The organism is Streptomyces sp. NPDC054932 (assembly GCF_053610205.1).
Map to the genome: position 1 here is coordinate 1 of NZ_JBSGXU010000026.1, position 56,776 is coordinate 56,776.

A 56,776-nucleotide genomic window follows, 5' to 3' on the forward strand; every position below is an offset into this window, starting at 1 on the left:
CCCGCACGCTGCGGGACCGGGCCCGGCGTCGTCCACAGGCTGGGGAGAGCGCCGGAAACCGCAATGCGGGCGGGCCGCCGTGGAGCGCCCGCGGGCCCGCCGCCACGGCCCGGCGTAGGCTCGGATCCGGCGGGCGACCCCCCGCGCGTCCTGCGAGGACACGGCCCGGGGAAGCCCCGGCAAAGACGGCCACAACGCTTAAGGAACCACCTGATGGAGCTTGGTCTCGTCGGTCTCGGCAAGATGGGCGGCAACATGCGCGAGCGCATCCGCCGCGCAGGCCACACCGTCATCGGATACGACCGCAACCCGGACCTCGCGGATGTCCACAGCCTGCGGGAGCTTGTGGACAGCCTGCAGGCCCCCCGCGTCGTGTGGGTGATGGTCCCCGCCGGCGCGGCGACCCAGTCCACCGTCGACGAGCTCGCCGAGCTGCTCTCGATCGGCGACATCGTCGTCGACGGCGGCAACTCCCGCTGGACCGACGACGAGAAGCACGCCGAGGAGCTGGCGGCCAAGGGCATCGGCTTCGTCGACTGCGGTGTCTCCGGCGGCGTGTGGGGCCTGGAGAACGGCTACGCGCTCATGTACGGCGGTGCCAAGGACCACGTCGCACGGGTCCAGCCGATCTTCGACGCTCTCAAGCCCGAGGGCGACTTCGGCGCCGTGCACGCCGGCAAGGTCGGCGCGGGCCACTTCGCGAAGATGGTCCACAACGGCATCGAGTACGCCATGATGCAGGCCTACGCCGAGGGCTGGGAGCTCCTGGAGAAGGTGGACTCGGTCACCGATGTCCGCGAGGTCTTCCGCTCCTGGCAGGAGGGCACGGTCATCCGCTCCTGGCTGCTGGACCTGGCCGTGAACGCCCTCGACGAGGACGAGCACCTGGAGCGCCTGAAGGGCTTCGCGCAGGACTCCGGCGAGGGACGCTGGACGGTGGAGGCGGCGATCGACAACGCCGTACCGCTGCCCGCGATCACCGCGTCGCTGTTCGCGCGCTTCGCCTCGCGGCAGGACGACTCCCCGCAGATGAAGATGATCGCCGCCCTGCGCAACCAGTTCGGCGGCCACGCGGTCGAGAAGGCCTAGCCGGCGGCCCACAGCGGGCAGCAGCACAGCATCACAGCGAGCAGTGGGAAAGCCGGGGGAGGTCGGCGCCGTATGCACGTTTCGCATCTCTCATTGGCCGACTTCCGCTCGTACGCCCGGGCCGAGGTTCCCCTCGACCCGGGCGTCACCGCGTTCGTGGGCCCCAACGGCCAGGGCAAGACCAACCTCGTCGAGGCGATCGGCTACCTCGCGACACTCGGCAGCCACCGGGTCTCCTCGGACGCCCCGCTGGTACGGATGGGCGCGGACCGGGCCGTCATCCGGGCGGCCGTCACCCAGGGCGAGCGCCAGCAGCTGGTCGAGCTGGAGCTCAATCCCGGGCGGGCGAACCGGGCCCGGATCAACCGCTCCTCGCAGGTCAGGCCGCGGGACGTGCTGGGGATCATACGGACGGTGCTGTTCGCGCCGGAGGACCTGGCCCTGGTCAAGGGCGACCCGGGCGAGCGGCGCCGGTTCCTGGACGAGCTGGTCACGGCCCGCTCGCCGCGGATGGCCGCGGTCCGCTCCGACTACGAGCGGGTGCTCAAGCAGCGCAACACCCTGCTGAAGTCGGCGGCGATGGCCCGCCGGCACGGCGGCCGCTCCCTGGACCTGTCCACCCTCGACGTGTGGGACCAGCACCTCGCGCGCGCGGGCGCGGAGCTGCTGGCCCAGCGGCTGGATCTGATCGCGACCCTGCTGCCGCTGGCGGACAAGGCCTACGAGCAGCTCGCGCCCGGCGGCGGCCCGCTCGGGCTGGCCTACAAGTCGTCGGCGGGCGAACCGGTGGACAGCGGCGCGGCGCGTACCCGCGAGGCCCTCTACGAGGTGCTGCTGGCCGCGCTGGCCGAGGTGCGCAAGCAGGAGATCGAGCGCGGCGTGACCCTGGTGGGCCCGCACCGCGACGACCTGCTGCTGCGGCTGGGGGAGCTGCCCGCGAAGGGGTACGCGAGCCACGGGGAGTCGTGGTCGTACGCGCTGGCACTGCGGCTGGCCTCGTACGAGCTGCTGCGCTCGGAGGGCAGCGAGCCGGTCCTGATCCTGGACGACGTGTTCGCGGAGCTGGACACCCGGCGCCGGGAGCGGCTGGCGGAGCTGGTGGCTCCGGGCGAGCAGGTACTGGTGACGGCGGCGGTGGACGACGACGTCCCGGGGGTGCTGGTGGGGACGCGGTTCGCGGTGTCCGGCGGCGAGGTGACCCGGCTGTGAACGAGCAGGGGAAGGACCCGCAGGAGGGCCGCAGGCCCCCGGAGGCTTCCGGGGTGGACCTCGCGCGCCAGGCCCTGGCGGCGGCGCGGGAGCAGGCCCGGGCCCGGGGCAACGCGGCCGGCGGCAAGAGGCGCCAGCAGCCGGGCCTGCGCTCGGGTGCCCGCGCGGACGGCCGGGACCCGATGCCCCTGATGGCGGCGCTGGACCGGCTGCGCACCGAACGCGGCTGGGAGATGCCGATGGCGGTGGCGGGCGTCATGGAGCGCTGGCCGGAGATCGTCGGCCCGGAGATCGCGGCCCACTGTGAACCGGAACGGTACGAGGACCGTGAGCTGGTCGTGCGGTGCGATTCCTCGGCGTGGGCGGCGCAGCTGAAGCTGCTGGCCCCGCAGCTGGTCGCGCGGCTGAACGCGGACCTGGGCCAGGGGACGGTGCGGATGATCAAGGTGCAGGGGCCGGGCGGGCGGCCGAAGGGGTACGGGCCGTGGCGCGCGCCGGGCAGCAAGGGTCCCGGGGACACCTACGGCTGACGGGTCCCCTGCGGGCCGCTCCTGCGGGTACGAACAGCCCGCTCCGCGGGACCCCGGGGCGCCGCCCCGGACCCCGCGCCCCAACGCCGGCGGGGCTGGAAGAGCGGCCGGGCCGGAGGGGTCGGCGGGGGTGTTCGTGGTGGCGTCCCTCACGGTAGTCGGAGGTTGACAGCCCGAAGGGCTGGATGCCCGTGTGAGCCTCTTTGAGCCCCATCCTGAATGTGGGGAGTCGGAGAGAGGAGGTTCAGGGCGGCACATGCGGACTCAGGTACCGGCAAACCCCCATTCATGTCAGTGGTACCGGTAGACTGAAAGAGAATCCCGCTCGTTCGCGGGATCACGCAGACAACGCAGATCGACGCGGCCGCTCCCGCCGGTGCACTCGCTGGTCCGGGGTACGGGCTGCGCTGTGCCAGAGAGGGCGCTTCGTGGCCGATTCCGGCGACTCCAACGAGAAGAATTACGACGCCAGTGCGATCCAGGTCCTCGAGGGCCTGGACGCGGTCCGCAAGCGGCCGGGTATGTACATCGGCTCGACGGGTGAGCGCGGTCTGCACCACCTCGTCTACGAGGTCGTCGACAACTCGGTCGACGAGGCGCTGGCCGGGCACGCGGACACCATCGACGTGACGATCCTCGCCGACGGTGGGGTGCGCGTGGTCGACAACGGTCGCGGTATCCCGGTCGGCATCGTCCCGTCCGAGGGCAAGCCGGCTGTTGAGGTCGTCCTGACGGTCCTGCACGCGGGTGGCAAGTTCGGTGGTGGCGGCTACGCCGTCTCCGGCGGTCTGCACGGTGTCGGTGTGTCCGTCGTGAACGCCCTGTCGACCAAGGTCGCGGTCGAGGTCAAGACGGACGGCCACCGCTGGACGCAGGACTACAAGCTGGGCGTGCCGACGGCCCCGCTGGCCAAGAACGAGGAGACCGCCGAGACCGGCACCACGGTCACCTTCTGGGCCGACGGCGACATCTTCGAGACGACCGAGTACTCGTTCGAGACGCTGTCGCGGCGCTTCCAGGAGATGGCCTTCCTCAACAAGGGCCTCACCCTGTCGCTGACCGACGAGCGCGAGTCGGCGAAGGCGACGGCGGGCGCCGACGACCCGGACGCGGACATGGCCGAGCCCCAGGCGCGCACGGTGAAGTACTACTACGAGGGCGGCATCGTCGACTTCGTGAAGTACCTCAACTCGCGCAAGGGTGAGCTCATCCACCCGACCGTCATCGACGTCGAGGCCGAGGACAAGGAGCGCATGCTCTCGGTCGAGATCGCGATGCAGTGGAACTCGCAGTACACGGAGGGCGTCTACTCCTTCGCGAACACGATCCACACGCACGAGGGCGGTACGCACGAGGAGGGCTTCCGTGCGGCCCTGACGGGTCTGGTGAACCGTTACGCGCGCGACAAGAAGCTGCTGCGCGAGAAGGACGACAACCTCGCCGGCGAGGACATCCGCGAGGGTCTGACGGCGATCATCTCGGTCAAGCTGGGCGAGCCCCAGTTCGAGGGCCAGACGAAGACCAAGCTGGGCAACACGGAGGCCAAGACCTTCGTGCAGAAGGTCGTCCACGAGCACCTCAACGACTGGTTCGACCGCAACCCGGTCGAGGCCGCGGACATCATCCGCAAGTCGATCCAGGCGGCCACGGCGCGCGTCGCGGCCCGCAAGGCCCGTGACCTCACCCGTCGCAAGGGTCTGCTGGAGAGCGCCTCGCTGCCGGGCAAGCTGTCCGACTGCCAGTCGAACGACCCGACCAAGTGCGAGATCTTCATCGTCGAGGGTGACTCGGCCGGTGGCTCCGCGAAGTCCGGCCGCAACCCGATGTACCAGGCCATCCTGCCGATCCGCGGCAAGATCCTGAACGTCGAGAAGGCCCGGATCGACAAGATCCTGCAGAACACCGAGGTCCAGGCGCTGATCAGTGCCTTCGGCACCGGTGTGCACGAGGACTTCGACATCGAGAAGCTCCGCTATCACAAGATCATCCTGATGGCGGACGCCGACGTCGACGGCCAGCACATCAACACCCTGCTGCTGACCTTCCTCTTCCGCTTCATGCGGCCGCTGGTCGAGGCCGGTCACGTGTACCTGTCGCGCCCGCCGCTCTACAAGATCAAGTGGGGCCGGGACGACTTCGAGTACGCGTACTCGGACCGCGAGCGCGACGCGCTGGTGGAGCTCGGCAAGCAGAACGGCAAGCGGATCAAGGAGGACTCGATCCAGCGCTTCAAGGGTCTGGGCGAGATGAACGCCGAGGAACTGCGCGTCACCACCATGGACGTGGACCACCGTGTCCTCGGCCAGGTCACGCTGGACGACGCGGCGCAGGCCGACGACCTGTTCTCGGTGCTGATGGGTGAGGACGTCGAGGCGCGGCGCTCCTTCATCCAGCGCAACGCCAAGGACGTCCGCTTCCTCGACATCTGAGTCGGCTCCGCTGACCGCCGCCTGAAAGGACTTCTGACCAGCAATGGCCGACGAAACCACCCCCACTGCCGAGAACACCGAGGAAGAGCAGCCCGTGCTGCGCATCGAGCCCGTCGGGCTCGAGACGGAGATGCAGCGCTCCTACCTCGACTACGCGATGTCCGTCATCGTCTCGCGCGCCCTGCCGGACGTGCGGGACGGCCTCAAGCCGGTGCACCGCCGCGTGCTGTACGCGATGTACGACGGCGGCTACCGGCCCGAGAAGGGCTTCTACAAGTGCGCCCGTGTCGTCGGTGACGTCATGGGTACGTACCACCCGCACGGTGACAGCTCGATCTACGACGCCCTGGTCCGCCTGGCCCAGCCGTGGTCGATGCGCATGCCGCTGGTGGACAGCAACGGCAACTTCGGCTCCCCGGGCAACGACCCGGCCGCCGCGATGCGCTACACCGAGTGCAAGCTCATGCCGCAGGCCATGGAGATGCTCCGGGACATCGACGAGGAGACCGTCGACTTCCAGGACAACTACGACGGCCGCAACCAGGAGCCGACGGTCCTCCCGGCGCGCTTCCCGAACCTGCTGGTCAACGGCAGCGCCGGCATCGCGGTCGGCATGGCGACCAACATCCCGCCGCACAACCTCCGTGAGGTCGCGGCCGGTGCCCAGTGGGCGCTGGAGCACCCGGAGGCCACGCACGAGGAGCTCCAGGACGCGCTCATCGAGCGGATCAAGGGCCCCGACTTCCCGTCGGGCGCCCTGGTCGTGGGCCGCAAGGGCATCGAGGAGGCGTACCGGACCGGTCGCGGCTCCATCACGATGCGTGCGGTGGTGGAGGTCGAGGAGATCCAGAACCGCCAGTGCCTGGTGGTCACCGAGCTCCCCTACCAGACCAACCCCGACAACCTCGCGCAGAAGATCGCGGACCTGGTGAAGGACGGCAAGGTCGGCGGCATCGCCGACGTCCGTGACGAGACCTCGTCGCGGACCGGCCAGCGCCTGGTGATCGTCCTGAAGCGGGACGCCGTCGCGAAGGTCGTGCTGAACAACCTCTACAAGCACACCGATCTGCAGACGAACTTCGGTGCGAACATGCTGGCGCTCGTGGACGGCGTGCCGCGCACGCTGTCGATCGACGCCTTCATCCGGCACTGGGTGACGCACCAGATCGAGGTCATCGTCCGGCGCACGAAGTTCCGCCTGCGCAAGGCGGAGGAGCGCGCCCACATCCTGCGCGGTCTGCTCAAGGCGCTGGACGCGATCGACGAGGTCATCGCGCTGATCCGGCGCAGCAACACGGTCGAGATCGCGCGCGAGGGCCTGATGGGCCTCCTGGAGATCGACGAGATCCAGGCGAACGCGATCCTGGAGATGCAGCTCCGCCGCCTCGCGGCCCTGGAGCGCCAGAAGATCGTCGCCGAGCACGACGAGCTCCAGGCCAAGATCAACGAGTACAACGCCATCCTGGCCTCGGAGGAGCGCCAGCGCTCCATCGTCAGCGAGGAACTGGCGGCGATCGTCGAGAAGTTCGGCGACGACCGGCGTTCCAAGCTGGTGCCCTTCGACGGTGACATGTCCATCGAGGACCTGATCGCCGAAGAGGACATCGTCGTCACGATCACCCACGGCGGCTACGTCAAGCGCACCAAGACCGAGGACTACCGCTCGCAGAAGCGCGGCGGCAAGGGCGTGCGCGGCACCAAGCTGAAGCAGGACGACCTGGTCGACCACTTCTTCGTCTCCACCACGCACCACTGGCTGCTGTTCTTCACGAACAAGGGCCGCGTCTACCGGTCCAAGGCGTACGAGCTGCCGGACGCCGGCCGCGACGCCCGCGGGCAGCACGTGGCGAACCTGCTGGCCTTCCAGCCGGACGAGAAGATCGCCCAGATCCTCGCGATCCGCGACTACGAGGCGGCGCCGTACCTGATCCTGGCCACCAAGGGCGGCCTGGTGAAGAAGACGGCGCTCAAGGACTACGACTCGCCCCGCTCGGGCGGCGTCATCGCGATCAACCTCCGGGAGACCGAGGACGGCAGCGACGACGAGCTGATCGGCGCGGAGCTGGTGTCCGCCGAGGACGACCTGCTGCTGATCAGCAAGAAGGCGCAGTCGATCCGCTTCACGGCGACCGACGACGCGCTGCGCCCGATGGGCCGCGCCACCTCGGGCGTGAAGGGCATGAGTTTCCGCGAAGGTGACGAACTGCTGTCCATGAGCGTTGTGAGGCCGGGTACGTTCGTCTTCACCGCGACCGACGGCGGCTACGCCAAGCGGACGCCGGTCGACGAGTACCGCGTCCAGGGCCGTGGCGGTCTGGGTATCAAGGCCGCCAAGATCGTGGAGGACCGCGGATCGCTCGTCGGGGCGCTCGTGGTGGACGAGACGGACGAGATTCTCGCCATCACGCTCGGCGGTGGTGTGATTCGTACGCGCGTCAACGAAGTCAGGGAGACCGGCCGTGACACCATGGGCGTCCAGCTGATCAACCTGGGGAAGCGCGATGCCGTGGTCGGCATCGCCCGCAACGCCGAGGCCGGTCAGGAAGCTGACGAGGTCGAGGCCGACGAGAACGAGACCGAGGTGGCCGACGGACAGGCCGCCGAGGCCGCCGAGGGCACGCAGCCTTCGGCCGGGGAGCACGAGGAGTAAGTCGTGAGTGGAGCCACGGGCGCCGGACCGGCCAAGACTGGAGCGAACGGTGCCCGTGGCCCCGCCGCGGACTCCCAGGGGGGAACCGTGACGGACACCCGAGGACCGCAGCCGGCCGTCGACGCCGACGCCGGCCAGGACAAGCCCGCAGAGCCGTACCACCCGCCGCAGGCCTACACGGCGCCCTCGGGCGCCGGGACGCCCCGCAGCGGCACGGGGGCGGGCGCGCAGCGCAAGCCGCGCCCTGGGGTCCGTACGGCCCCCCGCACGCGCAAGGCGCGGCTGCGGGTGGCCAAGGCCGATCCCTGGTCGGTCATGAAGGTCAGCTTCCTGCTGTCGATCGCGCTCGGCATCTGCACGATCGTGGCGGCGGCGGTGCTGTGGATGGTCATGGACGCGATGGGCGTCTTCTCGACCGTCGGCGGCACGATCAGCGAGGCGACCGGTTCGAACGAGGGCAACGGCTTCGACCTCCAGTCGTTCCTGTCGCTGCCGCGCGTTCTGATCTTCACCTCGGTCATCGCGGTGATCGACGTGGTGCTGGCGACGGCACTGGCGACGCTGGGCGCGTTCATCTACAACCTGTCGGCGGGCTTCGTCGGCGGTGTGGAGCTGACGCTCGCCGAGGACGAGTAGGTCCTCCGGCGGGGCGCCCGCGACGGGTCGGATGACCTGCGCAGACGCCTCTGGGCAACGGATTTTGGCCTGACCGGGTCTGTGCGCTAATCTTCAGGAGTCAGCGCGCAGCGCGGATGGGGCTATAGCTCAGTTGGTTAGAGCGCATCCCTGATAAGGATGAGGCCACAGGTTCAAATCCTGTTAGCCCCACAGTGTCGAAGACCCCCAGGCCAAGGCCTGGGGGTCTTTGTCGTTGGGCCAGTTGGTCGGCCGCCAGGTCACCGATCGGTATCGGTCGGTGTGTATTGTTGGGCGACAGAAGTCCCCTACGTCAACGAAAGACGAGGTCGCGCGGTGAAGAAGCTGCTCCTGGTCGCACTGGCCGCCATCGGCGGGCTCCTCGTGTACCGCCAGATCCAGGCGGACCGCGCCGAGCAGGACCTGTGGACGGAGGCAACTGACTCCGTGCCCTCTGGTTCCGGTGTGTGAGACCCAAGGCTGATCCCATGAAGCCCCGGCTGCCGCTGCGGCCGGGGCTTTGTGCTGTTCTGTGACGAAAAATTCCGTTATGCAAAGATTTGGCTTGCGCTAGCAAAGTCGGGGTGGGCGTGATGGTTCGGGTTCGGACGACGGTGGGGGCGGCGGCCCTGGGCCTGGTGGTGGCGGCGTCGGGGACCACGTACGCGGACGGGGCGGCGCCCGCCCCCCTCCCGACGTACCGGGCTGCGGACGGCGCCAGGGCGATCGAGGGCAAGCCCTCCACGGCGGACGCCCCGCTGATCGAGGCCGGGAACGTCTACGCGGACACCATCGGGCCGGGGGAGCGCACGTACCGGCTCGTCCTCGACAGGGACGAGTCCAACGTCTACGTGTCCGCCGTGGTCCGGCCCCCGGCGGGTGCGAAGGTGTCCGGCGGCGACGGCATCGAGGTGGAGATCATGACCACCGCCGGGCGCTCCTGCCCGGAAAGCACCGGCCGGGCGAACTTCGGCTACGACGCCTACCCGATCGCCGCGGCCGGCGTCCGGTGGGGCGCCGAGGACCAGGACTGCGCGCCCGCGGGCGTGTACTACGCCAAGGTCACGCGTACGTCCGCCAAGGGCTACGACCAGAGCCCGTGGCCGCTGGAGATCAAGGTCCAGCGGGAACCGGGCCGCGGGGCGGGCGCCCCCACCACCGCGCCCAGCACCTGGCCCTCGGGGGCCCCGGCGCTGCCCGGCAGCGGGGCGGTGACCCGCGCCGGAGGCACCGGCTTCAACGACGCCCGCGCCCTGGGCGCCGGTGTGTGGCGCGACGAGATGCGGCCGGGCCAGACCCGCTTCTACCGGGTTCCGCTCGACTGGGGGCAGCAGCTGGGCCTCGGCGCCGAACTGGCCGGCGCGAGGATGACGAAGACCTACGGCTCGGCCTCGGGCGGGCTCACCGTCTCCCTCTACAGCCCCTACCGGGGCCTGATCTCCGACAAGGACGTCTCGTACGACGGCAAGCAGGCCGGGATCACCCTGGGGAAGACCCCTCCCGTCGCCTACGAGAACCGGTTCGCCGGTGACCGGTCCGTGCAGCCGGTGTCCCTCGCGGGCTGGTACTACGTTGTGGTGACCATGGGCTCGAAGGTCGCCGACTTCACCGAGGACGCGATGCCCGTGCCGCTGACCCTGCGCCTGGACGTCACCGGTACGCCGGCCAAGGCGCCCGGGTACAAGGGCAGTCCGGCCGCCGGGGGCTTCGGGGTGGGCGACGAGGACCGGGCCGCAGCCAAGGAGGGGCTCACCGCCCCGGAGGCCGCCGAGGCCGCCGAGCGGCACTCGGCGATGCGGGTCGTGGCGGGCGCCGGCTTCGGCACCGGGACGGCCCTGCTGCTCGTCCTGGGCGGCTGGATGCTCCTCGGGCGGCGCGGGCGCGGCACTACATCCGCGTGAGGGCCCAGACGCCGACGGCGAAGCAGAGCAGCGCCGCGGCGAGGAGCGAGGCCACGGCCTTCGCCGGGGGCGGGGCGATCCTGCCGCCCGCCCGGACCGGCGGCCCGGCCGGGTCCGGGACGGCCGGCGCCGTGGGCGGCGGCAGGTGGAAGCTGCCCGTCTCCGAGGGCCCGTAGCCGGCCACCCGGTCCGGGCCGGCAGGTGCGGCGGGGCCCGGGGAGTAGGGGGCCGTCGGGGCCGTCTGCGCGGGCGGGCCGGTCGGCGCGGTCCGCGCCGTACCGCGCGGGTCGGTGCGGGTGGGCTGCGCGGCCACGGTCACGGAGGCGGAAGCCCCCGGCGCGGCCGCCGCGGCGGCCCCCGGGGCAGGGGCGGGTGCCTGCGCGGTCGTCGGGGCAGTGTCCGGCCCCGGCGGGCCCTGGGGGCCGAATCCTGCTGGCAGCGGGCCCAGTTGGTCGAACACCTCCACCGGATCCTCGTCCGGGGCGGACGGCGGCAGCAGCTCCACCGCCTCGGCAAGGGCCTTGCGCGCCCCTGTGGCCGTCCGGAAGCGGCTCTGGGGGTCCGGCTGCAGGAGACCGGCGATGACGTCCCAGAGCGGCGCGGGGACGCCCTCGGGGGCGTCCGGGGTGCCATGGGCGAGGAAGTGTTCCACCAGGGCCTGGGAATCGGGCTTGCGGCCCTGGAGGAGGTACAGGGCGACCAGGCCGACGGCGAAGAGGTCGGCGGGGAAGTCGGGCTCGGCGCCCAGCAGTTGCTCGGGCGCGAAATATCCCGGTGTGCCGACGACGTAGTTGGTCTCCGTCAGCCGGGGCTCGCCCTTGCGCATGGAGATGCCGAAGTCGGACAGCCGCAGGTGCGGCCGCCCGGTTCCGGTGGCCTCCATCAGGATGTTGGCCGGTTTGATGTCGCGGTGCACCACGCCCTCCGCATGCACCGCCGCGAGCCCCGACAGGAGCTGGTCGAGCAGCGTGCACACGAAACGGGGCGGCAGGGGCCCGTAGTCCCCGATCACATGGCCGAGCGAGCCGCCGCCGACCAGGTCCATCGTGAACAGGACCTTGTCGTCGTCGGCCGCCCAGCTGGCGGGAGCCAGTACGTGCGGATGGTCGATCCGCAGTGCCTGCTCCCGTACGAAGCGCAGCAGCGTGTGGGCGTCGCTCTGCAGGAGGACCTTCGCGGCCACGTAGCGGCGGCGCCGGTGGTCCCAGGCCCGCCATACGGCGCCCGCGCCACCGCGCCCGATCGGATCGATCAGCTCGTACCGACCGGCGAAGACCTCACCCATCGCTGCGCCCGTCCCCCGTCCCCCGTTGCCCGTTTTCCGTCGTCGTGCGTGTCAGTTCTGGTGGGCCTCGTAGTGGGCGACCGCGTCGGCGGTGCGGCCCGCGCCGTACACCCGGAGGAACTCTGCCAGTTCCGGATGGCTGGGGGCGAGGGTGTTCGCCGCGTCGATGATGTCGCCGGCCGCGGAGACCGAGCGCAGCAGCGACTGGATCTCGCGGACGACCCGCTTGACCGTGGGTGCGCCGGAGCTGGTGGTGGTCTGGCCGCTGTTGCTGAGGACGGAGCCTCCCTGGGTCTTCTTGATCTCGTCCATCCGGTCGGTGGCCTCTCCCGCGCTGACGCTTCCGTCGGCCACCTGGCCGGCGAGATCCTGGAGGGCCTGGACGCGCTGGACCACGGCCGGGTTCCCGATCTTGGCACGCTGGCCGCTCATCAGCTGGGACAGCATGGGCGCCGACAGTCCGAGGACGGCAGCGAGGCGGGCCTGGTTCAAGCCGAGGTCATCTATGAGCCGGCGGAAGAGCGCTCCCAGGGGCTCCCCGTACCAGCTGCGCTGAAGCTCTCTGGCTCTGGCCGTGGCCTCTTGCTGTACTGCGTCCACTCTTACTACTCCCCTTCGCTGGTGCGAACCTCGCGAGCATCTTACGGAGAGTGGTCGCACGGCGGGAGTCCCTATCATTTTGCGAGATGAGGGGGTACACCCGGTACTCTGTTCTGCGGAACGACCACACCTCCCGCGCGGGAGAGGTGCGTCCACTTCCATGGGGCCTTAGCTCAGTTGGTAGAGCGCTGCCTTTGCAAGGCAGATGTCAGGAGTTCGAATCTCCTAGGCTCCACTTTAGAAATGCCCTCTGACCTGCGGAAACGCAGTCTCGGAGGGCATTTTTTCATGCCCGGCGACGGGTCTGCCGCCGGCCCCGGCGGGCCTGGTGGCGGGCCCGCCGGCGGCCCGTCCGCGTCGGTCCGGCGAGCGGGAACGGCCGCCCTGTTGCGCGGTTCTGTCCGTTCGTACGGGCGGAGAACGGCCGAAAATGGTCGGTGACGGACATCTGCGTGCATCGGGCAACGTACGAGCCGAAGGCCCTGCCGGCCCCGGGAAGTCCGGGGAGGACCGGGGGTCGGAGCTCCGGCTTTCCGTCCGACGTTCGTCCGATGTCCCGTCAGGCGGCGCTCCTGGCCGGGCCGCCACGCGTCGGCCCGGACCGGGCCGTCGGTCAGACGACGGCCGGCCGGCAGCTGAGGCAGCCCCGGAACCCGGCGGCGGAGGCCTCGCCGGCCGAGGCGAAGGGCACCTCGTGGCGGGCGGTGATGCGGCGCGCGTGCGCGCACGTCGGGTAGCAGAAGATCCGCGTGGTCCCGCTGCCCAGGAACCGGGCGCCCGCCCGGACGAACCGGTCCACCCGCTCGGCGTCCACGCCCTCCCAGTCCCGCAGGCTCCGTTCGAACCCGGCCGGCAGCCCGCAGTCCGCGGGCACCCCGTCGTCCGTGCACAGCCGGTGCGCCGGCACCAGCACGGGGACGGGATTGGCCCGGACCGCCGCCGCGACCCGCTCGGGGGCGAGGTCCGGGATCCCGGCCTCGCGCGCCAGCCAGGCCGCCGGACGCAACTGCCCGAACGGGATGGCCCGGGTCGCCCGCAGGACGGCGCGCTGTTCGTCGTCGAGCGGGCCGAAGTCGTAGCGCAGGGTCCGGTCCCGGCCGCGCAGGGCCCGCACCAGACCCGGCGGCGGCTTGACCCCGGAGACGGCCGACCGCCGGGTCCGGTTCCGGTAGGCGTCCTCGAACGCGCGGTCGTCGGCGTACCAGGCCGTGGCGGCGGAGCCGGTCACCGCGCCCCGCCCGTGGACGACGTAGAGGGAGCCGACCGGGGAGTCGATCCGTACGTAGCAGTCGTAGCGATGTGCCGGAACGCCGGCGCGGTCCAGCACCCGTGCCGCGAACCCCGCGGGTGCCGCCTCGCGCAACGCGTTCCACTCGTCCGGCAGTCTCATCCCGTCGCCTCCTTCCTCTTCCTCCGGGCCGGTTCGTGTGCCGCCCCGGCCGTTTCCCCGGCCGGTGACCCCGCCGCGCCGGCCGCCGTCCGGTCGGCGTCCAGGCCGGACTCCGCGCGCAGGGCGGCGAGCCCCCGCGACACCTGGGCCTTCACCGTGCCGACCGGACGGTCCAGGACCCCGGCCACCTCCTGATAGCTCAGCTCGCCGATGTGCCGCAGCACCACGGGCAGTCGGTGATGGTCCGGGAGCCGGGACAGTGCGGCCACCAGCCGGGCCCGGCGCACCCCGTCGAGCGCGCGCTGCTCCGGCCCCGGGCGGCCGTCCGGGATCTCGATCTCCGCCACTTCGACGCCGTCGGCGACGCCGGGCCGACGGCTCAGGGTACGGACGTGGTTGCGCCACACGTTCGCGGCGATGGTCAGCAGCCAGGCGCGCGGCTGGAGCTGTCCGCGGCGCTCCGGCGGGTACTCCCGCAGGGCGGAGTAGGCGCGCAGGAACGTTTCCTGACCCAGGTCGTCGGCGTCCCGTGCGGAGCCGGAGAGACGCAGCAGGACGGAGCGCACGGTGCCGGCCTGGGTGCGGACGAGTTCGGTGAACCCGTCGTCCAGGTCGGTCGCGAGCAGTTCCGTCAGCGGGGGAGTCGTCTCGTCCATCGTCCTTGTGAACACCGAGCCGGGTCAGGACGTTGCACCGCACCTTCCCACGCTCCGTCCGGCCCGGCGACGTGAACATGCCTGGACGGCTCCCGCGGTGATCATCCCGAGCGCGGCGGCGTCGATCGCTGCTCCTCGATGGAGAGCCGGCGCTCGGCGGCCCGGACGGCCTCGTAGTCCCGCCGGATCTGCTTCTCGTCGGGGTGGGCGAGGATCACGAATCCGAAGTTGAGGCTGTCGACCAGGTCCCGGGTGGCGGGGACCCGGTCCCCGTCGGCCAGGTTCTGGACCGAGAAGTGGTGACTGGGCAGGTTCCGGATCTCCTCCAGGACGGCCGTGCCGCGGACGGTTCCGGAGCGGGGCGCGATGTGGAAGACGCACATCTGGTGGACCAGCAGTTCGTAGCCCTGCGGGAGTTCGCCTCCGGTCAGCCAGCGCACGGTCCGGTCGATCTGGCTGTCGCCGGTGGCGTGGCGGTTGAAGCGCGGCTGGCCGCCGCCGTGCGGCCGGGCACCGAGCTCGATCAGCAGCGGCCCCCCGGCCGTGCCCATCACCTCGACGTGTGCCGAGCCGAAGCGCAGCCCCACCGCGTCCAGGACGCCGAAGACGTACTCCGTCAGGCCGGGAAGGGCCGGATCGTCCGGGGGGAGCCACCGCATGGTGTCGTAGACGGCCATGTGCGGACCGTTGTCGATCTTTCGGTAGGCGCACACGTCGACCACGGCGTGCTTCCCGTCGTGGCTGAAGGTGTCGATCACGTATTCGGTGCCCGTGACGAACTTCTGGACGAGGAGCCGGTCGTCGACCTCGCCGAACTGGTTGACCCGGCCGAGCCGGCGCGTGAACACCGCCCGCCAGTCCCGGCCGCCGGGCAGCTTGATCACACCGTCGGTGCTGGCGCTCTTGGGCGGTTTGACGACCAGGTCCGCCCCGGCCAGGTCCTCGCTCTCGAGCCAGGCCGCCACCTCGTCGGCATCGGCGGTGCAGATCTGCGGGATGACCGGCAGGCCCGCCGCCGCGACGGCGGCCGCCATGCTGCCCTTGTCCCGTCGCGCCGCGGCGAGCCCGGGCACGTTGGCCCGCTCGGGCGTCACGCGCGGGGCGAGCCGCTCGGCCAGTTCCACCCCGGACTCGCAGCCCGCCACGACGCAGCGCGGGTCCAGTGCCCGCAGCCGATCCACGACGGCCTCCAGGTCCCCCTCGTACACGATGATCTCGGGGAAGTCCCGGGGCCGGTAGGAGGAGGCGTAGGCCTCCGGCGGCCGGGGGCCGGTGACCACCGCCACCACCGGGACGCCGTGCTCGGCGAGGGTCTGCGCGAACAGGGCCCCCGAGGAGTACGGGTCGACGATCACGCAGGGGCCCTGCGGCAGGGCGCCGTCGACCGTCTTCACGAAATTCTCGATGCCGTCTGCGTGGGCCATGGGCAGCTTCGCTCACTTCCGGATCACGGCGTGCCGGAGAACCGCGGCACGGGGGACGGGGACGGGGGACGGGGACGGGGCTCAGGAGGTTTCGGCGGGCGTCGGCGCGGTCGCCGGTTCGGGGTCCGCCGTCCGCCGCTTCGCGTCGGCGGGGGGCTCGGCCATGCCGATCGGGGTGACGGCGACGGCCACGGCGGTCAGTGCTCCGCACAGCCACCACACGGAGGCCGCCGACGCCTGCCAGGCGGCGATGCCGATCACCGGGCCGACGGCGTAGCCGATCTGCATCGGGAAGGCGGAGGCGGCGATGTAGCGGCCCCGCAGGTGCGCGGGGGCGACCTTGCCGGGCCAGGCGGAGGCGGTCGGGGTGCCGATCATCTCGCCGACCGTCCACACCACCGTCGCGATCACGAACATCGCCATGCCGGGACCGGCCACGTACAGGTTCATGCCGACGCCCACCAGGCCGACGCCCAGCGCGACGGCGAACCGGCCCGGTAGGTGCTGGACGTACTTCGTGAACAGCAGCTCCAGGCAGATGACCACGGCCGCGTTCAGCGACAGCAGGGCGGAGTAGAACGCCGGTCCGTGGCCGTCGGCCCTGAGCTGGAGCGGCAGCGCGGAGGTGTGCTGGATGTAGACGACGGCGTTGAGGAAGAGGGCCAGGAGGAACAGCAGGTAGCGCCGGTCGCGGAGCACGGCCACGTACGACCGGCCGTCGGACCCGGTCCCGGACCCGGGCTTCCGGCCGCCGGGACCGGCGGTCGCGCCGGCCCGGACCAGGACCAGGGCGAAGAGGGCGAAGCCGATCGACGTCACCGCGTCGATGTAGAACATCAGGTCGTACGAGTAGCCGATGAGCAGGGCGCCGAGCAGCGGGCCGGCGGTGGTGCCGAGGTTGAACGCCATGCGGTGGACGGCGAACACCATCACGTGGTGCTCCTCGGGCGTGGCCTCCACCAGCAGCGCCGAGGAGGCGGGCCGGTATGCCTGTGCCGCCACGCCGATCACCGCGGCCACCGTGATCACCACGGGCAGGCTGTGGAGGAACACCAGGCCGAGGGTGAGCAGGCCGGCGAGCGCCATGGAGCCGACGATGGTCCACGCGTGGCCGACCCGGTCCGAGACCGAACCGCCCGCCAGGACGCCGACGACCGAGCCCACCCCGTACGCACCGAGCGCGAAGGCGGCCGCGGACGTGCTGAAGCCCTTGTCGGTGAGGTAGAGCACCAGGTAGATCTGGAGGAAGTTGCCCAGCCGGTTGATCAGCATGCCGACCAGGACCAGCCGGATCGGGCCCGGGATCCCGCGGAGGGTCTGTACGACGGACGGCCGGGCGGCCCTGGGGCCCTGGGGGGCGTCCTGTCCGGTGTTCGTCACGGAGCGGGTACCCCCGCCGGACGCGAGGCGAGTTCGACGAACTCGGGTGCGCTCAGCAGGGCGGTGCGGGCCTGCTCGACCGAGTCGGCGAGGGCGATCACGCGGGCGTAGCGGGAGATGTAGCCGCGCGGCGGCAGGCGCAGCACCGCGCCGGGGCCCGCCATCGCGGCGGCGCTGTGGACACCGGCCGGGAAGCGGTCCTCGTGGACGGTCACCGCGTCGATCTCGATGTCCGCGTCCGGATACAGGAAGGCTATGGCCGCGGCCTTGCGGTGGCGGACCCCGGTGTCCGGCCGGCGGCCCGCTGCGGTGTCCGCCGCCGCCATCGCGACGTCGACGCCGGTGGCCAGCTGCCCGAGGTACGGGATCATGTCGCCGCCGAGCCGGGCGTTGACCTCCATCAGGCGCAGCCCGCCGGGGGTGATGCGGAATTCGGTGTGGCTGACACCGGTGTGGAAGTCCAGCGCGGAGTGCGCGGACCGCAGCGCCTCCAGCAGCCCGGGGTCGGTCAGCAGCGGGTCGGCCCCGTCGACCTCGTGCCCCGTCTCCTCGAAGAAGGGTTCCAGGCCGACCTGCTTGCGGGCGACGACGAGCGGAACGCACTCCCCCTCGAAGAAGACCGCGTCGACGCTGATCTCGGGCCCGTCGGCGAACTCCTCGACGAGCACCGGTACGTCGAAGACGGGCACACCGGGGTAGGAGGCGCCGGACGCCGCCCGGTAGGCGCTCTCCAGGTCGCCCGGGCCGTCGGCCCTGCGCACGCCCATCCCGCCGGCCAGCCCGCGCGGCTTCACGACGACGGGGAAACCGATCTTCTCCGCCGCCGCCCGGACCTCGGCCGGGGAACGCACGCCGATCGAGGCCGGCTGCGGCACCCGGGCCGCTTCCAGCGCGGCCCGCGTGGCGGCCTTGTCCCGGCAGGCGATGACGGTCCCGGGGGAGTTGCCCGGCAGCCCGAGCGCCCGGGCCGCATGGGCCGCGGGGGTGACGAGCCCCTCGTCGTAACAGAACACGCCGGCCACCTCGTGCGCGGCGGCCACCTGCCGGGCGGCCTCCGTCAGGGCGTCGGGGTCGGTGTTGTCGACGACCGTGCCGCCCACGACGTACGGCTCCTCCCAGCTCACCGGTGCGGGCTGGAGCAGCCATAACGCGTAGCGCGTGCTCACCGTCCGCAGTATGAACTCCCTGCTGAGCCGACCGCTGCTCCCGATCAACAGCAGAAGCGGCTTCTCGCCGTCCCACGCCATGTCCACGCTCCTCGTTCGCCGTCGTGCCTTCGGCCGGTGCGTCCCGCCACCTGTGGAACACCGGCGCGGACCGGGCCGTTGCACCCGGCGGGGGGCCGCCCCGCCGGGGGACGGCCGGCGGGACGTTGCTCAGCGTGCGTCGTGGAAGATGGGCACAGTCGCCGCTTCCAGGGCGAGCAGATGGCGTTTGGCCTCGAGTCCTCCCGCGTAGCCGCTGAGGCTGCCCGTGGAACCGATGATCCGGTGGCAGGGCAGCACCACGCACAGCGGATTGGCTCCCAGCGCCGTGCCGACGGCGCGGGCGGCGCCGGGCCGGTCGAGTGCCCGGGCGAGCTGGGCGTAGCTCGCGGTCCGCCCGTACGGGACGAACTCGGCCAGCATCAGGTTGGTGCGGCGGCTGAACGGGGTGGCGAGCCGCAGGTCCGTCGCAACGGTGAAGTTCCGGCGCGTGCCGTCCAGATAGGCGTCGATCTGCTCGCGGGCCTCGTCCAGCACCTTGTGTTCGGCCGTACCCGCGTCCTGCGGTCCCACCGCGTGCAGCCCGGCCCGGGCCAGGCGCTCTTCGGCGTCCTGCGGCGTGCCGTAGCAGCACAGCACGAGCGCGTCGTCCGTCGCCGCCAGCACCAGCGGCCCCAGGGGCGTGGCGTGGACCGTCAGGGTGGCGGCTGCACCGGCGGCAGGGCCGAGGGTCGTCATGGCGGGACTCCTTCGTTCGTCATGATCCTGGTTCGTCACGACCGCGGCCCCCGCCAGGAGGCCGTACGGCGACGGTGGAAACACCGTCGCCGCCGAAGGGGTTGCGCGCCCCCGCGCGCGGCCCGCACCGCAGGGGCGGGGCGTGCGCCCCCGCCCCTCTCCGCCGGGGTCAGCGGTCGCGCAGCTCCAGCGTGCAGCACTTGACGCTGCCGCCGGCCTTGAGCAGCTCGGAGAGCTCGACCCCGATCGGCTCGAAGCCGCGCGCCCGCAGCTTGGCGTGGAGACCGGTGGCCGCGGCGGGCAGGAGCACGTGGCGGCCGTCGGAGAAGGCGTTGAGGCCGAAGACCGCCGCGTCCTCGGCGGTGGCCAGGATCGCCGTCGGGAACATGGCGCGCAGTACGGCCTGGCTGCCCTGGGAGAAGGCGGCCGGGTAGTACATGACCTCGTCCTCCGACAGTACGGAGAGCGCGGTGTCCAGGTGGTAGTACTCCGGGTTCACCAGCGTCAGCGAGGTCACCGGGAGGCCGAAGAACTCCTGGGCCTCCGCGTGGGAGCGCGGGTCCGTGCGGAAGCCCGTACCGGCCAGCAGACGGCGGCCGACGGTGAGGATGTCACCCTCGCCCTCGTTGACGAACTCGGGCCACAGCGTGTCCGTGTAGCCGCGGCCCTCCAGCCACCGCAGGTACGCGGGCCCCTCCGCGGTGCGCTCCGCGTGCCGGAACCGGGCCCCGAAGACCTTGCCGTCGACGACGGTGGCGCCGTTGGCCGCGAACACCATGTCGGGCAGGCCCTCGATCGGATCTATCTCCTCGACCACGTGGCCGAGTTCGAGGTACAGGTCGCGCAGGCCCTCCCACTGGCTGACGGCGAGCGCGTTGTCCGTGGCGTGCTGCGGGTTCATCCACGGGTTGATCGAGTACGTGACGTCGTAGTGCCGGGGCCGGCACATCAGCAGACGGCGGCGCGTGGCGACCCGCGTGGGGCTCTCGGAACGGTAGAGGGCGCCGGCAGGGGTGATGGGCTCGGTGAGCGGCACGAGGGCTCCTTCTCATGGGGTGTCGATGGAAGCCCGACCGGCCGAGGGATGTGTCGGCCGGCCGGATGCGTGTGACGCAACTGATCACGTGGGCCAATGGAAATGGCGCTCCGGATTGACCGGAAGTAATGGCGGACACCGGCCAATCAACCCGCTGACCCGGGCCCCGGCCGAGTTGATTGTCCGTGTCCGGCGCAGCTTCCGGGCAATCGGGCGCTGCCGTGGAATGTGGTCATCACCCGGGAGGCAACGAAAGGACGCGAACCGTCCTGCCTGACCGTACGAACCTGTCCACCTGTTCCATCTGGAGGTACTTCCATGGCGCATCGCAATGTCGAACTGCTCGCAGTCGGTGCAGGCCCGGCGAACCTGGCGCTGGCGGTCGCCGTCGAGGAGCTCGCACCCGAGCTTGCCGGTGACACGCTGCTGATCGAGCGCGAGCAGGACATCGTGTGGCAGCGGGGCATGCTGCTGCCCGACGCGCTCAGCCAGGTCTCCTTCCTCAAGGACCTGGTCACCATGCGGAATCCGTGCAGCAGATTCTCCTTCGTCAATTTCCTTCACTCGCAGTCGCGCCTCGACGCGTTCGTCAACCTGGCGAGTTTCGTCCCTTACCGCAGTGAGATATCCGAGTACCTGCAGTGGGTCGCCAATGAGCTCGAGACGGTGCAGGTCGAATACGGCCGCGAATGCGCCGGCGTCGAGGCGGTGACGGGCGACGACGGGGAGCTCTCCGGCTGGCTGGTCACCCTTGCCGACGGCGACACCATCGGCTGCCGCTACCTCGTGATCGGCGCGGGCCGCGACGCCCACGTCCCCGCCGTGTTCGACGGCCTGCCGGCCGAGCGCGTCATCCACAGCACGCAGTACACGCAGCGCATCGCCGACGTGCAGGCCGACCTGCCGCACCGCGTCGCGGTGATCGGCGGCGCCCAGAGCGCGGCCGAGCTGTTCGGCGCCGCGCTGCGGGACCTGCCCGAGTGCAAGCCGACGATGATCATGCGGTCCATCGGTCTGAACGGCTACGAGAGCAGCAAGTTCACCAACGAGCTCTACTACACGTCCTTCATCGACGAGTTCTACGGCTCGTCGCCGGAGGCCCGCCAGCAGCTGCTCGGCGAGATGTACCGCTCCAACTACGGCGGCCTCTCCCCCGCCACCCTGGACGGCCTGTACCGGCAGTTCTACCAGGACCGCCGCTCCGGCCAGGAGCGCCTGGCCCTGCACCCCATGACGGACGTGACCGGCGCGCGCATGGACGGCGACGAGGTCGTCCTCACCCTGGTGGACCGCAAGTCGGGAGCCGAGCGGGAGATGCGCACGGACCTGGTGCTCCTGGGCACGGGCTTCGTCCGCGAGATGCCGTGGGCGGTCAAGGCCCTCGCGCAGTCGATCGGTCTCGACGAGATCAACGTGAGCCGTCACTACCGGCTCGACCTGGGCCGCCCGGCGACCGCCGCCTGCTACCTGCAGGGCGTCAACGAGGCCACCCACGGCATCGCCGACTCGCTGCTCAGCGTGCTCGCGGGCCGCTCCGCGGAGATCACCGAGGACATCCTCGCGCACCGCAGGACCCGATCCGTGGAAGTCCCCGCCGTGCGAGAGCTGGCGCTCGCCGGCGCCGTCTGAGCACCGCGCACCCCTCACGAGCCGTACCCGTCCGACGAGGAGAGACCGACCCCCATGCTCAGCAAGCAACTCGACCGCGAAGGACTCACGCACGAGAACGGCCTGGACGCGCAGCGGCTGCTGCCCTGGCCCGAGCTCAACGCCCCGTTCGAGGGCTCCTGGTGCGTGATCCGCCCCGGCACCGCATCGACGGCCCACGCCCACCACGAGTACGAGATCTTCATCGCCGTCTCCGGGTCCGCCGTCCTGGAATCGGGCGGTGTCCGCAAGCCCTTCGTGACCGGGGACATCGTCCACTTCACCCCGGGCTCCGACCACCGGGTGATCAACGAGTCCGACGCGGACTTCGAGATGTACAGCGTCTGGTGGGACCTCGACATGACACAGCGGTTCGCAGCTCGCCACGAAGGAGTCCAGGCATGACACGCCGTACGGTCATCATCGCGCCGCCGCCGACCCCGAACGGGGACCTGCACACCGGTCACCTGGCGGGCCCCTACCTGGCGGGCGACGTGTACGCACGCTACCTGCGGGCGTCGGACCGGCCGGTGATCTTCACCAGCGGTACCGACGACAGCCAGACCTACGTGGTGGCCAGCGCCGCCCGCGCCGGTCTGACCCCGGAGGAACTCGCCCAGCGCTCCGCGACGCAGATCCGCGCCACCCTGGAGGCGGCCGGCATATCCGTCGACGGCTTCGCCCCCTTCGACAAGGGCTACCGGCAGACCGTCATCGACTTCGTCACCGACCTCCACAGCGACGGAGCCTTCCGCCTCAAGACGGTGCTGCTGCCGTACGTCGAGGCCACCGGCGAGTACCTGATGGAGGGTCTGGTCGCCGGCGACTGCCCGGTCTGCCTCGTGGAGAGCCGCGGCGGACTCTGCGAGTCCTGCGGACACCCCAACAACTTCGACGAACTGCTGCGTCCGCGCTCCACCGTCGACCCGGACGCCGTGGTCACGCACCGCGAGGCGCAGATCCTCGTGCTGCCGATGGAGGAGTACCGGGACCGGCTCGCCGACTACTACGCCCGGCACCGGGACGTGCTGCGCCCGCACACCGCGCAGCTCGTCCGGGAGGCGCTGGAGCGGCCGCTGCCGGACTTCCCCATCACCTATCCCACCGCGTGGGGCATCCCGGCCCCGTTCACCGAGACGCCGGGCCAGGTCCTCAACGCCTGGGCCGAGGGCATGGCCGCCTCGATGTACTGCACCTGGTACGCCGCCGAGCAGATCGGTGAGCACACCGACCGGTTCGACGAGCACTGGCTGTCCGAGCACGGCATCGACCTCGTGTACTTCCTCGGATTCGACAACGTCTACTTCTGGGGAATGACGCACCTGGCCCTGCTGATGGCGCACGGCGACCGGTACGTCGAGCCGCACGCCATCGTGTCGAACGAGTTCTACGAACTGGAGAACCAGAAGTTCTCCACAAGTAAAGGCCACGTGGTGTGGGCCGCCGATCTGGTGGCCGAGGTACCGCGCGACCTGGTCCGCTTCTACCTGGCGCTGACGGCGCCGGAGCACTCCCGTACGAACTTCAGCCACGAGGCGCTGGACGTACTGTCGCGCACCCGGCTGGTCGAGCCGTGGAACCGGCTCGCGGGCCGGCTGGGCGAGCTGCTCGCCGGGGTCGCGCCGGACGCGCTGCTGCCGGTCTCCGAGACCGGTGCCCGGCAGGCGGGGATCGTCGTCGAGCGGTTCCGTTCCCACTACGAGCTGGACAGCTTCAGCCTCCACCGGGCGGCGGACCTGATCGTCGTGCACCTCGACCGGCTGCTGGGGCAGGCGGACCGCGTGTCGGTGGACGTCCCCACCGACCTCGGTGACCTGGTCCTCGCCGTCCGGACGCTGACCGCGTGCGCCGCTCCGCTGCTCGTCGACCTCGCGGCCCGCGCCGAGCGCGCCGGGGCCGATCTGACCCTTCCGGCCGGTGCCTTCGCGGCCACCCCCGTCGCTCCCCTGCGACTCCCCCTCCTGTCCACCGCGGTCGGGGCCTTCGCGCCCGTGGCCGAGCCGGCCGACATCCGAGCCTGACCTCCGAGGAGCACTGTGTCCACGATCGCCCCGCCCCGACCCAATCGGGCAGAACGACTGCTCATCCCCGCGACCTTCATCACCAACCTGGGCAACGGCATCCAGCTCACCGCCGCCTCGTACCTGGTCTTCACCGAGGCCAACACCATGCTGGCGGTCAGCTGGCTGATGATCGCCGTCACCATCCCGCAGGTGGCGCTCTCCCTGTTCTTCGGCAAGCTCGCCGACCGCTTCGACCGCCGGACCCTGGCGATGGTCTCCGACCTGGCCAGCGCCGCCGCCGCGATCGGTCTGCCGGTCTGGCTGGCCCTCGGCGGCAACCCCTCGACCGTCAGCTACGTCGCCAGCTTCATCCTGTCGATCTCCGCGGCCCTCTTCTTCCCGGCCAGCAACGCCCTGATCAAGGAGCGGATCCCGGAGTCCCGGCTCGCCCAGTTCAACGGCAACGCCGAGATCGCCATCCAGGCCGGCACGCTCGCCTCGGCGGCCCTCGGCGGCTGGGTGATCGTCTGGGTCGGCACCACGTCGCTCTTCTACTTCAACGCGATCACGTTCCTGCTCTCCGCCGCGCTGCTGTTCCTCATCGGCCGTCGTCCGGCCGGCCAGGCCGTCACCGAGGCCGCGGCCAAGGCCGCGTCGGCCGCCGCCGCCCGCCTGACCGCTTCCCGCCCGCCGCTGGCCCGCCTCGCGGTGCTCTACATCATCGGCAACATCGTCATCATCGTCGGCAACAGCATCATGCTGGTCCTGGTCATCGACGGCTTCAAGTCCAACGCCGGCTACCTCGGCATCGTCGACGCCCTGTTCGGCATCGGTGCGCTGTTCGCGGCCTGGGCCTTCAAGAAGATCAGTTCCAAGGCCACCGTGCTCAAGACGGCCCTGATCGGCTACCTCGCCTTCGCGGTGCTCCTGTCCATGGAGTCCATCCACCTCTACGCGATGATGGCCGTCATCCCCTTCGCCGCGATCGCCTTCTGCGTGGCCCGCATCTCGGCCCGCACCGCCCTGATGAGCGCGGCGCCCGAGGAGAAGACGGGCTTCGTCTTCGGTGCCACCAACGCCTTCGGCCTCGCGGCCGGCACCACCGCCGTGGTCCTCATCTCGCTCCTGGTCGACTCCACCAACGTGAAGAACGGCTTCTACGCCCTCTCCGCCCTGGTCGTCGTCATCGCCACCATCACCGTCATCTCGCTCAGCAAGCACGACCGTGAGGTCGCCGCCGCCGAAGCCGCCGAAGCCGCCGCGGCCGCCGCCGAGAAGTCCGAGCCCGTCGCCGGGGCCGCCGAGCCCGCCGCGGTCACCGAGCCCGCCGCCGAGGCCCGCGAGTCCGTCCCGGCCAAGGTCTGAAGGGAGAAGCACAGATGAAGCTGCTCGCCATCGAGGCCAGCCAGAACGCCACCTACTACATCTCCCGCTACCAGCAGGTCCAGGACCTCGGTGCAGAGGTCTTCGTCCTCAACGGCCTGGGAACCGAGGACTTCTGGGACGCGGATCGCTACCGGATCGCCGGATCGAAGCACATCGAGGACATCGTCACGGCCGCCAAGGTCTGGCACGCGGAGGAGGAGTTCGAGGGGGTACTGACCTTCTCGGAATCCGGGGTCGTCACGGTGGCGGTCGTCGCCGAGGCGCTCGGACTGCCGAGCATCGGGTTCGAGGCGGCCCGGACCAGCCGCAACAAGCTGCTGATGCGCCAGGCGCACGAGCGCGGCAGCGCCGCCCACCCCGGCTTCCGGTACGCCCCCGACGTCCCGGCCGCGCTCGCCGCCGGCGAGGAACTGGGCTACCCGCTGATCCTCAAGCCGACCCTGGGGGCGGCCAGCAACTTCGTCTTCAAGGTCGACGGCCCCGACGAGATGCGCGCCCGCTTCGACGACGCCACCCGTGGCATCGAGACCATGACCTGGGCCCTGATGGAGGCGGACGGCCTCGACCTCGGCCCGAACGGGATCATCGTCGAGGGCTACCTCGACGGCCACGAGCACCTCATCGAGGCGCTGGCCTGGGACGACGAGGTGTACCTCGGCTCCATCGTGGACCGGATCACCGTCGAGAGCGGGACCTTCGACGACGACGTCCACCACGCGCCGAGCTCGCTGACCCCCGAGCAGGTGGCCGCGGTGCACGAGGTGGTCCGGGACGCGGCCCACGCCCAGGGACTGCGCCGGTCCGTACTGCACGCCGAGGTGAGGTTCCACCGGGGCAGGCCCTTCATCCTGGAGATCGCGATCCGGCCCGGCGGCGGCGGTCTCGACCACATGGCACGGATCAGCGCGGGCCACGACCCCATCAAGTGCGTGGTCGACGTGGCCCGGGGCACCCGCCCCGACGTCTCGCACTACTCGCCGACCTCCGTGCACACCGCCGCGATGTGCCTGATCAGCGGGGCGGGCACGGTCGAGTCGGTCGAGGTGCCGCAGGACGTACCGTCCTCCGTCTTCTTCCTCAAGATCACGGCCACTCCGGGGACGGTCATCAAGCGCCCGCCGGCGGGCAACAACATCCTCGGCTTCCTCGGTGCCACGGGCGAGTCGCTGGAGGAGGCGCTGAGCACCGCCCACATCGTGGCCAGCCGCATCCGTACGGAGATGAGGCCCGAGCATGGCTGAGTCCCCGCGGCGCACGGCCACCGAGCGGCACTACCTGATGTGCCGGCCCACCCACTTCGAGGTGAGCTACGCGATCAACCCGTGGATGAACCCGGACAAGCCGATGGACGCCGAGCTGGCGCTGACCCAGTGGGAGCGGATCCGGGACCTCTACCTCGGACTCGGCCACCGGGTCTCCGCCATCGACCCCGTCCCGGGCCTGCCCGACATGGTGTTCACCGCGAACGGGGCCACCGTGGTCGACGGCAAGGTGCTGATCGCGAAGTTCCGCCACCAGGAGCGGGCGGCCGAGGCCGACGCCCACCGGGCCTGGTTCGAGGACCACGGCTACACCGACATCAGGGTCCCGCAGTACATCAACGAGGGCGAGGGCGACTTCGCCCCGGCCGGCCGGCGGATCCTGGCCGGCGCGGGATTCCGCAGCGACCCCGGCGCGCACGAGGAGCTCCGCGAGTTCTTCGGCCTGCCCGTGGTCGGCCTGGCCCTGACCGACCCCCGCTTCTACCACCTGGACACCGCGCTGTGCGTCCTCGACGACGACCTGGTGGCGTACTACCCCGCCGCCTTCTCCGAGGAGAGCCGGGACGTGCTGCGGGAGCTGTACCCGGACGCGGTCATCGCCACCCGGGAGGATGCCGATGCCTTCGGCCTGAACGCGGTGAGCGACGGACTGAACGTGGTCCTGACGGAGACCGCCACCCACCTGGCCGGTGAGCTGCGCGAGCGCGGGTTCCAGGTGCACGGCGTGGACATGTCCGAACTGCTGAAGGCCGGTGGCGCGGTCAAATGCATCACTCAGGAGATACGACGCCCGTGATCGATTACGACGGCAGAAGTTTCCGCAACACCGGTTACCCGGCGGGCGAGGACGCCCCCGTCGGCCACTACCGCCAGGACGGCGACCTGCTCTGGGCCGACTTCGACGGAGGCGAGGTCCGCAGGGGCTCGCTCAACGGGCGCGTGGAGCCCGACGGGAACCTCGAATTCGCCTACACGATGGTCCTCGCGGACGGCGAGGTGGTCGCCGGGCGGTGCTGGAGCACCCCCGAGTTCCTGGACGACGGACGGATCCGGCTCAACGAGCGCTGGGAGCGCTACGGAGCCCACTCGGACAGCGGTGAATCCGCACTGGAGGAGGTAAGGACATGACCCCGCCCACCACCCCGCTCCGCGGGGGCAGCGTGACCTGGGCCTGCACCAGCGGCTTCAGCCCGGTCTTCATCTTCCCCTTCACCCCGGGCGAGTACTACGGGGTGGCCAACCTGCACGAGTTCCAGACGCTGATGTACCGCCCGCTGTACTGGTACGGAACCGGCGGCCAGCCGACGGTCGACTACGAGCGCAGCCTCGCCGAGCCCCCGGAGTGGAGCGAGGACGGCCGCACCGCGACGATCACGGTCAAGCCCTACAAGTGGTCGAACGGCGAGAGCGTCAACGCCGACAACGTGATGCTGTGGATGCACCTGCTGGAGGCCGAGAAGGACAGCTTCGGCGGGTACACGCCGGGCTTCTTCCCGGACAACCTGGCCGGCTACGAGAAGGTCGCCGAGGACAAGGTCAGCTTCACCTTCGACCGCGCCTACTCGCACAACTGGGTGCTGATGAACCAGTTCAGCACCATCACCCCGCTGCCGAAGGCATGGGACCGCACCGGCGACGACCGGCCGGCCGACGCCACCCACGACCCGGCCCAGGCCTCCGCGGTCTACGCCTATCTCCGGGCCTGCAACGACGAGCGCAAGAGCTGGGACACCAGCCCCGTCTGGAGTGTTGTCAACGGACCCTGGAAGCTGAGCAGTTACACGATCGACGGCGTCTCCGGAGAGGCCGTCCTGGTACCGAACGAGACCTACTCGGGACCCAACAAGCCCTACCTGGACGAGTTCCGGCTGGTGCCCACCGGCTCGGACACCGAGCAGTACGAGATGCTCCGCCGCGGCCCCGAGGCCCCAGGCGGCGTGCAGATCGGCTTCCTGCCCTTCGACGAGGTCACCGAGCCGGCCGAGGACCCGCTGGTCGGCGGGCCCAACCCGCTCGGCGAGCACTACGACCTCGTCCCCCAGCTCACCTACAAAATCCATTACTTCCCGATCAACTTCAACAACCCCACCGTCTCCGGAAAGATCTTCAAGCAGCTCTACTTCCGCCAGGCACTGCAGTCCTGCCTCGACTCCCGGGGCGCCATCCGCGACGTCTACAAGGGCTACGGCTACCCGACCACCGGGCCCATCCCGGCCCTGCCGGACAGCCCGCTGCTCTCGCCCGCCGCGCACGAGGACCCGTACCCCTTCGACGTCGGGGCGGCCCGAGCCTTCCTGACGGAGAACGGCTGGGACACCAGCACCACCCCGGCGCTCTGCGTCCGCGAGGGCACCGGACCCGGAGAGGCGGGTGAGGGCATCCCGGCCGGCACCCCGCTGCGGTTCTCGATGCGCTACGCCCAGGGGCACGAGACGCTGACCGCGGTCATGCGCAAGTTCGCCGCCGACGCCGCGAAGGCCGGCATCGAGATCGTCCTGACCGAGGTCGAGGCGAGCGTCCTGGTCCTGGAGGACACCACCTGCACCCCGGGCCCCGACAGCCCGTGCCTGTGGGAGTTCAGCGACTGGAATGGCGGCTGGGGTTACGGTCCCGGCTTCTACCCGACCGGCGAGGCGCTCTACTCGACCGGCTCCTCGGTGAACTTCGGCAGCTACAGCGACCCGAAGGCGGACGAGCTGATCGCCCGCACCGTCGTCAGCGACGACCTGGAGGACCTGTACGCCTACCAGGACCACATCGCGCAGCAGGTCCCGGTCATCTGGATGCCCAACTTCCCCTTCCGCCTGCTGGAAGTGGCCAACAACCTGAAGGGCGTGGCTCCGATCAACCCCTTCGGACTCATCAATCCCGAGGACTGGCACTACGTCGGCGAGGTGCTCTGATGTACCAGCGGCTGATCGACCTCCTCGACGGCAACCGGGCCCGCTACCGGCTGATCGACCACCCGGCCGAGGGCCGGACGGACCTGGCGAGCGTCCTGCGCGGCCACCCGCTGGACCAGGCCGCCAAGTGCATCGTCGTCCGCGTGAGCATCACCAAGCGCGTCGGCAAGTACGTGCTCGCGGTGGTTCCCGGCGACCGGCAGGTCGACCTGGAGGCGGTCGCCGCACTGTTCGGCGGCGGGCGGACGGCGTTCGCCACGCCCGAGATCGCCGAGCGCCTGGCCGGCAGCGTCTGCGGCACGGTGATGCCGCTGAGCTTCCACCCCGATCTGCACCTCGTCGTCGACGAGGGCCTGATCCTCACCGAAGAGATCTATTTCAACGCGGCCCGCCTGGACCGTTCCGTGGCCCTGTCCACCCCCGACTACCTGGCCATCGCCCAGCCGCAGCTCGCGGCGATCGCGACGGCGGGCGACCGGGTCCTGACCCACTCCGCGAGGTGACGAAGATGACGCAAGACGCCAACACGACCGATGACGGCGTGGTGATCCTGGTCGGCAGCGGACAGCGCGCCTACCGCGAGTACCTGCTCGCCGGTGCCTCGCGGCGCCGCCCGACATGGATCCTGGACGCCGTGGATCCCACCTGGCAGGAGCAGTACGTGCTGGGCTCCACCACGGTGGAACTGCTCGACCGCGAACGCCTGGTGCCCGACACCGAAGGACTGATCAAGGCCGCCGAGGCGGTGGCCGCCGAGCACCGCGTGGTGGGCGTGTTCAGCTACGACGAGACGCTCGTGGTGACCACCGCCCTCATGGCGGAGCGGCTCGGACTGCCCGGGCTGACCTCCCGGGGCGCGGACAACTGCCGCAACAAGCACCACACCCGGCAGCTGCTGACCGCCGCCGGGCTGCCCCAGCCGCACTTCGCCTACGTGACCGACGCCGAGACGGCCCTCGCCACCGCCGACTCCTTCGGCTACCCGGTGGTCCTCAAGCCCCGAGGCATGGGCGCGAGCATCGGCGTCATCCGGGTCGACGGCCCGGAGGGGGTCCGCGGTGCCTTCGAGGTCGCGGACACCGCCAGCCGCGGCGGGAACAGCGACTACGAGGGCGGGGTGCTGGTCGAGGAGTGCGTCATGGGCCCCGAGATCAGCATCGACGGAGTGGTCTTCGACGGTGCCTGGACCCCGCTTTTCCTCGCGCACAAGGAAGTGGGCCTCGCGCCCTACTTCGAGGAGACCGGGCACGTGGTCAGCGCCACCGACCCGCTGCTCGCCGACGAGGAACTGCTGCACGTCCTGCGGGCCGCCCACCGGGAACTGGGCATCGGCTACGGGATCACGCACACGGAGGTGAAGCTCACCACCCGCGGCCCGGTGATCATCGAGGTGAACGCCCGCCTCGGCGGCGACCTCATCCCGTACCTCGGCAGCCTCGCCACCGGTGTGGAGCCCGGGGAGCTGGCCGCGGACGTGGCCGCCGGCGTCCGTCCCGAGTGGACCCCGGAGCGCACCCGCACCGTGGGCATCCGCTTCCTGTACCCGCCGGAGAACGGCACGGTCCGCTCGGTCGACGTACCCGCCCCCTCGGACGTACCGGGGCTGCTGGAGACGAACGTGATGGTGGAGCCCGGGACGACCCTGCTGCTGCCGCCCGAGGGCTACCTCAGCAGGTACGCCAACGTGATCTGCGCCGGCGACGACTTCCTGGGCTGCGAGGAGTCCCTCGCCAAGGCGGCCGCACTGACCACGATCGTCCTCGACAGCTGACCCGTCGGCCCAACGAAAACTGAAGGGAGGTGTGTGATGTCGACGAGGGTGACGGTAGTGGGCGGCGGTGTGATCGCCCTGCTCACGGCGGTCGAGTGCGTGCTCGACGGACACAGGGTCACGGTCGTGGACCAGGGCCCCATCCCGCACAGCAGAGCCACCTCTTTCGACCAGCACAGGATCCTGCGGGCCCTGCACCCGGCGGACCCGGGGGCCACGGCGGCCGCGCTGCGCGCGCACCGCCGCTGGGTCGAACTGGAAGAGCTGTTCCTGACCCGGTTCTACGAACAGGTCGGCTCCCTCACCGTGCTGCCGCCCGCGGCGGCGGCGGACGGGGCGGCGATGCTCGAGGGCGCCGGAGGCAGGGCCAGGGAACTGACGGCGGCCGGCCTGGCCGACCGCTATCCGCACCTGCACGTGGGCGGCGGCCTCGGCGCGGTACTGGAGGACGAGGCGGGCGTGCTGCTCGCCGAACGGGTCCTCGCCGCCTGCGTCGGCTGGCTGAAGTGGCAGCGGGGCATCGAGCTGATCGAGCACCGTGCCGTGACCGCCGTCGACGGTGAGAGCGGCAGCGTACGGCTGGTCGACGGGCAGGTGCTGCGCAGTGACGCGGTGCTCGTCGCCGTGGGCCCGTGGTCCCGGGACCTGCTGCCGGAGAGCATCTCCGAGCAGCTGACCCTGTACCGGCAGTCCCTCCTCTACTGCCGGGTGCCCCGGCAGCAGGCGCAGGCCTGGGCGGCCACTCCGGCCATACCCGCCCTGGGCACCGAGGGCGGAGCCTGGCTGATCCCGCCGGTGGCGGGCACGGCCCTCAAGCTGACCTCGGCCACCGCCTGCCGGGTGGTGGACGCCATCACCGACCACTCCACCGACCCGTACTGGCAGCGCAAGCTGGAGAAGGAGTTCGGGGACATCCTCCCCGGCTTCGGCCCGGCCTGGGTCACCGCGGCCAAGGACGCCTACTACTCGGCCTTCTCGCCGACCGGCGGCCCGCTGCTGGTCGCCCTGGGCGGCTCGGGATTCGCGTACGCGGCGTGCGGTGGCACATCCTTCAAGTTCGCGCCCCTCATCGCACGCTCGCTGGCCGACCGGCTGATCGGCAGGAGTCCGTCGCGGATCGGCATCGGTGCGCTCGACGGGCCACCGCTGGACGTCCACGCCCCGCAGCTCGCGGGTCTGTGAGCCGGCGGCCGGATGTGAGGGAGCAGGCAGTGGCAACGGTGGAGGACGTACGGCGGCTCGCGCTGAGCCTGCCGAGGACGCAGGAGCACCTGATCCGGGACCGGGTGAAGTTCCGGATCGGCAGGATCGTCTATCTCGCCCTGTCCCGGGACGAGAGCGAACTGGGCTTCGCCTTCCCGAAGGAGGAGCGGGCGGCGCTGGTCGCCGCCGAGCCGGAGAAGTTCTTCCTGCCGCGCGAATCCGATCTTCGGTTCCACTGGGCCGAGGCCCGGCTCGCGGCCCTGGACCCCGACGAGCTGACGGAGCTGGTCACCGAGGCCTGGCGGATGGTGGTGCCCGCCAGGGTCGCCCGCGCGCACCTGGACCCGCCGGCCGCGCCGCCGCCCCCGCCCGCGCCGTCCGCGGCCCGGCTACGGGCCGCGGCCGAGGTGTTCAACGGTTTCGCGAACGTGGACCGGAGCTGGCTCGCGCTGCGCGCGGAGACCGGCTGCGCCCTCGACCTCTCGCTCGCCGCGCACCGCGCGGCGCTGCACCGCTGGCTGAACTCCTGGGGCTGCCGCATCCGTTACCCCCGCGAGGGCGAGCCCGACACCTTCGGCGCGGGACTCGCCGCGTGGGGGGAGCGGCACACCCTGGCGGACGCACCGCTCGCCCGGCTCACCGACCGGCAGATCTCCCGCTTCGCCGCGGCCTACGAGGAGCTGGCGGCGCTGCCGATCGGCCGCCGCAGCCTCGGCCCGACCGCCGCGTCCAAGGCCCTGTACGCGCTGCGTCCCGACTCGGTCATGCCGTGGGACGCGGCCATCGCGCAGCGGCTGCACGGGACCCGGGACGGGGCCGCCTTCGCCCGCCACCTGGAGCTGGGCCGGACCTGGGCGCGTGCGGTGCTGGAGGAGTCCGGCGGTCCGCGGGAGGCGGACCTGTGCGCCGTGATCGGGCGGCCCGGGGTGTCCCTCGCCAAGATCCTCGACGAGTACCTCTACGTCACGATCACCCACGGAGCGGCGGTATGAACCGGCGGCCGGGCTACCTCGACCGACGTACCCGCGCCGCCTCGGCCCGCGCCGGCGCCGCGGGCGCCGGGTCCTCCTCCGTCGGGTCCGGCTGCGTCAGGGCGTACGCCCGGGCCATCGGCGTCAGACCGTACTGCCCCGGCAGGTCGGAGTGGTCGAGCAGGCCCGCGTCGAGGAGCCGTTCGAGGAGGTCCTCCACCGGTTGCGCGGACCGCTCGACCAGCATGGCGAGCGCATCCGTGGACTCGTACACCACGTTGTCCACGGAGGGCGGGCTGTCGGAGCCCGCGAACTGGCGCAGCATCAGGCGGGCCCACGGCGTCAGCAGCCGGTAGGCGCTGTCGAGGCGGTTGCCGAGCGCGTCGTCCCCGACCTGCAGCCGGGCCAGGAAGCGGCCGGGCGCGCGCTGCCCGCCGGATCCGTCCTGCCCGTCGCCGAGCAGCTCGGACACCGAGTCCTGGAGCATCCACTCGGGCCGTGCGGCGATGCGCCGCCCGGCGAGGTTGAGCGCCAGCGGCAGGTCACCGCAGGCGTCGGCGAGGCGCAGGCAGGCGCGCGGCTCGGCGCCGACCCGGTCCGAACCCAGAAGCCGGACGAGGAGCTCCATCGACTCGTCGCGGTCCAGTGCGGGGAGCCGGATCCGGCCAATTCCGTCGAGGCCCAGCAGCCGCGATCGACTGGTGACGACGATGCGGCTCTCGGGCGCCGCAATGAGAAGTTCCCGGATCTGGCGCTCGTGCTGGACGCCGTCCAGCACCACCAGCAGCCGCCGCCGGTTCAGCAGCGACCGGTACAGGCCAATTCTCTGGCCGGGATCGTTCGGGATCCGGTCGGCGGGGATGCCGAGCGCCTCCAGGAACCCGCCCGCGATCCCGGCGGCGTCCTTGCGCCCGTCCGCGGCCGGGTCCAGGTTCGCGTAGAGCTGCCCGTCGGGCAGGTTCACGGCCAGCTCGTGGGCGAGCCGCAGGGCGAAGGCCGTCTTGCCCACGCCCACCTGACCACTGATCAACAGGGGCGCCGCGACGCGCTGTTCGCCGTACGAGGGGGCGGTCAGCGCCCTGGCCCGCTGGAGCAGGTCACGCCGTCCGACCAGGGGATGTGCCTCCATCGGCAGCTGCGAGGGCGGCGGCAGCACGGCCCGTACGTCGGCGGCGCGCAGCTCGTTCTCCTGGTGCTGCTGCACCGCCTTGACCGCCGGGCGGACCGCTCCGTCGTCCCCCTCGGCGCGCGCCGCCTCGTGCCAGCGGCGCTCCCAGCTGGCGCGGTCACCTCCGCAGGCCTCGGCGAAGGCGAGGGCCACCTGAAGCGTCGGGAGGCGGTAGCCGGCGGCCGCGTCGGAGAGCACCGACGCGGAGAACATGGCACGTGTGGCCATGTCACGGTAGCCGGGACTGCCCGCCGCGGTCCGCAGCCTGCGCAACTCCCGGGCGAACGCGGTGACTGGTCCGGCATCGGGGGCCAGTGGTCGCTCCAGTCTTCCCACAGCCTGCTCCTTCGGTACTCGCTCCGTGTGCTGCCTGCTCCGGGCCGCCCATGAACTGTCCGTGTCGCCCTTCCTGATCCGCTACCGGATGCTTACCGCGTGCAAGGGGTAACCCCTATGATCCGGGTGACATGGCCTGGCCAGGGGCCTTGTTCTTTGGGGGTGGATGTCCGATGCCGGGGGCGGATGCGGAGTCCGGGGAGAGACGGAGCGGGACTGCTGTGGGGGGCAGACTGCGCTTCAACGTCCTCGGATCTCTTGAGGGTTGGACCGACGACGTCCGGCTGAGACTGGGGGGAGCGATCCAGGAACGGGTCCTGTGCATGTTGCTCCTCGAAGCCGGCCGGGTGGTGCCCGTGGCGCGGCTGGTCGAGGCGACCTGGGAGAAGGACCCGCCGGTGACCGCGGCGCACCAGGTCCGCAAGGCCGTCGCCGACCTGCGGCGGCGCATACCCACCGGCACCGAGGTCATCGCCACCGACGGGCCGGGGTACCGCGTGGTGGTGGCGGACGACCAGGTTGACCTCCTGGAGTTCGACACCCTCACCAGGGCGGCGGCCCAGGCCCTGCGGGAAGGCGGGCAGCCGGCCGCGGCCGAGGCGCTGCGGGCCGCGCTCGCGCTGTGGCGCGGCTCGGTCCTGTCCGGGACCGGCGGACCGGTGATCGAGGCCGCGGCGACCGCGCTGGAAGAGCGCCGGCTCGCCGCCGCGGAGCAGTTCTTCGACCTGTGCCTCGCCCTGGGCGAGAGCGGTGAACTCATCTCGGGCCTGCGGGCCCTGATCACCCAGCACCCGCTGCGTGAGACGCTGCGCGGCCAGCTGATGCTCGCCCTGTACCGCTCCGGACGGCAGGCCGAGGCTCTCAAGGAGTACGGGGAGGTCCGCGAGCTGCTCGTCGACGAGCTCGGGATCGACCCGGGCCCCCGGCTGGCCAAGCTGTACGAGGCGATCCTGCGGGACAGCCCCGAGCTGGCGGCGCCCGAACGGCCGACGCCGGTGGCGGCCGCGTCCGTACGTCCGGCGCCCGAGCCGGTGGCCCCCGTGGCGCCGGTGCCCGATCCGGTCGCCGCCGGGTCCCCCGCCGTGCAGCCGGCTCCCGGGGGCGCGGATCCCGAGGCCCCGGCCCCCGCGGAACCGGACCGGGAGGAGCCGGGAACGCGGGCCGCCGCGGGCGACGCCCCGTGCACCCTGCCGTACGACCTGCCCGACTTCACCGGCCGCGCCAGGGAGCTGGCCGAGCTCTTCGACTACGTGCAGGACGAGGGCCGGGGCGGCGACCGGTACGCCCGGATCGTGGCCATCGACGGCATGGGCGGCATGGGCAAGACCACCCTGGCGGTACGCGCGGCGCACCATCTGGCCGGCCGGTATCCCGACGGGCAGCTCCACATCGACCTGCACGGATTCACTCCGGGCCGGGAGCCGGTGACGCCCGCCGCCGCCCTCGACGGCCTGCTGCGGACGCTCGGCACTCCGGGCGACCGGATCCCGGAGGACCTGGAGGGCCGCACCGCGCTGTGGCGGTCGAAGCTGGACGGCCAGCGGATGCTGCTCCTGTTCGACAACGCGGTGGACGCGGCGCAGATCCGGCCCCTGCTGCCCGCCTCGCCCGGCAGTCTGGCCCTGATCACCAGCCGGGGCCGGCTGCTGGACCTCGACGGCGTCGAGTGGGTGTCCATCGGGATGATGGAGCCGGAGGACAGCACCAGCCTGATGGCGGAGACCCTGGGGACGACCCGGGTGGCCGCCGAGCCGGCGGCCTCCGCCGAACTGGCCGAGCTGTGCGGGCACCTGCCGCTGGCGCTGCGGATCGCGACCGCCCGGCTGCGCAACAGACCCCGCTGGACGGTGCGTTATCTCGTCGAGCGGCTGCGCGACGAGAAACGCCGCATGGACGAGCTGAGTTCGGGCGAGCGCAGCGTCGCGGCGACCCTTCGCCTGTCGTACCTGGCGATGGACGAGGAGTACCGCACCGCGTTCCGCATCCTCAGCCTGTACCCGTGCGCCGGTACGGACGTCTACTCGGCGGCGGCGCTCCTCGGTACGGCCGTCCGGGACGCGGAGGACGCCCTGGAGTTCCTGCTCGACGTCCATCTGGTCCAGCAGCCCGACATCGGCCTCTACACCTTCCACGACCTGGTGCGCAGTTTCGCCCAGAGCCTGCGGGGGTCGGCCACGGCGGACGACGACGCGGAGGCGGTCGAGCGGCTGCTCGGCTACTACCTGACGACCTCGGACGCCGCCTGCGAGGTGCTGTTCCCCAGCCGTGAGCGCCGTCCCACCGGTGTCCCGCCGTACCAGGGCGAACGGCCGTCCTTCCGGGACACCGAGCAGGCCCTGAGCTGGTTCGACCGGGAACAGGCCGGGCTGCTCGCGGCCGTGTCCCTCGCCGAGCGGTGCGGCCACGACCGGTACGCGGCCTGTCTGAGCCGCAACGTCGGCTTCCACCTGCACACGCACGGACAGCTCGACGAGTTCTGGAGCGTCGGGCACCTCGCGGTGGCCGCCGCCCGCCGGCTCGACGATCCCGCGCTCCTCGGCATCAGCCTGGCCAACCTGGGTGCCGCCTGCTGGAAGCTGGGCCGCTTCGAGGAGGGGCTGGAGGTGGTCACGGAGGCGCGGGACACGGCGATCCGGGCCGGGGACCGGCACACCGAGGCGAACAGCGAATCGACCATCGGGCTGCTGATGTCGATGCTCGGCAGGTACGAGGAGGCCCTGCCCCTGGTGGAGCGGTCCGTCTCCATGGCCCAGGAACTGGGCAACCCGCGTGCGGAGTCGGAGAGCCTGACCATCCTCAGCACGCTGTACGAGCGGTGGGGCCGCTTCCCGGAAGCGGCGGAGGTCGCCCGCCGGGCGATCGAGATCGACCGCGACCTCGGCTACCGCAGCAACGAGATCGTGGCCCTGACCGATCTGGCCTTCGCCCAGGTGGGCCTCGGCGAGTTCGCGGACGCGGACGCCAGCCTCAAGCGGGCCCGGGACCTGTGCGACGAGACCAGGTCGCCGGGGGACGTCGCCCTGGTGCTGGCACTGTCCGCCCAGGTCGCGCACGAGCGGGGCGACGTGCTGTCGGCGCGTGCGTTCGCCGAGCGCTCCCTGGCGCTCGGGCGCACCAGCGGGACCCCGATCCGGCTCGCGAGGGTCGAGAACGTCCTGGGCCACCTCCACCTGCTGTGGGGGGAGCACGAGGTCGCGCTGGCCCTGCACCGTCACGCCCACAAGATCGCGGCGCCGATGAGCTTCCGGGCCGAGGAGGCGTCCGCGCTGGTGGGCCTCGCGCTGGCGGCCGAGGCGCTCGGTGATGCCGAGGCCGCTGCCGGACACCGGTCGGCCGCCGAGGAGTTGTCCGATTTCATGGGCCTGTCGGCGCACCGCCGCAGGTACTGAGCGCGGACACGGAACTGCCCCGCACCGAAGTCCGGTGCGGGGCAGTTCCGTGACGTGCGCGGCAAGCGGATCACCTACGGGTGGACGGGGCCGGGGACGGGGCCGGGGAGGCGACGCCGGGTCCCTTGTCCTCCGCGAGCACCTGGTAGCCGGAGGGCTGGCCGGCGTCCGCCGGGCTGCTGACGGTCACACCGACCCCGAACGCCAGGGCCGCCGCGATGATCCCGATCAGTCCGGCCAGCTTGCTGCGCATCTCTCGAACCCCCTGGTGTGTACCCGGTGTGCGGCTCCCGTGTGGTGCGGTGGCCGCTCTCGACAGGACAGAGACTGGCCCAGTCCCTTACCGGTCCGTTCCCCTCTCGATACCGTTCGTGGTCGTGGCGCGGGAACGGCCGTTACCGTGCCGTTCCCGGTCCGGCTCCGTGGCCGCCGCGATACGGGATCCCCGCGCGCTGACCAGCACATCCGTCCGCGTGGCGCCCGATTCGTACCCGGCCAGGTCCAGCAGGGCCCGTACCGTCGCGCGGATCCCGGCCTGCTCGGCGTCGTGGAGCGGCGGGGCGGTTCCCTCGGGTGCGATGTCGGCGACCAGGTGCATGCCGTCGACGGTCAGCGTCTCCACCCGGAACTTGGCTCCCGTCAGGAGCTCTTCGACGAGATAAGGGGCCGAGTGCCGGGCGGTGACCGCCTGTTCGGCCCATCGGGCGAGCCCCGGCCGGTCGTGTACCGCCACGGTCCACCAACAGCCCGCCTTGTCGGCCGACTTGATGACCACGGGCAGGGGGAACTTCTCCGCCAGGGAGCACGCCTCGGTGACGGTCCGCGCCTCCTCGGCGCGTACCGCGGAGGTACGGCTCTGATTGAGGATGCGCCGGATCGTCACCGCGTCCGGCAGCGGCCCCGACGGCTTCCCGCTGCTCGCGGAGAGCTCCCGCAGGACCTCCTCGGCGGCGGCCGCCGCCCTGGGGCCGAGACCTTTTTCGAGATCGCTCGCGAGGTACAGGATCTGCCCGATCCCGTGTTCGCGGGCCGTGTCCGTCAGCAGGGTGCGCAGCGCGGCCGCGTCGTCGAAGTCCACCTGCAGCAGTCGCTGCGGGGGCAGCTCCGGCGGCAGCTCCGGGGGCAGCCGCGCGTCCGCCGGCCGGGGTCCGGGATCCGACACCACCCAGACGTCCAGGCCCGCCACGATCGCGGCGCTCACGAGCCCGGGTCCGGGCATGACCAGCGCTACCCGCTCCGCGGCCTGTCTGATGATCACAGAAATCTCCTCCATCGTGTCCCACGATGGTGGCGCCGGCTCTTCCCGGGCCGTTCCCGGCCCGATCCCTGTCCCCCGGACGGCTCTGTCGCTGGGCCGCCGGGCGCCCCGTGGCGGACAGTGGAAGGAGGCACCGAGCCCAGGGGGCACCATCACGCCGGAGGCGTACAGACATGGGACTCTTCGACTTCCTGAAGTCCGACAAGAAGAAGGCGCACGAGGCCGCCGAGCAGGCGAAGGAGCAGGTGCAGCAGCAGGCGGCCGCGGGCAGGACGCCTCCCGCGGGCTCCGCGGCCGATGCCGCTTCGGCCACCAGGGCCGCCGCCGAGCGCATGGCGGCCGCCGCGCCGCCCAAGCCCGCCCCCACGAGGCCGACCCCCGCGAGCCCGACCCCGACGTCCGCCGCGCACAAGGCGGTGCCCGCCGCCCCCAGGCCCACCCCGATGCCGAAGCCCGGGGCCTCCCCGGCCGCCGCGCCGGGCGCCCTGCACACCCCGACGCCGCACTCGGCCGCGCACAAGGCGGTACCGGCGGCCCCGATGCCGAAGCCGACGGCCACCGCGAAGCGCACGTACACCGTCAGGGCCGGCGACTCGCTCGCCACGATCGCCGGTCGCGAGCTCGGCAACGAGGCCCGCTGGCGCGAGCTCTACGCCATGAACAAGGGCGTCGTCGGGCCCAACCCGGACCTCGTCCGCCCCGGCATGGTGCTCACCCTCCCCGGCTGACGCCGTGCGCGCGCGGCAAAGGGCCCGGATCCCCGCACGGGATCCGGGCCCTTCCTTCCGCGGGCGCCGCTCAGAGCTGCTTGTCCTCCGGGCCCGACTCCGCCTCGCGCTCCTTCTCCGCCAGCTCGTCGTCGAAGCTGGCCGGCGCGGCGTCGCGCGCCGACAGCTCGGTGGCCGCCGGCGGCTCGACGAGCCAGTCCGGATTCGACTGCTGGTCCCACCACTTCCACAGCGCGTAGGCGGCGCACGCCACCACGCCGACCAGTGCGGCACCGCGCAGGATCTTCTTGTTGCGCTCGTGCCGCTGATGGCGCCGCACCAGCTTCTGCACTTCCTTGGCCGTCACCTGGCCGCGCAGCGCCGCGAACGCCGCCGTCGACCGTGACGCGGCCTCCTCGGCCACCGGGGTGGCGGCCGCGATCGCGCTCTCGATCTTCGGCTGTGTGTACTCGGCGGCCTGCCGCGCCGCCCGCACCGCCTGCGACGCCGCCCGGTCGACGGGGGGCGGGACATGGGCCCGGGCCGCCTTGAGACGGGGATGCAGATGGCAGTCGTAGGTCGTACGGGCGTGCTGGGCCGCGCTGGTCGCCGCGTACGACACCTTGGGTGCCAGCCGCTCGTTCGCTTCCTGGGCGTAGTGCACCGCGGCATCCCTGGCGGATTCCGCGTACGGTGCCACCACTTCCGTCGCGTGCCGCACACTCTCCCTGGCGCTCTCGGCTGCCAGGCGCATGCTCTCCTTGCCGGTCACGGGATCCTCCTCCTCGGTGGCGGACACAGTTCACCTTTCCACCCTTTGTCGGATCATGCCTGCCATATCGCTGACAGGCATGCGTGACAGGGCATACGGGTGGACGATTTCAGTGCCGCGGAGCGCTCCGTGCGACCATCTGGACCGACAGTGATGACTATGGAAGGCAGATCCGTGGCCGAGAAGCTCTACGCCACCCTGAAGACGACCCACGGCGACATCGAGATCGAGCTGCTGGAGAACTTCGCTCCGAAGACCGTCCGGAACTTCGTCGAGCTCGCCACGGGCGCCCGCGAATGGACCCGTCCCACCGACGGCCAGAAGACCACGGACCCGCTGTACGACGGCACCGTCTTCCACCGTGTCATCAGCGGCTTCATGATCCAGGGAGGCGACCCGCTGGGCAACGGCACCGGCGGCCCCGGCTACCGCTTCGCGGACGAGTTCCACCCCGACCTGGCCTTCACCAAGCCCTACCTGCTCGCCATGGCCAACGCGGGCCCGGGCACGAACGGCTCGCAGTTCTTCATCACCGTGGCGCCCACCGCCTGGCTGACGCGCAAGCACACCATCTTCGGCGAGGTCACCGACCCGGCCAGCCGCAAGGTCGTGGACGCCATCGCCGGCAGCGCCACCAACCCGCGCACCGAGCGCCCGCTGGACGACGTGATCATCAAGTCCGTGGTCGTCGAGAAGCGCTGACCCCCGCGGTTCCCGGGCCCGCTCCCGGGAACCTTTCCGCCCCGCCCGTCCGTAGTGCGGATACGTACCGGACCGGCGGGGTGCACCCCTGCCTCGCCGCTGACCGAGGGAACCGATGGACACCGACCGTCTGCCGGGCTGCTACCGCCACCCGGACCGCGACACGGGGATCAGCTGCACCCGCTGCGAGCGCCCCATCTGCCCCGAGTGCATGATCAGCGCCTCGGTGGGCTTCCAGTGCCCCGAGTGCGTCCGCGAGGGCTCCGGCACCGGGCACCGCCCGACCGCGAACGCGCCGCGCACCCTCGCGGGCGGGGTGGTCGCCGCCGATCCCCACCTGGTCACCAAGATCCTCATCGGGATCAATGTGCTGCTGTTCCTCGTGGTGCTCTTCGACCCGGCACTCGCGGTCCAGCTGGAGCTGATCGGCGGTCGGTACCGGGAGTACCTCGGCGGCCCGGTCCACGGGGTGGCCACGGGCGAGTACTACCGGCTGCTGACCTCGGTGTTCCTGCACACCGAGTGGTGGCACATCGTCGGCAACATGATCGGCCTGTGGGTCATCGGCGGGCCGTTGGAAGCGGCGCTGGGCCGGATCCGCTATCTCGCGGTCTTCCTGCTCTCGGGCCTGGGCGGCAGTGCGCTGGTCTACCTGCTGAGCGAGCCGTACGTCCCGACCCTGGGTGCCTCCGGCGCCGTCTTCGGCCTGCTCGGCGCCACCGTCGTCCTGGCGAAGCGGCTGCGCTACGAGATGCGGCCGGTGATCGTCATGGTCGTGCTGATGCTGGTGCTGACCTTCGTACCGCTCGGCGGCGCGCTCAGCGTGTCCTGGCAGGCCCATGTGGGCGGCCTGATCACCGGTGCGCTGGTGGGTCTGGGCATGCTCATGCCCGCTGCCGGCAGGAATCGCGCACTCGTCCAGTGGGGCACCTGCGGGGTGGCGTTCCTGCTGGCCGCGACGGTGATTCTGATCCGCACCGCGGAACTCACCTGATCACACCGGCGTCAACTCTCCACAGAGTTATCCACAGATCTTCTGTCTTTTCCTCAGGTGTGGATGACGCTGTGGATAACTCATGGGGAGAGCTTCCATCAGGGGCTGTCGGGTGCTACTTCCACTGCGTGGATACGCCGAATCCGGCAGCGATGAAGCCGAAACCGACCACAATGTTCCAATTGCCCAGAGCCTCGATCGGCAGCTGGGTCTCGGTCACGTAGAAAACGACGATCCACGCGAGTCCGATCAGGAAGAACGCCAGCATGACCGGGGCGACCCAGCTGCGATTCGTGAGCCGGATGCTCTGCGGCTGCCGGGTCGGCGGCGGCGTGTAGTCGTCCTTCTTGCGGATACGTGACTTCGGCACGAGGGGCTCTCCTGTCGATGCGCTGGGGACCTTGCCTGCCCCGGGCGTCCGTTAGCGTAGTGGACCTGTGGCGTTGAAGGAGAAGGGTACGTTGAGCAATTCCGACGACTCCTCCGTGGGTCCCCGTCGCCGGGCCAGGCCGGTCCGGCTGCTGACGGCCGCCGTCTTCGCCCTGGCCGGGCTGCTCTTCGTCACCAGTTTCAACACTTCCAAGGGTACGAACATCCGGACGGACGCGTCGCTCCTGAAGCTGTCCGACCTCATCAAGGAACGCAGCCAGGACAACGCGGCGCTGGAGCAGAGCACCGCGGCCGTGCGCGGCCGGGTGGACACCCTCGCCGAGCGTGACGACGGCAGCACCAAGGCCGAGGACGCCAAGCTGGCCGCCCTGCGCGCCGCCTCCGGCACCGAGGAGCTGACCGGCAAGGGCCTGACTGTCACCCTCAACGACGCCCCGCCGAACGCCACCGCCCGCATCCCCAACGTGCCCGAGCCGCAGCCCAACGACCTGGTGATCCACCAGCAGGACCTGCAGGCCGTGGTCAATGCCCTCTGGCAGGGCGGCGCCCAGGGCATCCAGGTCATGGACCAGCGGCTCATCTCCACCAGCGCGGTGCGCTGCGTGGGCAACACCCTGATCCTCCAGGGCCGCGTCTACTCGCCGCCGTACAAGATCTCGGCGGTCGGCGACCCGGGCACGATGAAGAAGGCCCTCGCCGCCTCTCCGGCCCTGCAGAACTACCAGCTGTACGTGAACGCGTACGGGCTCGGCTGGAAAGTGGACGAGCACAAGGCGCTGACACTTCCCGGCTACTCCGGCACAGTGGACCTCCACTATGCGAAGCCGGTGGCGCCCACCCCGTGATCGGATCCGTCCTGACGTCGTACTGCGCCTGGTGGTACGGACGTTCAGCGAGGTGTGCCTGACGGCGGGCACGCTGATCGTGCTCTTCGTGGCGTACGTCCTGCTGTGGACCGGGGTCAAGGCCGACCGGGCCATGGACGGCGAGCGGGACCGGATGCGCGACCGCTGGGCGGCGGCGGCCCCGGCCGCCGCGCCGGGTCCGACCGGGCTGGCGGCCCCGCAGCCCCCGACGCCCCCCGCGGAACCCGCGGAACCGCCGCCACCGGAGCGCTACCCGGCCGGCCGGGCCTTCGCGGAGATGTACGTCCCGCGCTTCGGCCCGGACTGGGTCAAGCCCGTGCTGGAGGGCACGGAACCCGAACTGCTGAAGAAGGGCCTCGGCCACTACGCCGCCACCGCCCGCCTCGGCGCCGTCGGGAACTTCTCGGTGGCCGGCCACCGGCGCACCTACGGGGACCCCTTCAAGGACTTCCCGCAGCTGCGCCGCGGCGACGAGGTGATCCTCAAGGATGCGGACACCTGGTACACCTACACGATCCGTGGCGGGCCCCTGCGCACGCTGCCCACCGAGGTCGGGGTGGTCGGCGCGGTCCCGGAGAAATCGCCGTTCCGGGCGCCCGGCCGCTATCTGACGCTGACGACCTGCGATCCGGAATGGGGCCACAGCCACCGGCTGGTCGTCTGGGCGGAGCTGACCGGCACGCGCACCGCGGCCCAGGGGCCGCCGGAGGGTTTGTCCGGGTGACCCACCCTTTCGGGCTGCTGCCTTTAGTCTGTTCGCGTACCGCCCCCGCGGTGCGTTGAACGAACGTGGACGAAAAGGAATCAGGCGGCATGTACGGCTGGATCTGGCGGCACCTGCCCGGAAACGCTTGGGTACGCGCGCTGATCTCGCTCGTACTGGTCCTCGCGGTGGTCTTCGTACTGTTCCAGTACGTCTTCCCGTGGGCCGAGCCGCTCCTGCCGTTCAACGATGTGACGGTGGACGAGGGATCGGGAGCCACTCCGTGAGCGCGCGCATTCTGGTTGTGGACAACTACGACAGCTTTGTCTTCAACCTGGTCCAGTACCTCTACCAGCTCGGCGCCGAATGCGAGGTGCTGCGCAACGACGAGGTCGAGCTCTCGCACGCGCAGGACGGCTTCGACGGCGTGCTGCTGTCCCCCGGGCCCGGAACACCGGAGGAGGCGGGCGTCTGCATCGACATGGTCCGCCACTGCGCGAAGACGGGCGTTCCCGTCTTCGGCGTCTGCCTCGGCATGCAGTCGATGGCGGTCGCCTACGGCGGGGTCGTGGACCGGGCGCCGGAGCTGCTGCACGGCAAGACCTCGCCCGTGACGCACGAGGGCCTCGGCGTGTTCGAGGGGCTGCCGTCGCCGTTCACCGCGACCCGCTACCACTCCCTCGCCGCCGAGCCCGCGACCCTGCCCGACGTGCTGGAGGTCACGGCGCGGACCGAGGACGGGATCATCATGGGCCTGCGCCACCGGGAGCACGACGTCGAGGGCGTGCAGTTCCACCCCGAGTCGGTGCTCACCGAGTGGGGCCACCGGATGCTCGCCAACTGGCTCGTGCGGTGCGGTGACGCGGGTGCCGTGGAGCGCTCGGTGGGGCTGGCCCCGGTGGTGGGCAAGGCCGTCGCGTGACCGCGGTCGCGCCGTCCGCGCCCACGGAGGGCCGGGCCGCGCGACGCAGGGCAGCTCAGGAGGCTGCCAAGCGGGCCGCCAGACGCACCCGCAGACGGGGCGGCCGGCGGCGCAGGCGGCCGGCCTCGGGAGGCCCGGTGGTCGTCGCGAGCCGGCTGGGCGGAGAGCTGTTCATCACGCTGGGCCTGGTGATGCTGCTGTTCGTCGCCTACCAGCTCTGGTACACCAACCTCCTGGCCGAGCGGGTGGCGAACGGCGCGGCGGGCTCGCTGCGCCAGACCTGGGAGCGGGACCCCGGCGGCTCCGGGGCCGCCGCGCCGCCCGTGACGGCCTTCGAGCCCGGGCAGGGCTTCGCGATCCTGCACATCCCGAAACTGGACGTGAAGGTCCCGGTGGCGGAGGGCATCAGCAAGCCGAAGGTGCTGGACCGGGGCATGGTCGGGCACTACGGCGAGGGCGCGCTGAAGACGGCGATGCCGGCCGACAAGCAGGGCAACTTCGCGGTGGCCGGACACCGCAACACCCACGGCGAGCCGTTCCGCTACATCAACCGGCTGGTCCCCGGGGATCCCGTCGTCGTCGAGACCCGGGACGCCTACTACACGTACGAGATGACCTCGTCGCTCGCGCAGACCCCGCCGACGAACGTGGCGGTGATCAAGCCCGTGCCGGAAGGGTCGGGATTCACGTCCGCGGGCCGGTACATCACGCTGACCACCTGCACCCCGGAGTTCACCAGCACCTACCGGCTGATCGTATGGGGCAGGATGACCGAAGAACGCCCCCGCAGCCAGGGCCCGCCGCCCGCGCTGACCAGTTAAGGACGAATCAGCAGTGTCTCGTGCCAGCCGCCGCGCCGCGGCCCCGCCCGTCGGCAACCGCAGTGTGCTCGCCGGATTCCTGAGCCTGCTGGGCGAGGTCCTGATCACGGTGGGACTGGTCCTCGCCCTCTTCGTGGCCTACTCGCTGTGGTGGACGAACGTGCTCGCGGACCGGCAGGCCTCGGCGCGCGGGGACGAGATCCGCCAGCAGTGGCAGGCACCCGAGCAGGCCGCGGGGCCGGGGGCGCTGGACACCCGGGGCGGGGTCGGCTTCCTGCACGTGCCGGCGATGAAGAACGGCGAGGTGCTCGTCAAGGCGGGTACCGACCCGGACACCCTCGACGACGGCGTGGCCGGCTACTACACGGAGCCCGTCAAGTCGGCGCTGCCGTCGGACGAGAAGGGCAACTTCTCGCTCGCCGCGCACCGGGACGGCCACGGTGCGAAGTTCCACAACATCGACAAGGTGAAGAACGGCGACGCGATCGTCTTCGAGACCCGCGACACCTGGTACGTCTACAAGGTCTTCGCGGAGCTGCGCCAGACCTCGAAGTACAACACCGACGTGATCAACGCGGTCCCCAAGGACTCGGGGAAGACCGCCCCGGGCCGGTACATCACGCTCACCACCTGCACCCCGGTCTACACCTCGAAGTACCGCTACATCGTGTGGGGCGAGCTGGTCCGCACGGAGAAGGTGGACGCGAAGCGGACCCCGCCGGCCGAGCTGCGCTGAACGCCCGCACGCAGGGAGGACCGGGCCCGGGCGCTGTCAGGGCCCCAGAAGGCCCCTGTGGGCGACTGTGACGCCTCCTGGGCCCCATGAGGAGCACGAGCCCCGGTCAGGGCCGCAGACGGCCGTACAGCGGCGGCACGCACAAAGGTCCGGCAGCACAAAGGTCCGGCCTCCCGTTCCCGTTTCGGGGAGCAGGAGGCCGGACCTTCGTCGCTGCGCTAGCGGTTGCCGCCGGTGAGGCCGCCGAAGCCGCCGCCGTTGTTGTTGCCGCCCTGCTGCTGGCCCCCCGTGGTGATGAGGTTCACGGCCTGGCCCGAGTTGACCGGGGTGCCCGGCTGCGGGTCGGTGCCCAGCACGAACGCGTTGTCGTCCGAGGGGCCGACGACGATGCCGACCTTCAGGTTGGCGCGCCGCAGATCGTCCTTGTACTGGCCCACGGTCCGGCCGGCGAAGTTCGGCACCGCGGTCTGCGTCGAGGCCTTGGCGATGGTGATGTTCACCGTCTTGCCCACCTCGAGCTGCTGGCCCGCCTGGAACTGCTGATCGACGACCGTGCCCGGTACGGCTCCGGGAGCTTCGGTCTCGGTCACGCTGCCGAGCCGGAGCTTGGCGTCGGTGAGGGCCTTGAGCGCCTCGTCCTTCTTCTTGCCCTTGAGCTCCGGCACCTCGGCCTTGGAGATCTCCTTGGCGACGGTCAGCGTGATGACGGTGTTCTTCTCCGCCTCGCCGCCCTTCGGGCTCTGGTCGAGGACCGTCCCGGCGGTGCGGTCGGACTCCTGGGGCTTGCGGTCGACCTGGAAGCCCTTCTCCTTGAGCGCCTTCTCCGCCTCTTCGAACTTGAGGTTCACGACATCGGGCACGGGCACCTTGGGCGCGCCCGAGGAGATCGACACGGTGACCGTGGAGCCGTCGGCGAGCCTCGTGTCGGGCGCGGGATTCTGCTTGCAGACGTTGCCCTTGGGCTGGTCGTCGCAGGGCATGTCCTCGCCCTTGACCACCTTGAGGCCGACGTTGGTGCCGCTCCGCTGCGCCAGTTCGAGGGTCTGGCCGACGAGCTTGGGCACGATGGGCCGGTTGTCGGCGCCGTCGCCGAAGAGGGAGCGCCCGATGAGGATCGCGCCGACGAGGACGAGGATGCCCGCCGCGACGAGCAGGACGGTGGACGCCTTGCTCTTCTTCTGGCGGCGGTGCGGCCCCTGGTCGTAGCCGCCGTGTCCCTGGTCGCCGTAGCCGTATCCGCCGTCGCCCGGGGGCATGGGCGGCATCATCGACGTCTGGGCACCGGAGTCGGTGGCGCGCAGGGCGGTGGTGGGCTGGTCGTAGCCCTGGTGCCCGTAGCCGTGCCCCTGGTCGGGGTAGCCGTAGCCGCCGGCCGCACCCATGCTGGCCGTGGCGGCGACGGGCTGCCCGTCGAGGCATGCTTCGATGTCGGCACGCATCTCGTCGGCCGACTGGTAGCGGTAATCGGGGTCCTTGACCAGGGCCTTGAGGACGATGGCGTCCATCTCGGGCGTGATCTCGGGGTCGAAGTTCGACGGCGGCTGCGGCTCTTCCCGTACGTGCTGGTAGGCGACGGCCACGGGGGAGTCACCGACGAACGGGGGCCGGACGCTGAGGAGCTCGTAGAGCAGGCAGCCCGCGGAGTAGAGGTCGGAGCGCGCGTCGACCTGCTCGCCCTTGGCCTGCTCGGGCGAGAGGTACTGGGCGGTGCCGATGACGGCGGCCGTCTGCGTCATGGTCATGCCGGAGTCGCCCATGGCACGGGCGATGCCGAAGTCCATGACCTTGACCTGGCCGGTGCGGGTCAGCATCACGTTGGCGGGCTTGATGTCGCGGTGCACGATGCCGGCGCGGTGCGAGTACTCCAGCGCCTGGAGGATGCCGATGCACATCTCCAGAGTGCGCTCGGGCAGCAGCTTGCGGCCCGAGTGCAGCAGCTCGCGCAGCGTGGAACCGTCGACGTACTCCATCACGATGTACGGGATGGAGATGTTGTCGACGTAGTCCTCGCCGGTGTCGTAGACCGCGACGATCGCCGGATGGTTCAGCGACGCGGCCGACTGGGCCTCGCGCCGGAACCGGGCCTGGAAGGACGGGTCACGGGCGAGATCGGCACGCAGGGTCTTGACGGCGACGGTACGGCCGAGCCGGGTGTCGTGGGCGAGGTAGACCTCGGCCATGCCACCACGGCCGAGCACGTGGCTCAGCTCGTACCGGCCGCCGAGGCGACGCGGCTCTTCCATAACGTTGCAGCCCTCTCCGTCAGTCCCGACCGCACCTGTGTGTGGTCCGGCGGTGTGCTGTTCGCGCAAAGGCTACCGGCCGATCGTCCGTGATCGGTTCGTGGCCACAGGCTGATACTGGACCGGTACCGTACGCTCCGATCCGGGTTGCGTTCAGTGATGTGAGTCACTCCGCTCCGGACCGTCATAACGCGGTCACTTCTGGCTGTTGAGCACCGCCTGCATGACCGCCTTGGCGACGGGGGCGGCGAGACCGCCACCGCTGATGTCGTCACGGGCGGTGCCTTCGCTGTCCTCGATGACGACGGCGACGGCGACGGGCGAGGTACCGTCCGGGTTCTCGGCGTAGGAGATGAACCAGGCGTACGGGCGCTTCTTGTTGCCCTCGCCGTGCTGCGCCGTACCGGTCTTGCCGCCGACCTTGACGTCCTTGATCTTGGCCTTCTCGCCGGTGCCCTTCTCGACGACGTTGACCATCATCTCCTGGAGCTTCTGCGCGTTGGCGGCGGAGACCGGCCGGCTCATCTCCTGCGGCTCGTGCTTCTCGATGATGTCGAGGTTGGGTGCCGTGAGGTGGTCGACCATGTACGGCTTCATCAGCTTGCCGTCGTTGGCGATGGCGGCGGTGACCATCGCCATCTGGAGCGGGGTGGCGGCGGTGTTGAACTGCCCGATGGAGCTCTGGGCGTTGCCGTCCTTGCCCATCTTCTTGTCGTAGATGCTGGCGAAGGCCCGGACCGGGATGTCGATCTTGTCGTTGTTGAAGCCGAACCGCTCCGAGGTCTCCACCATCTTGTCGCGGGTGACCTTGTCGCCCATGTTCGCGAAGACGGAGTTGCAGGAGACGCGCAGGGCCTCGTTGAGGCTGGCCTTCTCGCAGCCCGGGGCGTGGTTGACCATCACGGTCTTGGTGCCGGGCAGGAAGTACGGCTCCGGGGTGTCCGTCGGGGCGTTGATGTCCGTGACGACGCCGTGCTCCAGCGCGGCGGCCGCGGTGACCACCTTGAAGGTGGAGCCCGGCGGATAGGTCTCGCGCAGGGCGCGGTTGACGAGGTTCTTGTCCTCGCTGTCCTTCAGCTCGTTCCAGGCCTTCCCGTCCTCCGTGGAGTTGCCGGCGAAGCGGGAGGGGTCGTACGACGGGGTGGAGACCAGGGCGAGGATGGCTCCGGTGCGCGGGTCGATGGCGGCGACGGCGCCCTTGTTCTTGCCGAGCTTCTCGAAGGCGGCCTTCTGGGCCTCGGGGTTGAGCGTGGTGACGACGTTGCCGCCCTGCTTCTTGTCCCCGGTGAACATGCCGATGGTGCGGTCGAAGAACAGCCGGTCGTCGTTGCCGGTGAGGATGCCGTCCTCGAGGGATTCCAGCTGGGTGGAGCCGAAGGCCTGCGAGGCGTACCCGGTGACGGGAGCCCAGAGCTCACCGTTCGTGTAGGTCCGCTTGAACTTGTAGTCGCTGCCGTCGGTGACCGCGGAGCCGGTGATCGGTTCGCCCTTGACGATGATGTTGCCGCGCTCGGTGGCGTACTGGGCGATCTGGACCCGGCGGTTCTCCTTGCGGGTGCTCAGCTCCTCGGCCTGCACGTACTGCAGCCAGTTGGTGCGGATCAGCAGGGCGAGGACGAGCAGCCCGCAGAACAGCGAGATGCGGCGCAGGGGCTTGTTCATGACGGACGGACCACCTGGGTCATCTCGGAGTCGGGGGACGGGGCGGGGGCCGGCGCGGGGCGGCGCGCGGTGTCGCTGATCCGGATGAGGATGGCGATGAGGATCCAGTTCGCAAGGACGGAGGAACCGCCGGAGGCGAGGAACGGCATCGTCATGCCGGTGAGGGGGATGAGGCCCATGACGCCGCCGGCGACCACGAAGATCTGGAGCGCGAAGGCGCCGGAGAGGCCGATGGCGAAGAGCTTGCCGAAGGGGTCGCGGGCGGCGAGGGCGGTGCGGACGCCCCGCTCGATGATGAGCCCGTAGATCAGGAGGAAGGCCATCACTCCGGCGAGGCCGAGCTCCTCCCCGACGGTGGAGAAGATGAAGTCGGAGTTGGCGGCGAAGCCGATCAGGTCGGAGTTGCCCTGGCCCCAGCCGGCGCCGAGGACCCCGCCGGAACCGAAGCTCATGATCGACTGGCCGACCTGCTCGCAGGCACCCGAGGTGGCGTAGCAGGCGAAGGGGTCGAGCCAGGCGGTGACACGGACCTTGACGTGGCTGGCGAAGGTGGCCACGACCACGGCGCCGCCCACCGACATGAGCAGGCCGATGACGATCCAGCTGGTCCGCTCGGTGGCCACGTACAGCATGATCACGAACATGCCGAAGAAGAGCAGCGAGGTACCGAGGTCGTTCTCGAAGACGAGGACGAGCAGGCTCATCGCCCAGATCATCAGGATCGGGCCGAGGTCGCGGCCGCGCGGCAGGTAGAGCCCCATGAAGCGGCGGCTGGCCAGCGCGAGCGCGTCGCGCTTCACCATCAGGTAGCCGGCGAAGAAGATCGCGATGACGATCTTCGCGAACTCACCGGGCTGGATCGAGAAGCCGCCCACGCTGATCCAGATCTTGGCGCCGAAGACGTCGGCGCCGAGGCCCGGGATGACGGGCAGGATCAGCAGGACCAGGGCGCCGGCCATCGAGATGTACGTGAAGCGCTGCAGGACGCGGTGGTCCTTGAGGATCAGCAGGACCGCGGCGAACAGGGCGATGGCGAGCGCCGTGTACATCATCTGGCGGGGCGCGGAGGGGGAGAACGCGCCGAAGGACCGCTTGGCGAGGTTCTGCAGGCGCTCGGACTGGTCCAGGCGCCAGATCAGGACGAGGCCCAGCCCGTTGAGGAGCGTGGCCAGCGGCAGCAGCAGCGGGTCGGCGTACTTGGCGTACCGGCGCACGACGAGGTGCGCGATACCGGCGAGGGCGCCGAGGCCGAGACCGTAGAGCACCATGCCGGGCGGCAGGGTGCCGTTGATCGCGAGGCCCACGTTGGCGTAGGCGAACATCGGGATGAGCACGGCGAAGCTGAGCAGCAGGAGCTCGGTGTTCCGCCTGCTCGGCAGCTCGATGGCGCCGATGGTGGTCGTATTGGTGACAACGCTCATGGTGTGGCAGGCCCCCTGCGCCCGCGTATGTCTACTGCTTGCCGCACAGCCCGACCAGTTGCTGCTCCTCGGGAGTCAGGCTGGGGGCGGGCGTCTGGCTGTTCTGCGCCTCGGCGCTCCGGCGTTCCTCGTCCTTCTTGCAGGCGGTCACCTGGACGCCGAGATCGTCGAGCTTCTTCCGCGCGGCGTCGAGGCTGCTCTCGCTGATGGTGGCCTCGACGAGCTTCTTCTTGAAGGGCGGGAGGTACTTCAGTTCGATGTCGGGGCGGTCGGTCTCCACCTTGGAGAGCTCCAGCGGGCCCAGCTTGGGACTGATGCCGCGGAAGAGCGCGACGTGCTCGCCCTTGACGCCCACGTAGAACTGGGTCTGAGTCCAGCGCCAGCCGGCGTAGAGGCCGCCGCCGATGACGCCGACGACGATGAGCAGGGTCAGCGTACGGGTGGTCCACTTGCGCCCTTTGCTGCGGCGCCGGCGGGGGTGGTCGTACGTGTCCTCGTAGCCGTTGTCGGCGTCGTAGGCGTCGGCCTCCCCGAAGGTGCCGTAGCCGTTGCCGCCCCGGCCCTGGTCGGAGTAGCCGTAGCCGGGGGCGTCGCCGCTGCCGGGGGGCCCGAAGGAACCGGCGGGCGGGGACTGGCGGCCGAGGCCCGAGGCCCGGCCGGCCGGGGTCTGCATGGCGTTGCCGCCGTCGAAGAGCTGGTGCTGGTTCTCGGCGACCGCGCCGACGACCACCGGGGTGTCGCTGACCTGGGCGGCGAGGGTGTCGCCGCTGTCGGTGTCGAGGACGTCGGCGACGATGCAGGTGATGTTGTCGGGTCCGCCGCCGCGCAGCGCGAGCTGGATCAGCGACGCCACGGTCTCGCGGGGACCGTGGTAGTCGGCGAGGGTCTCTTCCAGGGTCTGGTGCGAGACCACGCCGGAGAGCCCGTCGGAGCAGATCAGGTAACGGTCACCGGCCCGGACCTCACGGATGGAGAGGTCGGGTTCGACGATGTCGCCACTGCCGAGCGCGCGCATCAGCAGGGAGCGCTGCGGGTGGGTGGTGGCCTCCTCCTCCGTGATCCGCCCCTCGTCGACGAGGCGCTGCACCCAGGTGTGGTCCTGGGTGATCTGGGTGAGGACGCCGTCGCGGAGCAGGTAGGCGCGGGAGTCGCCGACGTGCACGAGACCGAGGCGCTGGCCGGTCCACAGCAGGGCGGTCAGGGTGGTGCCCATGCCCTCGAGCTGGGGGTCCTCCTCGACCATGACGCGCAGCTGGTCGTTGGCGCGCTGCACGGCCGTGGCGAGGGAGGTGAGGATGTCGGAGCCCGGGACGTCGTCGTCGAGCTGCACGAGGGTGGAGATCACCTCGGAGCTCGCGACCTCGCCGGCGGCCTGGCCTCCCATGCCGTCGGCGATCGCGAGGAGACGGGGCCCGGCGTAGCCGGAGTCCTCGTTCCCCTCACGGATCATGCCTTTGTGGGATCCGGCGGCGAACCGCAAGGACAGACTCATGCGCACCTGCCCTGTCGACGAAGCTGCCTCCGGGTACAACCGGTCTCGAGCCACACTGCCCACCCTCCGGTCGGGAGCGCGCTCGGGTCCGTGTCCTCGGTGGGACGGATCGCCGCCGCGCGCTCGCTCCGCTCGCTCATTCTCGTACTACTTCCGCAGCTCGATGACGGTCTTGCCGATGCGGATCGGTGCGCCCGGCGGAATGGGCGTCGGGGTGGTCAGCCGGGTCCGGTCGAGATACGTGCCGTTGGTGGACCCGAGATCCTCGACGATCCACTGGCCGTCACGGTCGGGATAGATCCTGGCATGGCGGCTGGACGCGTAGTCGTCGTCCAGCACGATCGTGGAATCGTGCGCGCGGCCCAGCGTGATCGTCTGGCCGGCGAGGGCCACCGTGGTTCCCGTGAGGATGCCCTCGGAGACGACGAGTTTGGTGGGTGCGCCGCGTCGCTGGCGCTGCTGCGGAGGCGCGGCCTGGCGGCCCGCCTGCTGCGGGGCGCCGCCGGCGCCGCCGCTGCCGCGACGGGACCCGCGCTGGGTCACGCGCGTCCCGAAGAGATCGCTTCGGATGACCTGGACGGCCACGATGACGAACAGCCACAGAACGGCCAGGAAACCCAACCGCATGACCGTCAGGGTCAGCTCTGACATTGCCCCCGCTTCACCCTTCGGCTTGCCGGTAAATGATGGTGGTGCTGCCCACGACGATCCGCGAGCCGTCGCGGAGCGTAGCGCGGGTGGTGTGCTGCCCGTCCACCACGATGCCGTTGGTGGACCCGAGATCCTGGATCGTCGAGGGCGTTCCGGTCCGGATCTCACAGTGCCGGCGGGATACGCCGGGGTCGTCGATCCGCACGTCGGCTTCCGTGCTTCGGCCGAGTACGAGCGTGGAGCGCGAGATCTGGTGGCGGGTGCCGTTGATCTCGATCCAGTGGCGCCGGGGGCCGCCCGAGCCCGCCACGGGGGCGGCTCCGGCCGGTCCGCCCGGGGCGGGCCGGCGTGCGCCGGGTCCGCCCGGGGGCGGGGCGCTGGGCATGGGCGGGGCCGCCACCGGGGGATAACCGTAGCCGCCCTGGATGCTCTGACCGCCCTGCTGCCCGCCCTGGGGGGCCTGCGGCTGGGAGGTGCTGGAGGCGAGGGTGCGGCTGCGGACCCGGTAGAGCCCGGTGTCGAGGTCGTCGGCCTTCTCCAGGTGGACCTTGATGGGGCCCATGAAGCTGTAGCGCTGCTGCTTGGCGTAGTCGCGGACGAGGCCCGCGAGCTCGTCGCCGAGCTGCCCGGAGTAGGGGCTCAGCCGGTCGTAGTCACCGGCGCTGAGCTCGACGATGAAGTCGTTGGGTACGACGGTCCGCTCGCGGTTCCAGATGGTGGCGTTGTTGTCGCACTCCCGCTGGAGGGCTCCGGCGATCTCCACCGGCTGGACCTCGGACTTGAACACCTTGGCGAAGGTGCCGTTCACCAGACCTTCGAGTCGCTGCTCGAACCGCTTCAGAACTCCCATGGGGCACCTCCTCCGTCGTTATCGCCCTGTACTGCTTACTGATCGTATCCACGCGTGGCGGATTCGGGTGGTTCCCCATCGGTCCTGTGCGGACGAGTGTTGGTCCTCACAGGCGATCGTAGGGGCGCTCCCAGGACAGTGTCCCGCACCGGGAGCGGAGTGCGGGAGGGGCCCGTCCAAGCCGGGCTGCGGGGGTGCGGGGAAAGCGATGTGAAACCACCCCGTCCGCCGTGCTAATGTTTCGACGTCGCCAGGGGAACGGCCCGAAAGGGAAGAACCACTGGGACGCTGCTCGGGCGAGTGGCGGAACGGCAGACGCGCTGGCTTCAGGTGCCAGTGTCCTTCGGGACGTGGGGGTTCAAATCCCCCCTCGCCCACATCGACGAAACGGTCGTCATCGCGAAAGCGATGGCGGCCGTTTCGTATTTCCCGTCCTTCGGCGAAGGTGATGGCGGAGGAGACGGGGAAAGAAGAGAAGAAGAGAAGGGGAGGAGGGGGCGAGGGAGCGAGGTGAACCCGCCCCGCCCCCGGGTCCGCCCCCGGCGGCGCCGGCCCGCTAGTCCGCGTCGAGGGCGGCGGAAAGGATGTCGTTGCCCGAGAGCCAGCCCTGGGACATGGCGAGGGCGCCCGCCTGGAACCGGCTGCGGGCCTGGAGGCGGTCCATCAGCTCCGCGGTGATCCTGCGGCCGGTGCGTACGGAGATTCCCAGCTTGCGGGCCACGACCTCGTCGGTGTGCCCGCTGACGAGCAGTTCGAGGATGGCGCGTTCGCGCGGGGCGAGGCCGCGTTCGTCGGGCACCTGCTGGGTGCCCAGGGGGTCCGACTGCTGCCAGATCAGCTCGAAGAGCGCGGAGAGGGCGGTGGCGACGCCCGTGCCGGTGTGGACGAGAATCCCGCGCTTGGCGTCTTCCGGGTCGACCGGAACAATTGCGGTTCTTCCGTCGTACAGGATCATTCGCAGGGGAAGTTGTGGAAAGGTGCGCACTTCGCCGCCGTTTTCGAGCAGCCATTGTGCATACCCGAGAGTGGCCGCGTCGTTCCGCAGGCTCTCCAAATAGATGTAGCGAACACGGTTACCGCGTTCCAGGGCTGCCCGGTCCAGTGGGCGGGCCATCTCCAGGGCTTCCGCGGTCTGTGCACCGCGTGGTGCGAAGACGGCCATCTCCCGCTCACAATTGTGTGCGCAGCGTTCGATCTGGGCGGCGATCGCGTCCATTCCCATGAACTGCTGGACGCTCACCGGGGCGCTCAGGCTCTGGGCGCTGTACTCCGCGATGACGCGGGCCACGCGCAGCTTCGAGGCGGCCAGGGCCGCCTGCCGCTCGCGGAGCTCCTCCTCCCAGCTCAGCAGCAGGGTTTCCAGGCCGCGCTCGGGGTTGACCAGGCGGA

50 protein-coding genes, 3 tRNA genes and 1 pseudogene (1 of these 54 cut by a window edge) are annotated in these 56,776 nt (G+C 70.9%); 33 read left to right on the forward strand and 21 right to left on the reverse strand.

The features are described 5' to 3' along the window. The first annotated feature begins 213 nt into the window (after positions 1–213). The 9 genes from gnd to ACWGE1_RS10280 all read left to right on the forward strand — a co-directional run bounded on the left by gnd (position 214) and on the right by ACWGE1_RS10280 (position 10,444). Positions 214–1,089, forward strand: coding sequence for a phosphogluconate dehydrogenase (NAD(+)-dependent, decarboxylating) (gnd, locus tag ACWGE1_RS10240; protein WP_453420082.1), 876 nt, complete (start codon positions 214–216; stop codon positions 1,087–1,089). 72 nt (positions 1,090–1,161) lie between these two features. After that, entirely contained in the window at positions 1,162–2,298 is a 1,137-nt protein-coding gene (gene recF, locus ACWGE1_RS10245) for a DNA replication/repair protein RecF (protein WP_453420083.1), read from the forward strand. Then, entirely contained in the window at positions 2,295–2,828 is a 534-nt protein-coding gene (locus ACWGE1_RS10250) for a DUF721 domain-containing protein (RefSeq protein WP_453420084.1), read from the forward strand. The genes recF and ACWGE1_RS10250 overlap by 4 nt, the downstream gene beginning before the upstream one ends. Positions 2,829–3,235: 407 nt before the next feature. Continuing rightward, positions 3,236–5,257: a DNA topoisomerase (ATP-hydrolyzing) subunit B gene (gyrB, locus tag ACWGE1_RS10255; protein ID WP_453420131.1), complete on the forward strand. Its 2,022-nt coding sequence runs from the start codon at positions 3,236–3,238 to the stop codon at positions 5,255–5,257. Positions 5,258–5,300: 43 nt separating this feature from the next. After that, entirely contained in the window at positions 5,301–7,907 is a 2,607-nt protein-coding gene (gyrA, locus tag ACWGE1_RS10260; protein WP_453420085.1) for a DNA gyrase subunit A, read from the forward strand. An 87-nt stretch (positions 7,908–7,994) separates the two neighbouring features. Beyond that, positions 7,995–8,543, forward strand: coding sequence for a DUF3566 domain-containing protein (locus ACWGE1_RS10265; protein ID WP_453420086.1), 549 nt, complete (start codon positions 7,995–7,997; stop codon positions 8,541–8,543). Between the two features lie 118 nt (positions 8,544–8,661). Then, positions 8,662–8,735: transfer RNA gene (locus ACWGE1_RS10270), tRNA-Ile, on the forward strand. Positions 8,736–8,879: 144 nt separating this feature from the next. Continuing rightward, the gene (locus ACWGE1_RS10275) at positions 8,880–9,014 is read left to right on the forward strand and encodes a DLW-39 family protein (protein WP_208809277.1); all 135 of its coding nucleotides are present in this window, start codon (positions 8,880–8,882) and stop codon (positions 9,012–9,014) included. 122 nt (positions 9,015–9,136) lie between these two features. Beyond that, the gene (locus tag ACWGE1_RS10280; RefSeq protein WP_453420132.1) at positions 9,137–10,444 is read left to right on the forward strand and encodes a hypothetical protein; all 1,308 of its coding nucleotides are present in this window, start codon (positions 9,137–9,139) and stop codon (positions 10,442–10,444) included. Here the strand turns inward: ACWGE1_RS10280 and ACWGE1_RS10285 are convergent. After that, positions 10,431–11,729, reverse strand: coding sequence for a protein kinase domain-containing protein (locus tag ACWGE1_RS10285; protein WP_453420087.1), 1,299 nt, complete (start codon positions 11,727–11,729; stop codon positions 10,431–10,433). The two genes, ACWGE1_RS10280 and ACWGE1_RS10285, sit on opposite strands and share 14 nt — an antisense overlap. 51 nt (positions 11,730–11,780) lie before the next feature. Continuing rightward, positions 11,781–12,329: a helix-turn-helix domain-containing protein gene (locus ACWGE1_RS10290; RefSeq protein WP_030012999.1), complete on the reverse strand. Its 549-nt coding sequence runs from the start codon at positions 12,327–12,329 to the stop codon at positions 11,781–11,783. Between the two features lie 162 nt (positions 12,330–12,491). Between ACWGE1_RS10290 and ACWGE1_RS10295 the strand changes: the two genes are divergently transcribed. Further along, positions 12,492–12,564: transfer RNA gene (locus tag ACWGE1_RS10295), tRNA-Ala, on the forward strand. A 378-nt stretch (positions 12,565–12,942) separates the two neighbouring features. On the opposite strand, the gene ACWGE1_RS10300 is transcribed toward ACWGE1_RS10295, so the two are convergent. From ACWGE1_RS10300 to ddaH (ACWGE1_RS10330), 7 genes are all read right to left on the reverse strand, one after another. Then, positions 12,943–13,719, reverse strand: a complete 777-nt coding sequence (locus tag ACWGE1_RS10300; protein WP_453420088.1) for a methylated-DNA--[protein]-cysteine S-methyltransferase — start codon at positions 13,717–13,719, stop codon at positions 12,943–12,945. Then, positions 13,716–14,375, reverse strand: a complete 660-nt coding sequence (locus tag ACWGE1_RS10305) for an RNA polymerase sigma factor (RefSeq protein ID WP_453420089.1) — start codon at positions 14,373–14,375, stop codon at positions 13,716–13,718. The genes ACWGE1_RS10300 and ACWGE1_RS10305 overlap by 4 nt, the downstream gene beginning before the upstream one ends. 101 nt (positions 14,376–14,476) lie before the next feature. Continuing rightward, positions 14,477–15,799: an ATP-grasp domain-containing protein gene (locus tag ACWGE1_RS10310; RefSeq protein ID WP_453420090.1), complete on the reverse strand. Its 1,323-nt coding sequence runs from the start codon at positions 15,797–15,799 to the stop codon at positions 14,477–14,479. A gap of 81 nt (positions 15,800–15,880) precedes the next feature. Then, complete coding sequence (locus ACWGE1_RS10315) at positions 15,881–17,179, reverse strand: MFS transporter (RefSeq protein WP_453420091.1); 1,299 nt, start codon at positions 17,177–17,179, stop codon at positions 15,881–15,883. Then, positions 17,176–18,426 carry an ATP-grasp domain-containing protein gene (locus tag ACWGE1_RS10320; protein WP_453420092.1) on the reverse strand — a complete coding sequence of 417 codons (1,251 nt, stop codon included), beginning with the start codon at positions 18,424–18,426 and terminating at the stop codon, positions 17,176–17,178. The genes ACWGE1_RS10315 and ACWGE1_RS10320 overlap by 4 nt, the downstream gene beginning before the upstream one ends. 129 nt (positions 18,427–18,555) lie before the next feature. Next, on the reverse strand, positions 18,556–19,122 hold the full coding sequence (locus tag ACWGE1_RS10325) for a methylated-DNA--[protein]-cysteine S-methyltransferase (RefSeq protein ID WP_453420093.1): 567 nt from the start codon (positions 19,120–19,122) through the stop codon (positions 18,556–18,558). Between the two features lie 169 nt (positions 19,123–19,291). Further along, a complete protein-coding gene (gene ddaH / locus ACWGE1_RS10330; RefSeq protein WP_453420094.1) occupies positions 19,292–20,158 on the reverse strand; it encodes a dimethylargininase in 867 nt (288 codons plus the stop codon). Between the two features lie 318 nt (positions 20,159–20,476). Between ddaH (ACWGE1_RS10330) and ACWGE1_RS10335 the strand changes: the two genes are divergently transcribed. From ACWGE1_RS10335 to ACWGE1_RS10390, 12 genes are read left to right on the forward strand one after another with little or no spacing between them, the layout of a single operon-like run. Beyond that, positions 20,477–21,787, forward strand: coding sequence for a lysine N(6)-hydroxylase/L-ornithine N(5)-oxygenase family protein (locus ACWGE1_RS10335; RefSeq protein ID WP_453420095.1), 1,311 nt, complete (start codon positions 20,477–20,479; stop codon positions 21,785–21,787). 54 nt (positions 21,788–21,841) lie between these two features. After that, positions 21,842–22,210, forward strand: a complete 369-nt coding sequence (locus tag ACWGE1_RS10340) for a cupin domain-containing protein (protein WP_453420096.1) — start codon at positions 21,842–21,844, stop codon at positions 22,208–22,210. Then, on the forward strand, positions 22,207–23,826 hold the full coding sequence (locus ACWGE1_RS10345; protein WP_453420097.1) for a class I tRNA ligase family protein: 1,620 nt from the start codon (positions 22,207–22,209) through the stop codon (positions 23,824–23,826). Before ACWGE1_RS10340 ends, ACWGE1_RS10345 begins: the two co-directional genes overlap by 4 nt. 15 nt (positions 23,827–23,841) lie before the next feature. Continuing rightward, positions 23,842–25,173, forward strand: coding sequence for an MFS transporter (locus ACWGE1_RS10350; protein ID WP_453420098.1), 1,332 nt, complete (start codon positions 23,842–23,844; stop codon positions 25,171–25,173). 14 nt (positions 25,174–25,187) lie between these two features. Then, a complete protein-coding gene (locus ACWGE1_RS10355; RefSeq protein WP_453420099.1) occupies positions 25,188–26,435 on the forward strand; it encodes an ATP-grasp domain-containing protein in 1,248 nt (415 codons plus the stop codon). Next, positions 26,428–27,252, forward strand: coding sequence for a dimethylargininase (gene ddaH, locus ACWGE1_RS10360; RefSeq protein WP_453420100.1), 825 nt, complete (start codon positions 26,428–26,430; stop codon positions 27,250–27,252). The genes ACWGE1_RS10355 and ddaH (ACWGE1_RS10360) overlap by 8 nt, the downstream gene beginning before the upstream one ends. Then, on the forward strand, positions 27,249–27,584 hold the full coding sequence (locus tag ACWGE1_RS10365) for a hypothetical protein (RefSeq protein WP_327736388.1): 336 nt from the start codon (positions 27,249–27,251) through the stop codon (positions 27,582–27,584). The genes ddaH (ACWGE1_RS10360) and ACWGE1_RS10365 overlap by 4 nt, the downstream gene beginning before the upstream one ends. After that, the gene (locus tag ACWGE1_RS10370) at positions 27,581–29,359 is read left to right on the forward strand and encodes an ABC transporter substrate-binding protein (protein WP_453420101.1); all 1,779 of its coding nucleotides are present in this window, start codon (positions 27,581–27,583) and stop codon (positions 29,357–29,359) included. Before ACWGE1_RS10365 ends, ACWGE1_RS10370 begins: the two co-directional genes overlap by 4 nt. Continuing rightward, a complete protein-coding gene (locus ACWGE1_RS10375) occupies positions 29,359–29,862 on the forward strand; it encodes a YbaK/EbsC family protein (protein ID WP_453420102.1) in 504 nt (167 codons plus the stop codon). Before ACWGE1_RS10370 ends, ACWGE1_RS10375 begins: the two co-directional genes overlap by 1 nt. Before the next feature lie 5 nt (positions 29,863–29,867). Then, on the forward strand, positions 29,868–31,130 hold the full coding sequence (locus tag ACWGE1_RS10380; RefSeq protein WP_453420103.1) for an ATP-grasp domain-containing protein: 1,263 nt from the start codon (positions 29,868–29,870) through the stop codon (positions 31,128–31,130). 36 nt (positions 31,131–31,166) lie between these two features. Next, the gene (locus ACWGE1_RS10385; protein ID WP_453420104.1) at positions 31,167–32,312 is read left to right on the forward strand and encodes an NAD(P)/FAD-dependent oxidoreductase; all 1,146 of its coding nucleotides are present in this window, start codon (positions 31,167–31,169) and stop codon (positions 32,310–32,312) included. 29 nt (positions 32,313–32,341) lie between these two features. Continuing rightward, positions 32,342–33,325, forward strand: a complete 984-nt coding sequence (locus ACWGE1_RS10390; protein WP_453420105.1) for an MmcQ/YjbR family DNA-binding protein — start codon at positions 32,342–32,344, stop codon at positions 33,323–33,325. Positions 33,326–33,338: 13 nt separating this feature from the next. Here the strand turns inward: ACWGE1_RS10390 and ACWGE1_RS10395 are convergent, their stop codons facing one another. Then, positions 33,339–34,808, reverse strand: a complete 1,470-nt coding sequence (locus ACWGE1_RS10395; RefSeq protein ID WP_453420106.1) for an NB-ARC domain-containing protein — start codon at positions 34,806–34,808, stop codon at positions 33,339–33,341. A 323-nt stretch (positions 34,809–35,131) separates the two neighbouring features. Between ACWGE1_RS10395 and ACWGE1_RS10400 the strand changes: the two genes are divergently transcribed. Further along, a complete protein-coding gene (locus ACWGE1_RS10400) occupies positions 35,132–38,197 on the forward strand; it encodes an AfsR/SARP family transcriptional regulator (protein WP_453420107.1) in 3,066 nt (1,021 codons plus the stop codon). Positions 38,198–38,267: 70 nt separating this feature from the next. Here ACWGE1_RS10400 and ACWGE1_RS10405 read toward each other — a convergent pair whose 3' ends face one another. Further along, a complete protein-coding gene (locus ACWGE1_RS10405) occupies positions 38,268–38,450 on the reverse strand; it encodes a hypothetical protein (protein ID WP_453420108.1) in 183 nt (60 codons plus the stop codon). Positions 38,451–38,537: 87 nt separating this feature from the next. After that, positions 38,538–39,455 (reverse strand): hypothetical protein, encoded by a 918-nt coding sequence (locus ACWGE1_RS10410; protein WP_453420109.1) that lies wholly within the window; start codon positions 39,453–39,455, stop codon positions 38,538–38,540. A gap of 173 nt (positions 39,456–39,628) precedes the next feature. Here ACWGE1_RS10410 and ACWGE1_RS10415 point away from each other — a divergent pair, with 173 nt between their 5' ends. Then, positions 39,629–40,183, forward strand: coding sequence for a LysM peptidoglycan-binding domain-containing protein (locus ACWGE1_RS10415; RefSeq protein ID WP_453420110.1), 555 nt, complete (start codon positions 39,629–39,631; stop codon positions 40,181–40,183). A 70-nt stretch (positions 40,184–40,253) separates the two neighbouring features. Here the strand turns inward: ACWGE1_RS10415 and ACWGE1_RS10420 are convergent, their stop codons facing one another. Beyond that, complete coding sequence (locus tag ACWGE1_RS10420; protein WP_453420133.1) at positions 40,254–40,934, reverse strand: DUF5324 family protein; 681 nt, start codon at positions 40,932–40,934, stop codon at positions 40,254–40,256. Between the two features lie 174 nt (positions 40,935–41,108). On the opposite strand from ACWGE1_RS10420, the gene ACWGE1_RS10425 reads away from it, so the two are divergent. Next, entirely contained in the window at positions 41,109–41,636 is a 528-nt protein-coding gene (locus tag ACWGE1_RS10425) for a peptidylprolyl isomerase (RefSeq protein ID WP_453420134.1), read from the forward strand. 115 nt (positions 41,637–41,751) lie between these two features. Beyond that, the gene (locus ACWGE1_RS10430; protein WP_453420111.1) at positions 41,752–42,630 is read left to right on the forward strand and encodes a rhomboid family intramembrane serine protease; all 879 of its coding nucleotides are present in this window, start codon (positions 41,752–41,754) and stop codon (positions 42,628–42,630) included. Between the two features lie 115 nt (positions 42,631–42,745). Here the strand turns inward: ACWGE1_RS10430 and crgA are convergent, their stop codons facing one another. Next, positions 42,746–43,000, reverse strand: coding sequence for a cell division protein CrgA (gene crgA / locus ACWGE1_RS10435; RefSeq protein WP_030383881.1), 255 nt, complete (start codon positions 42,998–43,000; stop codon positions 42,746–42,748). A gap of 91 nt (positions 43,001–43,091) precedes the next feature. On the opposite strand from crgA, the gene ACWGE1_RS10440 reads away from it, so the two are divergent. The 6 genes and pseudogenes from ACWGE1_RS10440 (at position 43,092) to ACWGE1_RS10465 (ending at position 47,068) form a co-directional block, all read left to right on the forward strand. Then, a complete protein-coding gene (locus tag ACWGE1_RS10440) occupies positions 43,092–43,865 on the forward strand; it encodes a DUF881 domain-containing protein (RefSeq protein WP_453420112.1) in 774 nt (257 codons plus the stop codon). Next, positions 43,837–44,610 carry a class E sortase gene (locus tag ACWGE1_RS10445; protein ID WP_453420113.1) on the forward strand — a complete coding sequence of 258 codons (774 nt, stop codon included), beginning with the start codon at positions 43,837–43,839 and terminating at the stop codon, positions 44,608–44,610. The genes ACWGE1_RS10440 and ACWGE1_RS10445 overlap by 29 nt, the downstream gene beginning before the upstream one ends. Positions 44,611–44,699: 89 nt before the next feature. Next, on the forward strand, positions 44,700–44,876 hold the full coding sequence (locus ACWGE1_RS10450) for a hypothetical protein (protein WP_030011120.1): 177 nt from the start codon (positions 44,700–44,702) through the stop codon (positions 44,874–44,876). Further along, positions 44,873–45,511 carry an aminodeoxychorismate/anthranilate synthase component II gene (locus tag ACWGE1_RS10455; protein WP_453420114.1) on the forward strand — a complete coding sequence of 213 codons (639 nt, stop codon included), beginning with the start codon at positions 44,873–44,875 and terminating at the stop codon, positions 45,509–45,511. The genes ACWGE1_RS10450 and ACWGE1_RS10455 overlap by 4 nt, the downstream gene beginning before the upstream one ends. A 140-nt stretch (positions 45,512–45,651) precedes the next feature. Beyond that, positions 45,652–46,332: pseudogene (locus ACWGE1_RS10460) on the forward strand (class E sortase); the annotation flags it as partial. A 13-nt stretch (positions 46,333–46,345) separates the two neighbouring features. Beyond that, complete coding sequence (locus tag ACWGE1_RS10465) at positions 46,346–47,068, forward strand: class E sortase (protein ID WP_453420115.1); 723 nt, start codon at positions 46,346–46,348, stop codon at positions 47,066–47,068. A 218-nt stretch (positions 47,069–47,286) separates the two neighbouring features. Here the strand turns inward: ACWGE1_RS10465 and pknB are convergent, their stop codons facing one another. The 6 genes from pknB to ACWGE1_RS10495 form a co-directional block, all read right to left on the reverse strand. Continuing rightward, positions 47,287–49,311 carry a Stk1 family PASTA domain-containing Ser/Thr kinase gene (gene pknB, locus ACWGE1_RS10470; RefSeq protein ID WP_453420116.1) on the reverse strand — a complete coding sequence of 675 codons (2,025 nt, stop codon included), beginning with the start codon at positions 49,309–49,311 and terminating at the stop codon, positions 47,287–47,289. 195 nt (positions 49,312–49,506) lie between these two features. Continuing rightward, positions 49,507–50,973, reverse strand: coding sequence for a peptidoglycan D,D-transpeptidase FtsI family protein (locus ACWGE1_RS10475; protein ID WP_453420117.1), 1,467 nt, complete (start codon positions 50,971–50,973; stop codon positions 49,507–49,509). Next, positions 50,970–52,394 carry an FtsW/RodA/SpoVE family cell cycle protein gene (locus tag ACWGE1_RS10480; RefSeq protein WP_453420118.1) on the reverse strand — a complete coding sequence of 475 codons (1,425 nt, stop codon included), beginning with the start codon at positions 52,392–52,394 and terminating at the stop codon, positions 50,970–50,972. Before ACWGE1_RS10480 ends, ACWGE1_RS10475 begins: the two co-directional genes overlap by 4 nt. Before the next feature lie 31 nt (positions 52,395–52,425). Further along, on the reverse strand, positions 52,426–53,940 hold the full coding sequence (locus ACWGE1_RS10485; protein ID WP_453420119.1) for a PP2C family protein-serine/threonine phosphatase: 1,515 nt from the start codon (positions 53,938–53,940) through the stop codon (positions 52,426–52,428). Positions 53,941–54,033: 93 nt separating this feature from the next. Next, entirely contained in the window at positions 54,034–54,537 is a 504-nt protein-coding gene (locus tag ACWGE1_RS10490; protein ID WP_189738144.1) for an FHA domain-containing protein FhaB/FipA, read from the reverse strand. A gap of 10 nt (positions 54,538–54,547) precedes the next feature. Next, positions 54,548–55,387: an FhaA domain-containing protein gene (locus ACWGE1_RS10495; RefSeq protein ID WP_453420120.1), complete on the reverse strand. Its 840-nt coding sequence runs from the start codon at positions 55,385–55,387 to the stop codon at positions 54,548–54,550. Positions 55,388–55,681: 294 nt separating this feature from the next. On the opposite strand from ACWGE1_RS10495, the gene ACWGE1_RS10500 reads away from it, so the two are divergent. Beyond that, positions 55,682–55,764 (forward strand) — tRNA-Leu (locus ACWGE1_RS10500). A 179-nt stretch (positions 55,765–55,943) separates the two neighbouring features. On the opposite strand, the gene ACWGE1_RS10505 is transcribed toward ACWGE1_RS10500, so the two are convergent. Then, positions 55,944–56,776: the 3' portion of a LuxR C-terminal-related transcriptional regulator gene (locus ACWGE1_RS10505; RefSeq protein ID WP_453420121.1), read on the reverse strand. The gene runs 139 nt beyond the window's last position; only the last 833 of its 972 coding nucleotides appear in the window; its start codon lies off the right edge, out of view; its stop codon occupies positions 55,944–55,946.

What these genes read in the sequence shown, in the direction of transcription:
- gnd (WP_453420082.1), top strand. Translation starts at nt 214, where the DNA reads ATGGAGCTTGGTCTCGTCGGTCTCGGCAAGATGGGCGGCAACATGCGC.
- recF (WP_453420083.1), top strand. Translation starts at nt 1,162, where the DNA reads ATGCACGTTTCGCATCTCTCATTGGCCGACTTCCGCTCGTACGCCCGG.
- gyrA (WP_453420085.1), top strand. Translation starts at nt 5,301, where the DNA reads ATGGCCGACGAAACCACCCCCACTGCCGAGAACACCGAGGAAGAGCAG.
- ACWGE1_RS10280 (WP_453420132.1), top strand. Translation starts at nt 9,137, where the DNA reads ATGGTTCGGGTTCGGACGACGGTGGGGGCGGCGGCCCTGGGCCTGGTG.
- ACWGE1_RS10285 (WP_453420087.1), bottom strand. Translation starts at nt 11,729, where the DNA reads ATGGGTGAGGTCTTCGCCGGTCGGTACGAGCTGATCGATCCGATCGGG.
- ACWGE1_RS10300 (WP_453420088.1), bottom strand. Translation starts at nt 13,719, where the DNA reads ATGAGACTGCCGGACGAGTGGAACGCGTTGCGCGAGGCGGCACCCGCG.
- ACWGE1_RS10305 (WP_453420089.1), bottom strand. Translation starts at nt 14,375, where the DNA reads ATGGACGAGACGACTCCCCCGCTGACGGAACTGCTCGCGACCGACCTG.
- ACWGE1_RS10310 (WP_453420090.1), bottom strand. Translation starts at nt 15,799, where the DNA reads ATGGCCCACGCAGACGGCATCGAGAATTTCGTGAAGACGGTCGACGGC.
- ACWGE1_RS10320 (WP_453420092.1), bottom strand. Translation starts at nt 18,426, where the DNA reads ATGGCGTGGGACGGCGAGAAGCCGCTTCTGCTGTTGATCGGGAGCAGC.
- ACWGE1_RS10325 (WP_453420093.1), bottom strand. Translation starts at nt 19,122, where the DNA reads ATGACGACCCTCGGCCCTGCCGCCGGTGCAGCCGCCACCCTGACGGTC.
- ACWGE1_RS10335 (WP_453420095.1), top strand. Translation starts at nt 20,477, where the DNA reads ATGGCGCATCGCAATGTCGAACTGCTCGCAGTCGGTGCAGGCCCGGCG.
- ACWGE1_RS10340 (WP_453420096.1), top strand. Translation starts at nt 21,842, where the DNA reads ATGCTCAGCAAGCAACTCGACCGCGAAGGACTCACGCACGAGAACGGC.
- ACWGE1_RS10345 (WP_453420097.1), top strand. Translation starts at nt 22,207, where the DNA reads ATGACACGCCGTACGGTCATCATCGCGCCGCCGCCGACCCCGAACGGG.
- ACWGE1_RS10355 (WP_453420099.1), top strand. Translation starts at nt 25,188, where the DNA reads ATGAAGCTGCTCGCCATCGAGGCCAGCCAGAACGCCACCTACTACATC.
- ddaH (WP_453420100.1), top strand. Translation starts at nt 26,428, where the DNA reads ATGGCTGAGTCCCCGCGGCGCACGGCCACCGAGCGGCACTACCTGATG.
- ACWGE1_RS10370 (WP_453420101.1), top strand. Translation starts at nt 27,581, where the DNA reads ATGACCCCGCCCACCACCCCGCTCCGCGGGGGCAGCGTGACCTGGGCC.
- ACWGE1_RS10375 (WP_453420102.1), top strand. Translation starts at nt 29,359, where the DNA reads ATGTACCAGCGGCTGATCGACCTCCTCGACGGCAACCGGGCCCGCTAC.
- ACWGE1_RS10380 (WP_453420103.1), top strand. Translation starts at nt 29,868, where the DNA reads ATGACGCAAGACGCCAACACGACCGATGACGGCGTGGTGATCCTGGTC.
- ACWGE1_RS10385 (WP_453420104.1), top strand. Translation starts at nt 31,167, where the DNA reads ATGTCGACGAGGGTGACGGTAGTGGGCGGCGGTGTGATCGCCCTGCTC.
- ACWGE1_RS10400 (WP_453420107.1), top strand. Translation starts at nt 35,132, where the DNA reads ATGTTGCTCCTCGAAGCCGGCCGGGTGGTGCCCGTGGCGCGGCTGGTC.
- ACWGE1_RS10405 (WP_453420108.1), bottom strand. Translation starts at nt 38,450, where the DNA reads ATGCGCAGCAAGCTGGCCGGACTGATCGGGATCATCGCGGCGGCCCTG.
- ACWGE1_RS10415 (WP_453420110.1), top strand. Translation starts at nt 39,629, where the DNA reads ATGGGACTCTTCGACTTCCTGAAGTCCGACAAGAAGAAGGCGCACGAG.
- ACWGE1_RS10430 (WP_453420111.1), top strand. Translation starts at nt 41,752, where the DNA reads ATGGACACCGACCGTCTGCCGGGCTGCTACCGCCACCCGGACCGCGAC.
- ACWGE1_RS10445 (WP_453420113.1), top strand. Translation starts at nt 43,837, where the DNA reads ATGCGAAGCCGGTGGCGCCCACCCCGTGATCGGATCCGTCCTGACGTC.
- ACWGE1_RS10450 (WP_030011120.1), top strand. Translation starts at nt 44,700, where the DNA reads ATGTACGGCTGGATCTGGCGGCACCTGCCCGGAAACGCTTGGGTACGC.
- pknB (WP_453420116.1), bottom strand. Translation starts at nt 49,311, where the DNA reads ATGGAAGAGCCGCGTCGCCTCGGCGGCCGGTACGAGCTGAGCCACGTG.
- ACWGE1_RS10475 (WP_453420117.1), bottom strand. Translation starts at nt 50,973, where the DNA reads ATGAACAAGCCCCTGCGCCGCATCTCGCTGTTCTGCGGGCTGCTCGTC.
- ACWGE1_RS10480 (WP_453420118.1), bottom strand. Translation starts at nt 52,394, where the DNA reads ATGAGCGTTGTCACCAATACGACCACCATCGGCGCCATCGAGCTGCCG.
- ACWGE1_RS10490 (WP_189738144.1), bottom strand. Translation starts at nt 54,537, where the DNA reads ATGTCAGAGCTGACCCTGACGGTCATGCGGTTGGGTTTCCTGGCCGTT.
- ACWGE1_RS10495 (WP_453420120.1), bottom strand. Translation starts at nt 55,387, where the DNA reads ATGGGAGTTCTGAAGCGGTTCGAGCAGCGACTCGAAGGTCTGGTGAAC.